This is a genomic window from Arthrobacter sp. CAN_A212 (assembly GCF_015752345.1).
GTDB lineage: Bacteria > Actinomycetota > Actinomycetes > Actinomycetales > Micrococcaceae > Arthrobacter_D.
This window is the reverse complement of sequence record NZ_JADOUT010000022.1, coordinates 1-50,404: the sequence shown is the minus strand read 5'-3', so window position 1 is coordinate 50,404 and position 50,404 is coordinate 1. Positions and strand designations below refer to the sequence as shown.

The window sequence follows — 50,404 nt, the reverse complement described above, 5'->3', positions numbered from 1 at the left end:
CCCGTCACGCAATTCCAAAGCCCTCGCCAGATAAACCATGGATCAAGTCTGACAAAGATCAGACACAAAGGAACCAACGACACGCTACACTAGCTTCCTAGCTTCCTAGCTTCCTAGCTTCCTAGCTTCCTACAAGATCCACGACGATGACCGAAATATTGTCCCGGCCGCCAGCCCTCAGCGCCGCCTGCACCAGGGCATCGGTGGCTTCCTGGGGGTGTGCGATCGAAACGAGCAGGTCGAAGATCTGTTCATCCCCCACCTCGTTGATCAGACCATCCGAGCAGACCAGTAGGCGATCCCCCGCGGTAGCGGGGATGAGCCAGAAGTCGGCGTCGATATCGGTTCCGGTGCCGAGCGCCCGGGTGACCACATGCCGACGCGGATGGGTCAGGGCCTCCTCGGCCGTGATCCGACCATAGTCCACCAGCTCCTGCACCTCGGAGTGGTCAATGGTGATCTGCTCCAGGCCGCCCTGGCTGAAACGGTAGGTGCGCGAATCGCCCACGTTGAACACCAGCCAGTAGGGGACGCCGGCCTCCTGCACCAGCACCGTCCCGCTGAGGGTGGTACCGGCTCGCCCGCCGGTCTCCGCGCGGATCTGCTCATCGGAGTGGACCAGGAGTTCCTGGAGCTCGTCAGGGTCGAGTTCGGGAAGGGGGTGGCCGGCGATCCGGCTCTCGCCAAGGGTGCGGATACAAATGCTGCTGGCCACTTCGCCAGCCTCGTGGCCACCCATCCCGTCGGCGACGGCGAAGATGGGGTTGGCAGCGATCAGCGAGTCCTCGTTGTGCTCGCGGCGCAGTCCGACGTCCGACGCGTACCCGCAGCTCACCGTGAGGTCGAGGCCCGCGGCCGGTGTCTTGTCGGTTGTCATATCCGCCCTGCCATTTAGCTTTCGTCAAATGCGATGTGTCACGTAGTTACTTGGATACCCTAGTCGACCATCGCTTGGAGCCTGTGCCCCGGACTGCCCATCGTGGCTAGTCGAGGATCAGACCGGTGCCGGTGCCCCGGGCGAGGGTCACCGGAGTGACTTCGCCGAAGCCCCTGATGGTCCGCGCTTTTTGCGGGATGAGCACGAACCGTTCGTTCTCCCGCAGGGTCGCCGCCGTCGACGCATCGATCAGGACAGTACCGGGCTCCGCCAGGGAGGTCAGACGCGACGCCAGGTTCACGGTGGGCCCGTAAATGTCGCCGAGACGGGACAGGATGCGGCCCCACACCATTGAGACGCGGGCGGAGGGCAGCAGGTGATCCTCGGTGAACGCCTTGGCGAGGGCGAGCGAGATTTCGGCACCGGCCTCCGGCGACTCGGCGATGTAGAGCACCTCGTCGCCGATGGTCTTGACGAGCCTGCCGCCACCAACCGAAATGATCTCGGCGCAGACGTTCTCGAAGCGCTGCACCAGGTGGGCCAGGGTGCGCTCGTTCATCTGCCGGGACAGGCTCGTGTAGGAGACAAGGTCCGCGAAGCCGACGGCGCGGGCCAGGGGCAGCGGGGCATCATCCTCGTCGCCCAGCCGCCCCTCCGCGCTGGCCTGAAGCCCGGATTCGGCGCGCAGCGCCAGACGCTGCACCGCGGCGTTCAGCTGCCGGCGCCAGGCGTAGACCAGGGTCTTCTCCAGGGGCTCGATGAGGTCGGGCAGTTCAGCGACCAGGGCCTTCCGGGCGACGGCGTCGGGGATCTGCCGCTGCGCCGCCATCTCTTCGACCAGCGCCTCGATCTGCCAGACAACCATCCGGTCAGTCATCTGCCCAATGGCCCGGGTGATGGAGATGGCGGCGTTCTCGGAGACCTTGTCGCTGCGGACCAGCTCGATGATGGTGATCAGTGCATCCTTGTCCTTCTCCGTGAAGGCAACATCCTCGTCGGAGATATTCGGGAAACCCATGGCCCGCCAGAGCTTGCGTGCCGACAGCAGTGACACCCCCGCGCGGGCGGCAACGTCACGGCGTCGCAGGGTCCGCTCGGCGCCGAGCAGTTCAATCTCCAAATTCCGGATCGCTTCACGGTTCAGCTCGACCTGGGGACCCTGGAGCTGTGGAACATCGGGGCCAGGCTCGTCGCTCCGAAGTGCCTCGGAGTCCATCGATTCCGGGGCAGGGCTGGGCTGCTGCTCGTCCTGTTCCCTGTCGGACAACTCGTCAGCCGTCATTCGCTCGTCTCCCGTCCATGCTGTCATCCGGCGATCAATAACCCTCGAGGTCGTGCACCGGGTCAGCTTCCATGTCTACACCATCAAACATCACAGTCAGTGGGAGGTCGCCGATCGCCTCCACCATGAACTCCTTGAACGTGTGGATCTGGGGCATGTCAGGGAACACCACGGTCCGGTCGCGGCCAAGGTCCACCGTAAGGTTTCCGCTGCCGGTGGATCGCTGCAGCAGGGTCTGGGAGGTGTCCAGCTGATAGATGCTGGCCAGCGCCAGTTCATGCTCCCGTCGGGTTGAGAACCCGCGGCGAGTGATCATTCGGCGGCTGGTCAGGAGATAGCGCGTCCCCCACCAGCGCATCATCGGCCGGACGAAGATCCGCAGCAGGATCAGGGCTGCCACCGCCAGGACCAGGACCACCGCGAGCGGCACCCATTCGACCACCACCGGCGGGAGGTCCTGCCGGCTCAGCAGCCCCAGCCCAAACCCCGTCGCCGCCAGCACCAACAGCACTCCCACGAACGGCAGCGCCAGTGGCCGCGGGTGGGGGCGGGTCCGCACAATCACATGCTCCCCCGGCGCAAGTTTCAGTCGCACAACGGTCAGCTGCCCACGTCAGGGGACCTGCCGCACATGCACGACGTCGCCCGCCGTGACCGTGTGCCGCTCGTCGTCGTAGTCGCGGATCAGCAGCGCGCCGTGGGCGTCAAGACCCAGCGCACGGCCCATCAGTTCCATCCCGCCCGGCAGTTCGACCCTGACGTGCTCGCCCAGGGTGACCATGCGGTCGCTCACCCGCTGGGCGAGGGTGGTGCCGTCGGCCCACTCACGGCGGGCGTCGCCGTCGACCGCCTGGAACGCGGCGTAGTGGTCGGCGAGCCGGCGGAGGAAGGCCCGCAGCAGCACGTTGCGGTCGGTGGTTGTTGAGTACTCGAGCAACAGGCTGGTGGCGCTGGGGACGGGCAGCTCCTGGTCGGTCAGGGACACGTTCGCCCCCACGCCGACGACGACGGCTGCTGGCCCCCCGCGGTCATCAGCGACCAGTTGCGCCAGCACGCCGGCGAGTTTCCGCCCGTCGACGAGCACATCGTTGGGCCATTTGAGCTGGGGACTGATCTCGGTGCGTTCCTCAATGCTTTCCGCCAACGCGAGCGCGGCGAGCAGTGACAGCCAGGAGTAGCTCTGGGTGGGCAGCGGCCTGCCCTGCGGGTTGTGGGGGCGCAACAGGATGCTGACGATCAGGGAGGACCGCTCGGGGGCGATCCACTCACGATCCAGCCGACCGCGTCCGGCGCTCTGCTGTTCGGCCGTGAGGACGCTGAGGTCCGGCCACTCGTCGGCCCGGAGCTGGGCATGCCGTACCAGGTCGGTGTTGGTGGATCCGGTCTCGGCGACGACGTCGAGCCGGCCGTACGGACCCTTGGGTGCGCACAGGGCGTCCCGGAGCGCCGCTTCGTCCAGACCGGGGCGTTCAAGGTTGGAGTAGCGGGAAGTCATACAGCGATCTTACCCAGCGTGGCTTTGGCCGGCCCCGTGTGCGGTTTCGGCGGGGCCCCCGCGCCGCCAGGGGTGGCCTGGTTACAGGAAAATGTCGGGGACCAGTTGGTCCTCGGGGGCGCCCAGGCTGTAGCCGGTGAAGTCGGTGATCCCTTCCTCCCGGAGCACCCCTTCATCGGTGAAGAAGTTTCCGGTGCAGGACCGGGACGGACGGATCAGGATCGCGTGGGCGGCGTCGGCGACGATGTCGGCGCTGCGGGCCCCGCCCACGATCTGATCTCCGCCGGGCAGGTTGCGGATCGCCGCAGTATCGATCAGGGTCTGCGGCCAGAGTGAGTTCACGGCGATTCCTTCGGCCTTGAACTCCTCGGCCAGGCCCAGCGTGGTCAGGCTCATGCCGTACTTCGCCATCGTGTAGGCCAGGTGAATCCCTGCCCACCGCGGCTGAAGGTTCAGCGGGGGCGAGAGGGTCAGGATATGAGGGTTCCCGGACGCCAGGAGCGCATCCAGGGCGAGTTTGCTCAGCAGGAAGGTGCCTCTGACGTTGATGTCGGCCATCAGGTCATACCGCTTCATGCTGACGTCCCGGGTCGGGGAGAGATCGATTGCCGAGGCGTTGTTCACGACGACGTCGATCCCGCCGAACTCGGCGGTGGTGGCGGCAACTGCCGCCGCGACGTCGTCGTCGTTCCTGACGTCGCCGACGATGGGCAGGGCTCTGCCTCCGGCGTCGCGGATCTGCTGGGCGGCGGTGAACACCGTGCCGTCGAGCTTGGGGTGCGGCTCCCCCGTTTTGGCCATCAAAGCGATGTTGGCACCGTCGCGCGCGGCGCGCAGGGCAATCGCTAGACCGATCCCCCGGCTACCTCCGGACATGAGGATGGTGCGACCCTCGAGGGTGGCTGGGCTGGACTGACGTGGGGCGTCGTTGCTGGCGGTCATGAAGCAAGAATAGTGGGCCGGGGGGCTAGAGAACCTAATTGTTACCCACGGGTAACATGCGGTGGGGAGCTAACTCAACGAACCGGAAATTGTAGGTGTCCTACAGTCCGGGTGGCCATATCCCTCACTAGACTGGGTGAAACGCCGGGCGCTTTGTGGAAAACCTACTTAACCCCGGCAACGGCCCGTTCACCGTCAACCCGGAGACTCAATGCAGCCTGGCTCAGTACCGTTGGTCGCGCAGGATCACTCGATCGACCTCACCACCACCGCAGGGAAGCTCGCCGATTTCCGTCGCCGCGAGGGACTCGCGCAGCAGCCGTCCGGCCCCGAGTCGGTCGCGAAGCAGCATGCGCGGGGCAAGAACACCGCCCGCGAGCGCATCGACCTGCTGGTGGACTCGGGGTCCTTCGTCGAGTTCGACGCCCTCGCGGTCCACCGCTCGACGGCGTTCGGCATGGAGGCGAAGAAACCCTTGGGCGACGGCGTCGTCTCGGGTTATGCAACGGTGGAGGGCCGCCAGATCGCCGTCTACAGCCAGGACTTTTCCGTCTACGGTGGGTCGCTGAGCCAGGTCAACGGCGAGAAGATCGTCAAGGTCCAGGAGTTCGCGCTCCGGAACGGCTGCCCGGTGGTCGGGATCAACGACGGTGGCGGCGCCCGCATCCAGGAGGGCGTGTCCTCGCTGGCCATGTTCGCCGACATCTTCCGCAACAATGTCCACGCTTCAGGGGTCATCCCGCAAATCTCCCTGATCATGGGGCCCTGCGCGGGCGGTGCCGCCTACTCCCCCGCGCTCACCGACTATGTGGTGATGGTGGACAAGACCTCCCACATGTTCATCACCGGCCCCGACGTGATCAAGACCGTGACGGGCGAAGATGTTGACATGGAGACCCTCGGCGGCGCGCGTCAGCACAACTCCACCACCGGGACGTCCGCGTACCTCGCCTCCGATGAACGCGACGCGATCGACTTCGTCAGGGAACTGCTGGACTTCCTGCCCTCGAACAACCTCGCCGAGGCACCGCTCACCGAGTTCGTCGAACAGCTGGAGCTCACGGCCGAGGACGGGGACCTCGACGCCCTGATCCCGGATTCGGCGAACCAGCCCTACGACATGCGCACGGTGATCTCGACGATTGTCGACGACGGCCACTTCCTTGAGATGCAGTCGCTCTACGCCCCGAACGTGATGATCGGGTACGCCAGGGTGGAGGGCCACACCATCGGGATCGTCGCCAACCAGCCGCTGCAGTTCGCCGGCACCCTGGATATTGCCGCATCCGAAAAGGCCGCCCGCTTTGTCCGCAACTGTGACGCCTTCAACATCCCGATCCTGACTCTCGTGGATGTGCCCGGTTTCCTCCCCGGGAAGGACCAGGAGTTCAACGGCATCATACGCCGCGGCGCAAAACTGCTCTATGCCTACGCGGAAGCCACTGTCCCCAAGCTCACCGTCATCACCCGCAAGGCGTACGGCGGCGCCTACATCGTGATGGGCTCCAAGAAGCTTGGTGCTGACCTCAACCTGGCCTGGCCCACCGCGCAGATCGGCGTGATGGGCGCCCAGGGGGCAGTGAACATCCTCTACCGCGGCCAGCTGAAGTCGGTGGCCGACGCCGGCGGCGACGTCGAGGCCGCCCGCGCCGAGGTGATCACCCGGTACGAGGAAGAACTCCTCAACCCGTACCAGGCCGCACAGCTGGGCTACGTTGACGCGGTAATCGCGCCGTCGGACACCCGGCAGCAGATTGTCCGCGGGCTGCGGGCACTGCGCGACAAGCGGGCCACCAATCCCGCCAAGAAGCACGGGAATATCCCGCTGTGACCATTGCCCCGATCCGGCCCGGCCGTTCCGCCGCCTACGACGCCGCTGTTCCCCCGGACACCACGGTCCCTGCGGAGCCTGCGTTCGCCGTGGTCCGCGGCATCCCGACAGCTGAGGAGCTGGCGGCGCTGACCGCCGTCGTCGTCGCGCTCTCCATGGAGTCCCCGGAACCCGACGCCGGGCCCCCACACCGCACCTGGGTCCGCCGGAACCAACTGCGCCTGGCACCCCTGCCTGGACCGGGCTCCTGGAAGCGCAGCGGCCGCTAAGCCCCGTGGACTGACGCGGCAGCACCTGCCACTAGAATGGTGAGGTAGTTCTGTCGGCTGAGGAGATAGATACATGACCGGCAGGTACCTGGGCCGCGCGCCACTGGCGACGGCGGCTCAACCTCTTCCGCCGCGCGGTGCCGTGACGTCCGGCCCGATGAAGTCCGGCCCGGTGAAATCCGGCTACCGGCCCGAAGTGCAGGGGCTGAGAGCCCTCGCCGTGTTGATGGTGGTCGTCTACCACGTCTGGCTGGGGCGGGTCTCCGGCGGCGTCGACGTCTTCCTCCTCATCTCCGCGTTCCTCCTTACCCTCTCCTTCACCCGCAAGCTGGAAACCGGAACGCCGCTGGACCTGCTGCGGTACTGGGTCAACCTCTTCCGGCGGCTGGTGCCGATGGCCGCCCTGACCATCGTCGTCACCCTCGGAGCCGTGATGGCCTTCGTCCCCCGGGGACGCTGGACGGAAATCCTCGACCAGGCGTGGGCCTCCCTCTTCTATTTCCAGAACTGGCTGCTCGCGGCGAACTCGGTCGACTACTACGCCACCGACCACAGCACCGCAAGCCCGTTCCAGCACTTCTGGTCGCTGTCCATCCAGGGCCAGGTCTTCATCCTGTGGCCGCTGCTGTTCGCGGTCGCCGCCGTCGCCGCCCACCGGTTCAGGATCAGTCCGCGGCGCGTCCTGCTCGGGCTGTTCGGGCTGGTATTCGCCTCGTCGCTCGCCTACTCCATATGGCAGACCGCAACAAACCAGGCCTTTGCGTACTTCGACACCCGGACCCGGCTATGGGAATTCGCCCTCGGATCCCTCATAGCGCTGACGTTGCCCTACCTCCGGCTACCCGTACTGAGCCGGGTGGTCCTGGGCTGGGTCGGCATGATCGCCATGTTCGCCGTCGGAATCGTCCTTCAGGTGGAACAGCAGTTCCCCGGCTATATCGCGCTCTGGCCAACCCTCGCCGCGGCGGCAGTGATCGTCGCGGGTGGAACCGGAAAACGGTTCGGTGTGGACCGGTTCCTCTCCTGGCGCCCGCTGGTGCAGTTGGGGGACGCGTCCTACGCTCTCTACCTGATCCACTGGCCGCTGCTGGTGGTCTTCCTGATCAATCGGGATCAGGAGGCGGCCGGGCTGTTCTCGGGCCTGGTAATCATCACCGTGTCAGTGCTGTGGGCGGTGGTGACCACCCGATTCATCGACAAACCCATCCGGCAGCTGAAGTGGGCCGCCCGGAAGCGGAGGCGGTCCGCCGTCGTCATCGCCCTGTGCGCCATCGTCGTTGGTGTTCCGGTGGGAGCCTGGCAGTTGCAGATCCACACCGCGGCGACCGCCGCCGCTGATGATGCCAATAATCCGGGTGCGGCCTCCCTCCGGGAGGGATTTGTTCCCTTCGGTGATGACCAGGCTCCCCTGATGCCGCTGATGACGGCGCTCGACAGGGAGTGGGTCAATCTCGAGGAGGACTGTTCCGGCGCGTACGAAGCCTCCTCCTTCGGCCCGTTGCAGGCCGGCTGCACCCAGTCGACAGTGCAAAACCCAACCCAACTGGCCGTGGTGGTCGGGGCATCGCACCCCCAGCAGTGGGTGGCCGCGATCGAGCCCGTGGCCAAACGCCAGGGTTGGGACCTCGTGGTGCTGCGCAAGGGGCAGTGTCCCTTCGGTGCACCGGTCGGACAGGAGCCGGTCGAGAACTGCGACCAGTGGAACGCGGAGGTGCTCGCCTACCTGGACGAGGTGAATCCTGGTCTGGTCTTCACCGTCTCCTCATCCTCACACCACACCCGACCCGACGACCGCCTCGTTCCCGGCTACGAGGAAGCCGCACAGCAGATCATGGCCGACGGCGCCCAGGTCATCGCCATCCGCGACAATCCACGGTTCGGGATCAACATTCCGGAGTGTGTGGAAAGCTCAGGGCAGGATCACCCGTCCTGCACCTTCGACGTCGGGGACAAGCTGGCGCCGGTGAACCCGGTGGATGAACTGGCGGCGCGCTCCCCGGCACTGCACTCGATCGAGATGACCGATCTGATCTGCCCGGGCGGCACCTGCCCACCGGTGATCGGCAACGTCCTGGTCTACATGGATGACAACCACCTGAGCGAAACGTACCTCAAGACGATGGTGCCCGAGTTTGAACGACGGCTGTTGGAGTCGCTGGGCTAGCTGCGCGCCCGGTGTCCTCCCCTCCTCAGCGGGGGTCCATCACCGTCCCCATGAACAGGGGCATGCCGGTCTCGGCGTGGATGATCTGGTACTGAAATGGCCGGTCGAAGACGAGGTCGACGTCGGGGGTGGGCATCCCCGATTCGGCCATGGAGATCTGTGTGACAGCCGCCGCGATCGTGCCCTTCTCCGCCACGGTGATGGTGGCCTCCTGCGCCGCCCCCGAGACGAAAAGACCCGGATTGATCGGACTGAAGTCCGGGTCCTGGCCGAAGGTCTCGGTAAGGCCCATGCCGGAGAGTAGCTGCAACAGATCCTGGTGGTACCGGTGATCGAACTTCGGCAGGACCAGACCGACGTCGACCTGTGATCCGCCCTCCATTCCCACCCGGACATCGACCAGCTGGCGTGCGCTCATCACCGGTGTCGCGCCGTCGTCCGGAAGGATCAGCCGCAGGAAAAAACCGTTGTTGTAGGGCAGATCCATCGCGGTCCACCCAGAGCTGGAGGCGTAGTTGGCCACCACGAGCTGCCGCATCATGTCTGTCTGGATGGACCCGCCGTCGGTGAGCTGGAACGGCCCCGGAGCAGTATCCACGGGGTCAAAGGGGGTGGCCCAGGCCGCCGCGAAATACACGGTGTTCAGCAGTGCGACCCGGGTCAGCGGATCGTAGTCCAGCGGCGCCTCCTCGATCCTGCCGCCGGTATGCTCGCTGACCCACGCGTTCAGGATCCGTTCGGTGGAGCCGTCGCTGAAGTCCACCGGGTACACGCCCGAACCGTACTGGGCAGCAAGCGTCTGAAGGAAGGTCTCCCCCACGGTCAGGCCACGATCAATGAACGTCCCGTTCGCCAGGTGCAGCAGCGGTGTTTCCGGCGGGTCATCCTCGTCCACCGTGCCGGGATTGCCTTCGTACTCCTGCCAGAGAGCCAGCAGCGCATTCATTGCCTCGTCGCGGTGCTCGGCGGGAAAGCCGAGTACCTCGTCCATCTCCGCCGCCGTCGTCGTCGCCGCCCCGGCACGTAGCATGGCGAGCGTGGACAGGGCGCTAACGGGGCTCGTCACCGCGTTGTCGGTCGGATCGGCGCCGGCGAGCATCATCGCGCCGAGACGGAAGGATGAGTCCCGCAGGCTGGCCACTGCCGCCGGGTAGTCCCCCACCTGGACGGCCGCGCGTTCGACGTCGGCGCTCAGGAGATCCGGGGCGGCGGGGGCGCAGCCCGTCAGGGCCATCCCGGCGGCAGAGAGCCAGGCCACTGCGACGACCCTGCGAACTCGCACCATCGATCCCATCCTTCGTTTCCTTGCCCGCGCCAGCACCACTGGATCCAAAGTACTTCCCTGGCCGGGGGACCGTCGCGGGAACGCAGGGCACAATCCGGTTACGGTCGACCAACGTGGCCCAAAGCAACCATTCTGACGGCAAAACGGCTAGGCTCGACCTGTGAATAATGAGACCCCCGCCACAGATAACCAGTCGCCCGCAACGCCAATGACCCGGGCGAAAACCGCGATTGACGCCGTCGCCGACGCCTATACCGAGACCCTGCTGCAGCTCGATCCGGGCTTCGCGACCGAGCTCGGCTTCCCCGGCCACGAAACCGAATACCGCGACTACTCCCCCGCAGGCCTTGAGGCCTGGGCCGAGGCCACCAGGGAAACACTCGGTCGTCTCACCGATCTGGAGCCCGCCGACGACGTCGACCGCGTCACCCTCGACGCCATGCAGGAGCGTCTCGGCCTTGAACTCGAGATCCACGAGTCCGGCCTGAACCTGGCGGACCTGAACAACCTCGCCTCCCCGGCACAGGAGATCAGGATGATCTTTGACCTGATGCCCACCGCGACAGCCGAGCAGTGGGGTCACATTGCTGGCCGTCTGCACAACATTCCTGACGCTCTCGGCGGCTACCTCACCTCGCTTCGCGCCGGCAAGGACCGCGGCCTGGTACCGGCGGACCGCCAGATCCGGATCGTGATTGACCAGACCGCCAAGTACGCGGAGGACGGCGGATTCTTTGATGATTTCGTGTCGAACGCCTCCCTTGAGGTCGGTGAGCTGCCGGACGGGGTACGCCAGGACCTCATGGCCGGGTCGGCCGCAGCCCGCGCCGCGTACGGACGCCTCGGTGCCTTCCTGCAGGAGGAGCTACTCCCCGCCGCGCCAGCCAAGGACGCGGTCGGCCGGGACCACTACGCGCTGATGTCGCGCCGGTTCCTGGGCGCCGTCGTCGATCTTGAAGAGACCTATCAGTGGGGGGTCGAAGAACTCGATCGGGTGATCGCCGAGCAGGAAGCGGTAGCCAACGAGATCAAGCCAGGCGCCTCCATTGAGGAAGCCATGAAAATCCTCGATGAGACGCCCGAAATGCAGCTGCAGGGTACTGACGCGCTGCAGTCCTGGATGCAGCAGCTCTCCGACAAGGCAGTGAATGAACTGGCGGGAGTCCACTTCGACATCCCCGACCTCATGCGCACGATCGAATGCAAGATCGCGCCCACCCATGAGGGCGGCATCTACTACTCCGGTCCCAGCGACGACTTTTCCCGCCCCGGCCGGATGTGGTGGTCGGTCCCCGAGGGAGAGGACTCCTTCACCACCTGGAAAGAGACGACCACCGTCTACCACGAGGGCGTCCCCGGGCATCACCTGCAGATTGCGACCGCAACCATGCAGCGGGGTCTGCTGAACAACTGGAGGCGCAACGCGGTCTGGGTGTCCGGCCACGGCGAGGGCTGGGCACTGTACGCAGAGCGGCTGATGCAGGAACTGGGTTACCTCGACCACCCGGGTGACCGGCTGGGCATGCTCGATGCGCAGCGGATGCGGGCGGCACGGGTGGTCTTCGACATCGGGGTTCACCTGGAACTGGACGTCCCCGAACGCTGGGGCACCGGCACCTGGACCCCCGACAAGGGGTATGAGTTCCTGAAGAAGAACATTGCCATCTCCGAGGGCCAGCTGGACTTCGAGTTCAACCGCTACCTGGGCTGGCCGGGCCAGGCCCCCTCGTACAAGATTGGGCAGCGGCTCTGGGAGCAGATCCGCGACGAGGTCCGGAGCCGCGAGGGCGACGCGTTTGATCTGCGCGGCTTCCACACCCGGGCGCTGAACCTCGGGTCCGTCGGGTTGGACACGCTACGCCGGGCCCTGGTCGGCTAGGGACCACGGTGTTTGGTGAGCAACCTGGACATCCGATACCGGCACGTTGGCCACGGATGTCCAGGTTGCTCACCGGACCGGTAACCGGAGGTTTGTCACACTCGGAGCGGGAATAACGATCCTCCTCCTCGGGGCAGCGCGGATCCGCTGAACTCGGCGGCCCTGGTCGTCGGCCTGGGTCTTGGCCTGCTGGCCAAGTACACCGGCCACACCGAGGAGACGCCCACCGCACTTGGCTCGACCCTTGGCACGATCGGCAGCAGCTACGTGTCGTTGCTGCAGGCCGCCGTCGTCCCGTTGATTTTCACCGCGGTGGTCAGCTCCATCAGCAACCTCCGCGCGGTGCACAACGCCGCGCGGCTCGCCGGACAGACCCTGCTCTGGTTCGGGATCACGGCTCTGATCGCCGTCGTCATCGGGATGGGCCTCGGTTCCCTCTTCCAGCCGGGCGCGGGAACCGGTGCCACCCCTCCCGAGGAGTACTCGGGCCGGACCGGGAGCTGGTGGGCGTTCCTGACGGGCCTCATCCCCGCCAACTTCCTCGGTCTGCGCGCGGCGACCTCCGCTGGCGAGTCGGGTGACCTGACCACGGCGCTGAGCTTCAACGTACTCCAGGTGCTGGTGGTCGCGGTCGCCGTCGGCATTGCCGCCCTCAAGGTCGGCAAGCCTGCAGAACCGTTCCTGAACTTCACCGCCTCAGCGCTGGCCGTCATCCAGAAGGTGCTGTGGTGGATCATCCGCATTGCCCCGATCGGGACCGTCGGGCTGATCGGCAACGCCGTTGCGGTTTACGGCTGGGACACTATCGGCTCGTTGGGCAAGTTCACGCTGGCCATCTATCTGGGACTGGCCCTGGTCATGTTGGTCGTGTACCCGGTCCTGATCCGGGCCCACGGTTTGTCGGTGCGGCAGTATTTCTCCGGGGCGTGGCCTGCCATCCAGTTGGCGTTCGTCTCGCGCTCCTCAATTGGCACCCTGCCCCTGACGCAGCGGGTCACCGAGCGGAACCTGGGCGTTCCCCGCGCCTACGCCTCGTTCGCGGTTCCGCTGGGCGCCACCACCAAAATGGACGGCTGCGCCGCGATCTACCCTGCCATTGCTGCCCTCTTCGTTGCCCAGTTCTTCGGGATCGACCTGAGCCTGACGCAGTACCTGCTGATTGCACTTGTCTCGGTCCTCGGTTCCGCGGCCACGGCAGGGACCACCGGCGCTGTCGTGATGCTCACGCTGACCCTTTCCACTCTCGGGCTGCCGCTGGCAGGTGTGGGCTTGCTGCTCGCCGTCGACCCAATCCTCGACATGGGCCGAACCGCCCTGAACGTGGCTGGCCAGGCGCTCATCCCCACGATCGTCGCCAAGCGCGAGGGCATCCTGGACGCCGACCTGTACAACGCACCCCGCACCGGCGACCCGTTCGCCGATGACTCCCCCGCCGCCGAAACGGGATCTGCCAACACACCACAGCTGGCCGACGCCCGCGGCTAGCTCGCGCACGTCGGGGCACCACGGTTCACCGTGGTGCCCCCGGCGTGCCTAAGCTGAAGTATGACGTCCCACCTGATCCTCGCCTCCGCCTCTCCCGCCCGCACCAAGGTCCTGTCCGATGCGGGCATCCGCCACTCGGTGCTGGTCTCCGACGTTGACGAGGAAGCGGTCGCCGCACGGTACGGGCCCCTCGATGCGTTTGACACCTCCCTCCTCCTTGCCCGCGCCAAGGCAGAGGCGGTCGCCGCGGTGGACGGCTCGGAGGGGGCGCTGGTGATCGGCTGCGACTCGATCTTCGAGTTCGAGGGCGCTGCCCACGGCAAACCGTGGGAACCCGATATCGCGCGTGCCCGGATCCGCCGGATGAGCGGCTCGTTTGGCGTGCTGCACACCGGCCACTGGCTGGTGGATACCCGTGATCCCTCCGACGGCGGATCCGGCGCCACGGTGGGTGCGGTGGCCTCCGCCTCGGTGCACTTCGCCCAACTGTCCGACGACGAGATCGACGCCTATGTGGCCACCGGCGAACCGCTCCAGGTCGCCGGGTCATTCACGATCGACGGGCTGGGCGGGGCGTTCATCACCCGGGTCGACGGCGATCCGCACGCCGTCATCGGGCTGAGCGTCTCGACTCTGCGCGGGTTGCTGGCCTCGGCAAACCTCACCGTGATGGACTTCTGGACCTAGTCCGCACCTTCGCCGGCTGATCTTCACCTGGCGACGCGTCCGGTCAGGATTCCGTTTGTAGCATCCCTACAAAGAATGAGCCCGCCACACGCGCTATCCGCATGGATTATGGGCATAAACGACAATATGGCGCTAGGCTCCGAACAGAAACGAAGGAGCCAGACCACACCATGAGCGAGTCCCTTTCCGCTGCTGCACACCCCGTCACCAAGGTCCTGATCGCCAATCGCGGTGAGATTGCCGTGCGCATCATCCGCGCTGCCCGCGACGAGGGCCTCGCGTCGGTTGCCGTCTACGCCGACCCCGACCGGGACGCGTTGCACGTCCGGCTGGCCGACGAGGCCTATGGTCTCGGTGGCAGCACCGCCGCCGACTCCTACCTGGTGATGGACCGCATCCTGGAAGCGGCCCAGCGCAGCGGCGCGGACGCTATCCACCCGGGCTACGGCTTCCTGTCCGAGAACGCCGATTTTGCCCGCAAGGTCATGGAGGCGGGGATCACCTGGATCGGCCCGTCGCCGGAGGCCATCTCCCAACTCGGTGACAAGGTCAAGGCCCGCCACATTGCCGAGAGGGTGGGCGCACCCCTGGTCCCCGGCACGAAGGACCCGGTTGCCTCAGTCCGCGAGGTCCAGGACTTCGCCGACGAGTTCGGGCTTCCCCTCGCCATCAAGGCCGCCTTCGGCGGCGGTGGCCGTGGCATCAAGGTGGTGCGGGACGCAGCCGACATCCCCGAGGCCTACGACTCAGCGGTCCGCGAAGCCACTGCCGCATTCGGACGGGGCGAGTGCTTCGTCGAACGGTTCCTCGATGCACCCCGCCACGTCGAGACCCAGTGTCTCGCCGACGCGCACGGGAACGTCGTCGTCGTCTCCACCCGCGACTGCTCGCTGCAGCGCCGCAACCAGAAACTGGTCGAGGAAGCGCCGGCGCCTTTCCTCAGCGAGGACCAGAACCGCCGGCTCTACGAGGCGTCGAAGGCCATCCTTCAAGAGGCCGGCTACCAGGGCGCCGGAACGTGCGAGTTCCTGGTAGGTCAGGACGGGACCATCTCGTTCCTGGAAGTGAACACCCGGCTGCAGGTCGAGCACCCGGTCTCCGAGGAGGTCACCGGCATCGACCTGGTCCGGGAGCAGTTCCGCCTCGCCCGCGGCGAAGCCCTCGGCTACAGCGACCCGATCGTCCGCGGCCATTCCTTTGAGTTCCGGATCAACGGCGAGGATGCCGGCCGGAACTTCATGCCCGCCCCCGGCACCGTCCAGACACTTACCCTCCCCACCGGACCCGGCATCCGGGTCGATTCAGGGATCGAAGCCGGCGAAGTGATTGGCGGGAACTTCGACTCAATGCTGGCCAAGCTCATCGTCACTGGCGCCACCCGCACCCAGGCACTGCAACGCGCCCGGCGTGCCCTCGCTGAGATGCGCGTCATCGGGATGCCGACGGTCCTGCCGTTCCACGCCGCCGTCGTCGCGGACCCCGCGTTCGCCCCGGCCGACGGACCGTTCACGGTCCACACCCGCTGGATCGAAACCGAGTTCACCAACACCATCGCGCCGTGGAGCCCGGCGGACGCGGCCGATTCAGCGTCCGACGACGACGGCGGCCGCCAGCGCATCACGGTTGAGGTAGCCGGCAAGCGGCTTGAAGTGGTCCTGCCCGCGGGCCTCGGCGGAACAGGCCGGCAGGCCACCACCGGCAAACCGAAGAAGGCGCTGCGGACACGAGGCGGGTCGACGGCTTCAGCCGACGGCGACGACCTCACCTCCCCCATGCAGGGCACCATCGTCAAGGTGGCAGTGGCCGACGGCGATCTCGTCTCCGAGGGGGACCTGATTGTGGTGCTGGAGGCAATGAAAATGGAACAACCCCTGACCGCCCACAAGTCCGGCACCCTGTCCGGTCTCAGCGCTGCCCCGGGTGACACCGTGGCGGCCGGAGCCGTGATCGCCGCAATTTCCGACTAGGCACAGCACACCTGCTCTGCGGGGCCGGTCCTACCGTCCGGTTCCCAGGGCTACCCGTCGTCGTCGGCGTCCTCGCGTTGCTCCTGCTCCTTTTCGGCCTGCTCGAGCTGTTCCTTCTCTAGCTTTTCCTGCTCGCGCTGTTGTTTCTCCCGCTCCCGTTCAGCATCACGTTGCGCCTTGTCGCTGGCGGGATCGGCATCCTCGCTGTCCTCGCCGGCGTCGTCGCCGCCGTCCCCATTCCCGCTGTCCTCGCCGTCGTCGTCCTGCGACGGCCCGGCAGGCGGGGTGGGTGTCTCAGCCGGGGTAGCAGGCAAGGGCGCCGGCGTGTTTGTGGTGGGCTCAGGAACAGGTGCAGGCTCGATGGGAGCGGTCTGGCCCACCTCGGCCGCGATGGCCAGGAGCAACTCGTCAATGGTCGACTGGATCTGGGTTGCCCGTTCGGCCGTGACGGTGCCCTGCCCCCGCGCCACGGTGACTTCCTGGCGAAGCTCGGTGGTGAGCTGGGTGGCGGCGACCTGATCGCCGGCGGCCGCCGCCGTGGCGATCTCCCGGACCGAGGCCTGGAAGCTCGCGGCCGCGTCCGAATCCAGCGCCGGCGCCCCACAGCCCGACAAGAGCAACGCGGCACCCAGGGAGGTCGCCACTGCCCACTGACGTTGCACCCGGCCAGCGTGGACCCGCTGGAGCCGCCTCCCCGGAGCCTGTGCCCGGCTCATGGTTGCACCCGCTCGTAAAGTTCATTCAAAAGTTCGCCGGTGGTCCCCGGCACCGAGGGAAGCTCCTCCACCGGCGTCTGTCCGCCCGGGTTCATCCCGAGGATGGCGACGAAACCAAAGATCACCACGGCGACGACGGCGAGCACACCCACCAGCCAGGTCCGGCGCCGGCCGGGTCGGGAAGAGCCGGGTCGGGAAGAGCCGGGCTGGGATGAGCCGGGCCGGCCTTGCGAGGACGGGTTGCGGACGGACCGGCCACCGCGGGGCTCACCTGAGGCGCCGGCCTCCGCAGCGGTCGCGCGGGATTCGGCGGGCCGGACACTGGCTGCTGGTTGGGCCTCGGTGGCAGCCGGTCCTGTCGCGAGGACCGTGGTGGGCGCCGGTTGCCGGCCGGGTTCGTCCGGCAGGGAGAGCTGAAACTGCCTGGCCGCTGGAGTGTCCGCTCGGAGGACCTCGGTGCGGGGTAAAGGCTCCTTCCACTGGGCGAACTCGGCCGCGATGGCACCGGCGGTAGGCCTACCCTCGGGGTTGTCTGCGGTCATCCGTGACAGCAACGATTCCCAGGCCGGCCCGAGTTCAGCCGGAATTGCGGGCGACCGGTGCAGCCGGGCGACCGCGGCTTCCAGGCTCGTCCCGGGGTAGGCCCTGGCACCCGTGAGGCATTCCAGCAGGACCAGTCCGAGCGAGTAGATGTCGGTCGGGGTTCCGACCGTGCCGCCGCGCGCCTGTTCAGGACTCAGATAGGCGGCGGTGCCGACCGTCTGCCCCGTGGCGGTCTGCCGGGCGGCGTCGTAGAAGCGTGCGATACCGAAGTCGGTGAGCAGGTAGCCGAAGACTCCACTGTCCGGATCGGCTGCCCGGGTCAGGATGTTCGACGGTTTGATGTCGCGGTGCAGGATGCCTCGCTGGTGGATGTACGCAAGTGTCCGGGCAACATCCCAGCCGGCCAGGCGGACGGCGTCGGCCGGGAGCGCGCCGCCGGCGAGCATCGCGCCCAGGTCGGGGCCCTCGACGAGTTCCATCACCAGGTAGGTGGGACCGGATGACGTACTCGACGAATCCATATCCAGCACCCGCACCAGTCCCGGGTGGTGCAGATCCGCGAGCAGCCGTGCCTCATCCGATCCGCGGGAGACGCCGTCGGCGACCCCCGGACGGAACAGCTTCACGGCCACATCCCGGCCGAGCCGGGTGTCCCGGGCATGGTAGACCTCGGCCATCCCGCCGACGCCGAGGACGCTGCCCAGGAGGTAGCGTCCGTCAGCCAGTGCTTGGGTACTCATGCCGCCTCCGCTGGTTGATTTCCTGACCGATTCTACGTGGGAGCCTATTTCTCGCCACCGGACTTCCCCGGTCACGACGACGGCGCCGCACCAACAGGTGCCGCGCCGTCGTGAAGGGGTGGAACGGTTACGCCACGTTGTTGTCGTAGTCGTGGTCGCGGGTTTCCCTGCTGAGCCAGAGTGCAACGAACGTGGCAACCGCCGCCGCACTGAGGTACAGGCCCACCAGGAATGTGCTGCCGTCCGCCAGTTGCCACAGGGCGATGGCGACAAACGATGCCGGAGCCGCGCCGATGACGCTTGACATGTTGTAGGCGACAGCCGAGCCGGTGTAGCGGACGTTGGCGGGGAACAGTTCCGGCAGGATCGCCGCCATCGGACCGAAGGTAAGACCCATCAGGATAAAGCCGATGATCAGCAGTGCCATCGCGCCGGTGGTGCCCGCACCGAATAGCGGGACCCAGGTGAACCCGAACAGCGCGATCCCGATGGTGGTGGCCATCAGCATCTTCCGGCGGCCGAACTTCTCGGCGAGCGGACCGGAGACCAGGGTGAAGATGCCGAAGAACACCACACCGATGATGAGCATGATCAGGAAGTCACCGCGGGCAATGCCAAGTCCCGGCACGAAGGCCTCAGCGGCGGCGTCGTCGAACCCTCGTCCCGCAGCTTCAGCGGCCGTCCGTGCGTCCTCGACCGTAGCCGGGGTGGTGCCGAAGGTCAGCGTGAAGGCGGTCATCAGGTAGAACAGCACGTAGGTGGCGAACATAATGAACGTGCCGAGCAGCAGGGCACGCCACTGGTGCTTGAAAACGCTGGCGAGGGGCAGTTTCACTACCTTGCCCTTGTCCTTGACCTGCTGGAAGGAGTGGCTTTCGATGAGTTTGAGCCTGACGTACAGCCCAACGATGACCAGCACGGCGCTGAGCAGGAACGGCACCCGCCAGCCCCAGGCCAGGAACTCCTCGTTGGTGAGGGTGGCGTTCAGGTAGACGAACAGCAGGTTCGCGAGGATAAAGCCGATCGGAGCACCCAACTGTGGGAACGTTCCGTAGACGGCGCGCTTGTTTTTCGGTGCGTTCTCGGTGGCGAGCAGTGCGGCACCGCTCCATTCGCCACCCAGGGCAAGACCCTGGAAGAAGCGCAGCAGCACCAGCAGTGCGGGCGCGAGGATGATCCAGCCATCCACCTGCGCTGTCGGCAGCACACCGATGAGGAAGGTGGCAATACCCATCGTCAGCAGCGACGCGACCAGCGTCCCCTTGCGTCCGATCCGGTCCCCGTAGTGGCCAAAGATGATCGATCCGAGCGGGCGTGCCACGAAGGCGACGCCGAAGACGGCGAAGGAGCTCAGGAGCGCATTCGCTGGAGTAGCGTCCGGGAAGAAGAGCGCCGGGAAGACCAGCACCGACGCCGTGGCGTAAATATAGAAGTCATAGAACTCGATGGTGGTGCCGATGAGGCTCGCGAAGATGACGCGGCCCTTGGGATTCTTCGGCGTCGAAGCACCGGCGTCCACGGCGGACGGGGATGTTGACATGTCTGCGGCTTTCTTTCATTACGGCGGGCCTGATGGCACCGCGATGAGGCGGCTGAATGCATCAATCAGAACAGCAAGGTCCAACAGGTGGATAAAATTGTCCAGTATGTGGACAGCTCAGCCGTGAGACAAGCCACAGCACCGTTGACTCTTGGAACCCGGTGCTGGGAACTTTTGGTTCTAGAGCCGGACGTGCAGGCGTCGTGCCGCTTCGGAGATTGAGCCGGTCAGCGACGGGTAGACGGTGAACGTGTTGGCCACATCGTCCACGTGCAGCTTTTTCGTCACGGCCAGGGCCAACGGGAAAATCAGCTCCGAGGCGCGGGGCCCGACGACGACGCCGCCGATCACCGTTCCGGACCCCTTGCGGGAGATGATCTTCACAAATCCGTCGGTCACGTTCATCATCTTCGCGCGGGCGTTGGTGTGGAGGGAGAGCTTCACGACGTCGCCCTGGTAGCGGCCGGATTCGACGTCGGCCTCGGAGACCCCCACGGTGGCAATTTCGGGGGCGGTGAAAATATTGGACGCAACCTGCTTGAGCTTCAGCGGGGTGACGCTGTCACCCATCAGGTGGGCCATCGCGATCCGGCCCTGCATGGCGGCCACCGACGCGAGCGCCAGCACCCCCGTGCAGTCCCCCGCCGCGTACACGTTCGGGGCCGAGGTGCGCGAGACGCCGTCGACCTTGATGTGCCCCGACTCGGTGAGCTGGACTCCCGCATCCTCCAACCCGATCCCCGCGGTATTGGGGATGGAGCCGACCGCGATGAGACAGTGACTGCCCTCGACGGTCCGCCCGTCCGAAAGGGTGACGACGACGCCGTCGCCCACCCGCTCGACGCCCTGGGCGCGGCACTCGGAGAGCACTGTCATGCCGCGGTTCCGGAAGACGTTCTCGAGCACCTCGGCGGCGTCGGCATCCTCGCCGGGGAGCACCCGGTCGCGGCTTGAAATCAGGGTGACCTTGGATCCCAGACCGTCGTACGCGGAAGCGAACTCGGCCCCGGTGACCCCGGAGCCGACCACGATGAGATGCTCCGGCACCTCGGTGAGGGTGTAGATCTGGGTCCAGTTGAAGATGCGTTCACCGTCCGGCTGCGCCGTGGGCAGCTCCCGGGGGTGCGCGCCTACCGACAGGAGGATGGCGTCCGCCTCGACGGTGGTGGTTTCGTCGCCGGCCGTGACCTCCAGGCGGTGGTTGTCGAGCAGTTTCCCCTCGCCGATGAGGATCTTCACTCCCACCCGCTCCAGCGCCCGGGAGATGTCGGCGGACTGCTCGGCAGCGAGGCGCAGCAGTCGTTCATTGACCTGGCCCAGGTCCGCGTAGGCAGCTTTGGTATTCTCGAACCGCACGCCCAGCTCATGCGCGGAATCGACGCGGGCCATGATGTCAGCCGTGGCGATCAGAGTTTTGGATGGCACCACATCGGTGAGGACTGCAGCCCCGCCGAGCCCCTGGCGCTCCACGATCGTGACGGTCGCACCGAGTGAGGCAGCAACCATCGCCGCCTCATATCCACCGGGCCCGCCGCCCAGGATGGCAATTCGCAGGGCACTGAAATCTAGTTGGCTGGTCACAACTGACCATTCTGTCCTATCGCTGCCGCGCTCTCAAACGGTTGAGGTGGTCCGCGCCCGCCCCGGCGGTGGCCGCGGGCTGGGAACTGAGGGTAAGTTTGACCAGTGATCGAGAACTCCACGTCAATGACGCCGACCGACCCCTTCGACCTGGCACGAGCCGCAGCGGAGTACATCGCCGCCGAAACCGGCGTCGATACCCACGACATTGCCCTGGTGCTGGGATCGGGCTGGGGTGAAGCAGCCGACCTCATTGGAGAGACCACCCACACCCTGAAGGCATCGGACATCCCCGGGTTCTCCGCCCCCGCGGTCGAAGGACATGTGGGGACGGTGCGATCGGTCCTGACGACGTCGGGCAAGCGCGCGCTGGTGGTCGGCTCCCGCACCCATTATTACGAGGGCAAGGGTGTCAGGGCGGTAGTCCACGGGGTGCGCACTGCAGCAGCTGCGGGGGCCAGGGTGATGGTGCTGACGAACGGGTGCGGCGGGCTGCAGGAACAGTGGACTCCCGGCACCCCCGTCCTGATCAGCGACCACCTGAACCTCACCGCCACCTCCCCCCTTGAGGGCGCCACCTTCGTGGACCTGACCGACCTGTACTCCCCGCGGATCCGCGACCTCGCCCGCGAAGTCGATCCCACCCTGGACGAGGGCGTCTACGCACAGTTCACCGGCCCGCACTACGAGACCCCGGCCGAGGTCAGGTATGCCAGGACCATCGGCGCCGACCTGGTCGGCATGTCCACGGCGCTCGAAGCCATTGCCGCGCGGCACGCCGGCATGGAGGTCTTCGGGATCTCCCTGGTCACCAACCTCGCGGCGGGCATCAGTTCAACACCCCTGAGCCACGCCGAGGTCATCGAATCCGGCGCGGCCGCCGGGCCCCGCATTTCACGCCTGCTTGCTGACATCATCAGCCGGCTCTAGCACCTGACCAAAGGTAACCAGAAGTCATGACGCACGCCGACCACCAACCACTCCTCGCTGCCGCCCGCGCCTGGGCCGCTGAGGATCCGGACCCGCAGACGACGGCGGAACTTCAGGCCCTTCTCGAGCGGTACGACGACGCCGACAGCGCCACCATGGTGGCCCAGGAACTGCAGGACCGTTTCAGCGGCCCGCTCCTGTTCGGCACCGCTGGCCTGCGGGCTGCTCTCGGCGCCGGGCCCAACCGGATGAACCGGGTGGTGGTACGCCGCGCAGCCGCCGGTGTCGCCGCCTATGTGCTCGGGATCGCCGACGGCGCCTACGCTCCCCGCGCCGTCGTCGGATTCGACGCCCGCCACAATTCCCGGATCTTCGCTGAGGAGACCGCCGCGGTCTTCACCGCCGCCGGCATCCAGACCTTCCTGATGCCCACCGAGTTGCCGACCCCGGTGCTCGCCTACGCGGTGCGCGCCCTCGAATGCGAGGTGGGGGTGATGGTGACGGCCAGCCACAACCCGCCCCAGGACAACGGCTACAAGGTCTACCTGGGCGGACGCGCTGTGGACGACGCCGGCCGGGGCGCACAGATCGTCGCACCGCAGGACGCCGAAATCGCCGACCGGATCGCCGCGGTCGGCACCCTGGACAGCATCGTGCTGGCCCCCGGGGGCTGGAACATCCTGCCCGAGAGCATCGCAAAGGACTACGTGACCTCCGTGGTGGGTCTCGCCGACCGCGAGGCGTTCCCGGCCCGGGACCTGTCCATTGTGCTGACCCCCTTGCACGGGGTGGGCGGAAAGACCGCGCAGGACGTGCTGGCCGCCGCAGGCTTCGGGACCGTCCACGTTGTCGCCGAACAGGCGGAACCGGACCCCGACTTCCCGACTGTCGATTTCCCCAACCCCGAGGAGCCGGGCGCCCTCGACCTTGCCCTGGCTGCGGCGGAAGCCCAGGACGCCGATCTGGTGCTGGCCAACGATCCCGACGCCGACCGGGTGGCGGTCGCCGCGAAGGATCCAGCCACCGGTGAGTGGAGGATGCTCCGGGGGGACGAAACCGGGGCGCTGCTTGGCCAGCACCTCGCCACCCGTCTGGTCCAGGACGCCGCACCTGGCGCGCCCGCGCCGGTCTTCGCCAACTCGATCGTCTCCTCACGGTTGCTGGCAGGTATCGCCGCGGCCGCAGGCATCACCCACACCGAAACCCTCACCGGGTTCAAATGGATCTCGCGTGTTCCCTCCCTGACGTATGGCTATGAGGAGGCGCTGGGCTACTGCGTAGCGCCCGGGATGGTCAGGGACAAGGACGGCATTTCTGCGGCCCTGCTCATGGCCGAGTTGGCGGCAGCCACCAAGGCGGCAGGCCGGACCCTGTTCGATCTGCTGGACGACCTGTCACTGCTGCACGGGTTACACGCCAGCGACCAGCTGTCCGTCCGGGTCGGCAGTCTCGGGCTGCTGGGCGCCATGATGAACCGGCTGCGGGAAAACCCGCCGCAGGCCTTCGCCGACTCGGCAATCGACGTTGTCGAGGACCTCCTCCTGGGCCATGCAGGACTGCCACCGACCGACGGACTGCTGTTCCTCACCCGGGACAACACCCGGGTGATCATCCGCCCCAGCGGCACCGAACCGAAGCTGAAGTGCTACCTCGAGGTAGTGGAACCGGTCGAGTCGGCCGCAGCACTCGAGGACGCCAAGGTCATCGCACGCGCACGCCTGGACGCGGTCCTCCGGGACGTCGAGGAGTCGTTGGGTCTGTAGGCGGGCGCCCGGGTTGTTTTTCGGCGTTCACCTCCACGAAACACCCGGGCAATCAGGGCTACCTACGGTGAAGTGGTACCAGCCACCGATCAAGCCCCGGAGATCGACCAATGCAGCTCGCAGACCCCACTGGATCCCCGTCCCGCCGGGCTCTGCGGTACGAGGGTTCCTACGGGAGCATTGAACTCCGAGGCAGCACACTGCGCATCAACGGGACGCCGGTGCTCCTGGCGCCCGCGCCAATGGCAGTCTTCGGGGCGCTCCTCGAAGCTCGTGGGGCCGTCTTGACGAGGGCCCATCTGGCCTCGGTGCTTCCGGGCGCCGCTGACGCGCACGCCCTCGACATGACGGTCAGCCGGCTGCGGAAGGCGCTCCCGGATCCCCGGCTGGTCGCGACGGTGGTGAAACGGGGTTACCGGATTCCGGTCTGAGCGCCGCTGCGCTGCCTCACGCCGACGGGCAGTTATGGTTAAGGGAGTATCGTTTCGCACACCTCCGAGGAGACTCAATGGCACACCCCACGACTTCGGCATCCCCGGAGCGGTCCGCTCCGGCCAAGCAGCCCACCCACTCCGGGGAAGGCCACCTCGCCAGCAACCTGGTGACGTTCGCCGTGATGATGGTCCTGTTCCTCGGATCGATTTTCGCCCTGACCTTCTTCGACCAGAGCAATGTCTGGGCGTTCGCCGTCTGCCTGACCCTGTTTTTCTTCGCGTTCTGGATTCCCCAGGCAATCCTCGGACGCTCCGATACCGGCCCCGCCCTTGCCAAGGGCGACCGCAAGGCGTAGCCCCCGGCACCCAACAACCGCACACAAAAGTGGCGGACCCGCAGGAAAGTGGTTGAGCAACCACTCCCCCCGCAGGTCCGCCACTTTTGTGTGGGTGGGAGCTGGGCCGGGAGGCCTAGATCAGACCTTTGGTGTGCCAGACCGTCTTCGTTTCGGTGAAGAAGGTGATCCGGTCGATCGAGGGGGCACCGGCGTCGGGCCCGGTCTCCGGAGGGAGCACCCGCTTGAGCGTTTCCGCAGCGGCGATCTGCAGGTCCACCCAGTCCAGGTTTTCGGCGCCGAGCAGGTCCAGGGCGTTGACGTCGGCATGCGAGGCCAGCCACGGAGCGATTTCCGCTGGCGAACCACTGAGGATGTTCACGACGCCGGCGGGCACGTCGGAGGTGGCCAGTACCTCTCCGAGGCTGAGCGCGGCCAGGGGCGCCCGCTCGTTGCCGATGACCACCGCGGTGTTGCCGCTGACCAGCACCGGCGCGACCGCCCGGACGAAACCGATCAGTGAGCCGGGGCCCTGCGGTGCGATGACCGCCACCACGCCGGTGGGCTCGGGGGTGGACAGGTTGAAGTAGGGGCCGGACACCGGGTTGGCGTTGCCCGCCACCTGGACATACTTGTCCGCCCAGCCGGCGTACCAGACCCACAGGTCAATCGCCTCGTCGACCTGGGCGATCGCGGCCGCGGCCGAGACGCCCTCGGACGCGGCAATTTCGTCGGCAAACTGGGCCCGGCGCCCATCGAGCACCTCGGCGATGCGGTACAGCACCTGGCCCCGGTTGTATCCGGAGGTACCGGCCCAGCCGCTGACGGCCCCGCGGGCGGCGGTGACGGCGTCGCGCGCGTCCTTGCGTGAGCCCTTGGCCGCATTGACGGTGTTCAACAGGGGTCCACCCTTCCTGGTCGGTACCTCATAGACGCGTCCGGATTCGCTGCGGACAAACTTGCCGCCGATGTAGAGCTTGTAGGTCTTCGGTACGCCTAGCCGTGCAGCGCTCATTTGGAGCCTCCCAGTGGGGTCTTGGACATGAGGGCCGAGACGACGGACTTGTCTGCAGCGCCCGACGACGCTGGTGCCAGGTAGGCGCCCAGACCGTGGCGACCGCCCTCCCTGCCGTAGCCGGATTCCTTGTAGCCGCCAAACGGTGAGGCGGGGTCGAACTTGTTGAAGGTGTTGGCCCAGATCACTCCTGCGCGCAGCTTGTCGGCGACGGCGAGCACGCGGCTGCCCTTGTCCGACCAGATGCCAGCTGACAGGCCGTAGGGGGTGTTGTTGGCTTTCGCGATCGCTTCGGCCGGGGTGCGGAAGGTCAGCACCGAGAGCACCGGTCCGAAGATCTCGTCCCGGGCAATGCGGTGGCTGGTGGATACGTTGGTGAAGATGGTGGGCGGGAACCAGAAACCCTGCTGCGGCAGGTTGCTGTCGGGGCTCCACCGGGTGGCGCCCTCCTGCTCCCCAATGTCGGAGAGCTCGCGCATCCGGCCGAGCTGGGACGCCGAGTTGATCGCACCAATGTCGGTGTTCTTGTCGAGGGGGTCACCGACGCGCAGCGTGGACAGGCGGGACTTGAGCCGTTCGACCACCTCGTCGTGGATCGATTCCTGGACCAGCAGGCGGGATCCGGCGCAGCAGACCTGCCCCTGGTTGAAGAAGATCCCGTTGACGATGCCCTCGATGGCCTGGTCGATGGGGGCGTCGTCGAACACGATGTTCGCGCCCTTGCCGCCGAGCTCGAGGGTGAGTTTCTTGCCCGTGCCGGCCGTTGAACGGGCGATGGACCGTCCGACGGCGGTGGAGCCGGTGAAGGCGACCTTGTTCACATCCGGGTGGTTGACCAGGGCGGAGCCTGTTGCACCGGCTCCGGTGACAATGTTGACGACACCCGCTGGCAGGTCGGCCTGCTGCAGGATCTCGGCGAAGAGCATCGCGGTCAGGGAGGTGGTCTCGGCGGGTTTGAGGACCACGGTGTTGCCCGCGGCCAGGGCCGGGGCGATTTTCCATGCCAGCATCAGCAGCGGGAAGTTCCACGGGATCACCTGTGTCGCGACACCCAGCGAGCGGGGGTTGGGGCCCATTCCGGCGTGGTCGAGCTTGTCGGCCCAGCCGGCGTAGTAGAAGAACCACGCGGCCACCAGGGGCACGTCGACGTCGCGGCTTTCCTTGATCGGCTTGCCGTTGTCGAGGGTTTCTGCGACTGCCAGTTCACGGGCGCGTTCCTGCACCAGGCGGGCGATGCGGAACAGGTACTTTCCCCGGTCCGTGCCCGAGAGCTTCGACCAGGTCTTCTCGTAGGCGCGGCGGGCGGCGGCGACGGCGGAGTCGACGTCGGCCTCGCTGGCGCACGAAATGGTGGTGATCTTCTGCTCGGTGGCAGGGGAAATGGTGGTGAAGGATTCGCCGTTGCCGGGAACGAACTCACCGTTGATGAACAGGCCGTACTCGCTCTTGAGGTCCAGGATGGCCGTGGACTCCGGGGCCGGTGCGTACTCGAGAAAAGTCATGGGTTGGATCCTTAGTCGATCGTGACGTAGGCAGGGCCGGAGTAGCTGCCGCTGGTGAGCTTCTGACGCTGCAGGAGCACGTCATTGAGGAGGCTGGAGGCGCCGAAGCGGAACAGGTCCGGCTGAAGCCAGTCCTCCCCCACCGTTTCGGCGACGGTGACCAGGTACTTGATGGCGTCCTTGGAAGTGCGGATGCCGCCGGCCGGCTTGACCCCGATCTTCTCACCGGTGAGCCGGTGCCAGTCGCGGACCACTTCGAGCATCGACAGGGTGACCGGGAGGGTCGCCGCAGGGGCTACCTTGCCGGTGGAGGTCTTGATGAAGTCGCCGCCAGCCAGGATGGAAAGCCACGAGGCGCGCCGGATGTTGTCGTACGTGTTCAGCTCCCCGGTCTCGAGGATCACCTTCAGGTGGGCGTAGGAACCGTCGTCGCGGCGGCAGGCTTCCTTCACCGCAACGATCTCGTCGAAGACCAGGCCATACCGCCCGGAGAGAAACGCGCCACGGTCAATGACCATGTCGATCTCGTCCGCACCCGCCGCCACCGCGTCGGCGGTGTCGGAGAGCTTCACCGACCGTGAGGCCCGCCCGGACGGGAAGGCCGTAGCGACCGCCGCAACGTTGATCCTGCCCGCGGCGTCCGCGTCGTGGGCCCTGCCCAGCGCCTCCACGGCGTGGGGCACCATGTCGCCGTACACGCAGACCGCTGCCACCCGGGGGGTGGACAGGTCATCGGCGTCGGGAACCAGCGCTTTGGCGACGAGGGATCTCACCTTGCCCGGCGTGTCGGCACCCTCCAGAGTGGTCAGGTCGATCAGGGAGATGATCTTGTCCAGGGCCCAGGCCTTGGAGGTGGTCTTGATCGACCGGGTCCCGAGGGACGCTGCACGCGCCTCAAGGCCCACGGCGTCAACACCGGCAATGCCTTCGAGGTAGCGTTTCAGGGCCTTCTCGGTCAGGTCCCCGCCGATCACTTCCAGTGCCCGTGACGCAGTCGCTATGGCGGTGCTCCCGGTGGCAGTAGTTTCCATCGTTGAGTGTTCTCCGTACTTCGGTTCGGTGCCACGGCGGGACGGTTCCCACAGCCGGGCAACAGGGCCGCGGCGACGCTGCTGAACGGCTGGTTTCCGCAGGCTGTGGGACAGGGGGTCATACCCGTGTGGTCGGGTTCGACTTTACCACTGCAGGGCGTCGCCTACTCGGTGAAGATCGCGTCCACGACGTTCTGCGCCCAGGTAAGGATGTCGGCGTCGGACAGGTCCCGGCCGCCCACCGGCGAGGTCTTCGGCTTCGGGATCAAGGCCGCGTTCAATGCTGGTTTCAGCGAGGATCCCGGATACATGCGCTTGAGCCGCATTTCCTTCGATTCCGGGAGCTCCGCCGGCGCAAACTTGATGAAGTTTCCCTGCAGCGCAACATCGGTCAGGCCTGCCGCACGCGCCGCCACCCGGAACCGGGCGACCGCAATCAGGTTGACCACCGGAGCGGGTGGCTCCCCGTACCGGTCACCCAGTTCCTCCACCACGGCGTCGATGGCGTCGTAGGTGATCGCGGAGGCCAGCTTGCGGTAGGCCTCCAGACGCAGCCGCTCCCCCGGTACGTAGTCGTGGGGCAGGTGGGCGTTGACCGGCAACTCGATCTTCATCTCCGCTGCCTTCTCCTCCGCGTCGCCACGGAAGTCCGCGACTGCCTCACCGACCAGCCGGATGTACAGGTCGAAACCCACCCCCTGGATGTGGCCGGACTGTTCCCCGCCAAGCATGTTGCCTGCACCGCGGATCTCAAGATCCTTCAGTGCGAGCTGCATGCCGGCGCCGAGCTCGTTATGGGAGGCGACAGCCTTCAGCCGCTCCAGTGCCACCTCGCCCAACGGCTTCTCCGAGGGGTAGAGGAAGTAGGCGTAGGCACGTTCGCGCCCTCGCCCCACCCTGCCGCGGAGCTGGTGCAACTGGGACAGGCCGTAGTTGTCGGCCCGGTCCACGATCAGGGTGTTGGCATTGGAGATGTCCAGCCCGGTTTCGATGATGGTGGTGCACACGAGGACGTCGAAGCGTTTTTCCCAGAAGTCCACGATGATCTGTTCCAGCCGGGACTCGCTCATCTGGCCGTGCGCGACGGCGACCCGCGCCTCGGGCACCAGCTCTTTGAGGTGCGCAGCGGTCCGGTCGATCGAGGACACCCGGTTGTGGACGAAAAACACCTGACCCTCACGCATCAGCTCGCGCCGCACCGCTGCTGAGGTCTGCTTGTCCGTGTAGGGGCCCACATAGGTGAGCACCGGGTGCCGTTCCTCGGGTGGGGTGGCCAGCGTCGAAGTTTCCCGGATACCGGTCAGCGACATCTCGAGGGTCCGGGGAATCGGGGTCGCGCTCATCGCGAGCACGTCCACGTTGGTGCGCATCTTCTTCAGCGCTTCCTTGTGTTCCACGCCGAAACGCTGTTCCTCGTCGACGATGACCAGGCCCAGGTCCTTGAACTGGACCTGGTTGGACAGCAGCCGGTGGGTGCCGATGACGACGTCGACAGCGCCGGAACCAATCCCCTCGGAGGTCTCCCGCGATTCCTTGGCACTCTGGAACCGGGACAGGGGTTTGACCCTCACCGGAAAACCGGAAAACCGTTCGGAGAAGGTCTCGTAGTGCTGTTGCACCAGCAGCGTGGTCGGCACCAGCACCGCGACCTGCTTGCCGTCCTGGACGGCCTTGAAGGCGGCCCGCACCGCGATCTCCGTCTTGCCGTAGCCGACGTCGCCGGAGACCAGCCGGTCCATCGGCACTTCGCGCTCCATATCCGCCTTGACCTCGTTGATGGTGGTCAGCTGGTCGGGGGTCTCGATGTAGGGGAACGCCTCTTCCAGCTCACGCTGCCAGGGGGTGTCCGCGGAGAAGGCGAAGCCGCGTGATGCCATCCGCGCCGAGTACAGCCGGATCAGTTCCCCCGCGATCTCCTTGACTGCCTTGCGTGCCTTGGACTTGGTGCTCGCCCAGTCGGATCCGCCCATCTTGCTGAGCGCCGGGGCATCCCCGCCCACATACCGGGTGACCTGGTCGAGCTGGTCTGTGGGGACAAACAGCCGGTCGCCGGGAGCGCCGCGCTTGGAGGGCGCGTACTCGAGCACCAGGTACTCACGGATGGTCTTGGTGGGCCCCGCCCCGGTGGCACGCTGCAGCAGTTCAACGAAACGGGCCACACCGTGCTGCTCGTGCACCACATAGTCGTTCTCACGGAGCTGCAACGGATCGACGGCGTTGCGCCGTTTGGAGGGCATTTTGCGCATGTCCCGGGTTCCGGACGCAGTGGTGCGGCCCAGCAGGTCAGCCTCGGTCAGGAGTCCCAGCTTGAGGGAGTCGAGGACGAAGCCCCTGCCCGCGGACGCCGTCGTAATTTCGATGATCCCCGGCTGTGGCGGTGACTCGAGTGAATCCACCCGGGCGGCCGGAATGTCGTGGTCGTGGAACAGTTCAGCGAGGCGCGCAGCCGGACCGGGGCCCTCGGTGGCTACGACCACCCGCCACTGGTCGCGCACGCGGCCGCCCAGGAAATCCATCATCTCGGCCACGTCGCCCTGGTAGCCGCGGGGCTCTCGTGCCCGCACCGTGAATGCGTCGATCTCTGGAAGGAATTCCTGCAGCGACTCGTCGGAACCGAAGGAGGTAATTGACCACCAGGCGACCTTGTTCGCGAGCGCCGCCGAGCGGGTATCGGTCAGGGACCTGAAGCTCGCCGTCTGCAAATCGGCGCCCAGGGCGCCGCCGAGGTCGAGCGGTGCGGCGCCGCCCTCGGACGCCGTGGACCAGGCTGCCTCAAGGAACTCCTCATTGGTGGCGGCCAGATCGTGGGCGCGGGTCCGCACCTTCTCGGGCTCAATGACGACGGCGATCGACCCGGCGGGCAGCTCACCGACCAGGGGCACCATCGCATCGACCAGCACCGGGGCGAGCGACTCCATCCCCTCCACTGCGATGCCGCCGGCAATCTTTTCCAGCATCGCTGCGGCGGCGGGCAGGTCTGCCTTGAGTTTAGCTGCCCGGGACATGACCGAGGGGGTGATCAGGATTTCCCGGCAGGGCGGCGCGAAGAGCATTCTCGGCTGGCCGTCCTCCTCGCGGACCAGCGAGCGCTGGTCGGCGACGGCGAACCAGCGCATCGCTTCCACCTCGTCACCGAAGAACTCGATCCGCAGAGGATGGTCCTCGGTGGGCGGAAACACGTCGATGATTCCGCCACGCACTGCGAACTCACCACGATGGGTGACCATGTCCACGCGAGCGTAGGCGGCGTCGGACAGGGCCCGGACCACCTCAGTGAACTCGGCGTCCTGGCCGACCCTCAGGGTGACCGGCTGCAACTCGCCCAGGCCCGCGACCAGTGGCTGGACGACGGCGCGGATGGGCGCAATGATGACCCGCACGGGTGACCCCTCGGGGTGTGCGAGCCGGCGCAGGACGGACAGCCGGCGGCCCACGGTGTCTGACCGCGGCGAGAGACGTTCGTGGGGCAGCGTCTCCCAGCTGGGGAACTCCTCGATGTCGGCGACCGGCAAATAGCTCCGGAGTGCCGCGGCAAGGTCTTCGGCCTCCCGGCCGGTGGCGGTGACGGCCAGCACTACCGGTGTGCTGGCGCCTCCCTCGGCGTTACCGTCAGTTGTAGTTGAGGATGAGGCCAGACCATCCACCATTTCGGCCAACAAGGCTGCCCGCAGACCGGCCGGCGCGCCGATCTGCAGGTCGGTGTTCCGGTCAGCGACCCCGTGCGAGGCATTCGTCCTCACCCGGGCGAACGACGTGTCCTCGATCAGTGCGGCGCGCAGTCCGTTCAGGCTCAATGGTTCTCCTCGAGGATCCGACAGTTTCCGGGGACAACGGTGGCCGCGGTAGGCGGTTCCGACCGGTTTATCCAGCACAAAAGCCCGAAATTCTGTCGAATTCCGGGGATACCCCAAGCCTACCCTGTGGGACCCACCCGGCGGCCCGGGAAGGCCCTAGGATGGGTGGGGCGCAAACCGCATTCCACCTCACCGCCTTTCCATTACGGAGGAACCTTGGCACTGAACGCTTCGACCACCCTGCCCTACGACGCCGCCACGGTAACCGGCGTCTTCACCGACGAGGCTTTCCTGAAGCACGTTAGCGAGAAGGTGGGCGGCACCCTGAAGTCGGTCACCGTCGACGGCGACACCGCCGCCGCCTTCACCCTGAGCGCCGTCCGGACGCTTCCCACGAAGCGCCTCCCGGACATGGTGCGTAAGTTTGTCGGCGAGTCCCTCACCGTCACCCAGACGGAACACTGGACCGCTCCGACGCCCGATGGGTCCCGCACCGCCAAGGTCACCATGACCGTCGCAGGTGTGCCGGTCACCGTTGACGCCGAACAGCGTCTGGTCGCGGCCGGCGCCGACACCCGGGTGGACCTCACCGGGACCGTCAGCTCGTCGATCCCCTTCATGGGGTCCAAGATCGCGTCGGCGGCTGAACCCATGATCGGTAAGGCACTGAACCTTCAGGCCACCGAGGCACGCAAGTGGCTCGAGAGCCGCCAGGGCTAAGGAGTTCATCACCATGTCGCTTCCCACCCCCCTGGCCCTGATCCTCATCCTGGCCGGCATCTGGACTTTGATCGTCTGGCCACCCTTCCTGCGGCGCGTCTTCAAGGACCCACGTTCCAAAGATGAGTCGGGTGCACCTACCCGGTTCCTCAAGGTGCACTTTATGCTGATTACCACCTCAATGATCCTGGGCGTAGCCACCCTCGTGATCGGCGTCCGCGCCCTGGTTGGCTAGAAGCATCGAGTTGGCTGTCAGTATCGAATTGGCGAAATCAGAGAAGGTCGCACCGTGAGCAACAACCAGGAACCAAAGGCACCAAAGCGGGTCCTCGAAAGGTCGAGCTACCCGGAGTACCTGCGGCTCAATGAGATCCTCCGCAAGGAAACGGTCGGTGGCATCCTGCTGCTGATCGCCGCCGTCGCGGCCCTGATCTGGGCTAACTCGCCAGCCTCAGCCAGCTATTTCGCGATTCGGGATTTCGAGTTTGGGTACGAGCCCTGGCATCTGCGGCTGAGCGTCGGGGCCTGGGCCGCGGACGGGCTGCTTGCCATCTTCTTTTTCCTGGTGGGCCTCGAACTGAAACGGGAGTTTGTTGCTGGTGACCTGCGCAAGTTCAGCCGGGCGGTGGTGCCGGTGACGGCTGCCGCCGGCGGCGTCCTGGTGCCCGCCCTCTTCTACGTGATCGTGAACCTGTCCTCCCCCGAGTCCTTGCGGGGGTGGGCCATTCCGACGGCAACCGACATCGCCTTTGCCCTCGCCGTCCTGGCAGTGATCAGCTCCCACCTCCCCAGCGCGCTGCGAGTTTTCCTCCTGACCCTCGCCGTCGTGGACGATCTCATCGCGATTGCCATCATCGCTTTCTTCTACTCCGACGACGTCGAGTTCACCTACCTGCTCTTCATGCTGGTGCCCCTGGCGTTGTTTGGCTTCCTGGCGCAGAAGAACCCCAAGTACTTTGGCCGCCACACCCCTGCCGCCTGGCTGATCCTCCTCCCGATTGGTATCGCCACCTGGATCCTGATGCATGCGTCGGGCGTTCACGCCACGGTCGCCGGTGTCCTGCTCGGCTTCCTCGTGCCGGTGCTCCGCAAGGCCAAGGACGGCACGGTGAAGATGCCCCGGCCGAACAAACCGGGGCTGGCCGAAATATTCGAGCACCGCTTCCGCCCGCTGTCCACCGGATTCGCTGTCCCGGTGTTCGCGTTCTTCTCGGCAGGTGTGGCGGTTGGTGGGACCGAAGGCCTGCTGTCGGCCCTCGGCGACACCGTCACCCTCGGCATTATCGCGGGACTGGTAATCGGTAAACCGATCGGGATCCTGCTGACCACCTTTGTGCTCACCAAAACGACCCGCGCCAACCTGGACCCGGATCTGCGCTGGATCGACCTGTTGGGAGTGGGCCTGCTCGCAGGGGTTGGCTTCACCGTGTCGCTGCTGGTCAATGACCTCAGTTTCGCCCAGGGAACCGAGCAGAACGACCATGCGAAGGTCGCCATTCTCGGCGCGTCCCTGATCGCTGCCCTCGCCGCCACAGTGATCCTCCGGAGCCGGAACAAGCATTACCGCGGGATTGAGGAAGCCGAACAGGTGGACGCGGACAACGACGGCGTGCCCGACCTCTTCGAGGGGCGGGACCGCTAGGGCTAATCGGGCGTGGACCTACTGGTTCGCCGCGAGCAGCGCTTCCTCCAGCGCCACCCACGCCAGCATGGCGCACTTGACCCGCGCAGGGTACTTGGAGACTCCGGCCAGGGCTGCCGCGTCCCCGAGCACCTCCTCGTTTGCGGGGACCCTGCCCCGTGAGCGCATCACCGTCCGGAACTCGTCCACCAGGTCCATCACCGTGTCGCGGTCCTGACCGACCACCAGATCGGTCAGGACCGACGCGGACGACATCGAAATTGCGCATCCGGCCCCATCCCAGCTGACGCTGGTGAGCGTGCCGTCCACCAGGACGGCTCGCAACGTGATCTCATCGCCGCACACCGGGTTCAGCTGATGGGATTGCCCCTGGTTGCCAGCGCCGTCGTGGTCCCGCAGACCAGCACCGTGGCGTTCCTTCGCGTGATCCAGGATGATCTGTTGGTAGAGCTGCTGCAGGTCGTCGGACATCACTTCACTCCAAAAAACGGGCGGACACCGGCGACGGCCGCCAGGAAGGCATCCACTTCGTCGCTGGTGTTGTACAGGTAGGTGCTGGCGCGTGTGCTGGCCGTCAGGCCGAGCCGGCGGTGCAGGGGCTGGGCGCAGTGGTGGCCCACCCGCACCGCAATGCCCGCGTGGTCAAGATACTGGCCGACGTCGTGGGCGTGGACACCGTCGACGTCGAACGCTGCCAATCCGATTCGCTCCGTCCCTGCTGCTGGGCCCAGTACCCGGATGCCCGGCAGCTGGCTGAGTCCTTCCACCAATTGGCGGCCCAGGGTTTCCTCCCACTCCTGCACCCGCCGCATCCCGGTTTCGGCGAGGTAATTTGCTGCGGCCGCCAGGGCGATGGCCTGGGAAATCCGCTGGGTCCCGGCCTCGAAGCGTGCTGGCGCCTCAAGGTACTCGGCGCGTTCCATCGTGACGGTGGTGATCATCGACCCGCCGGTGAGGAAGGGTGGCATCGCGTTGAGCAACTCCGAACGGCCATACAGGGCCCCGATCCCGGTGGGTCCGAGCATCTTATGCCCGGAGAAGGCCATGAAGTCGATGCCCAACGCGTGCACGTCGACGGGCAGGTGGGGCACCGACTGGCACGCGTCGAGGACTGTCAGGGCGCCATGCTGGCGCGCCATCGCAACGAGTTCAGCAACCGGGTTGATGGTCCCGAGCACGTTTGACGCATGGGTGAAAGCGACGACCCTGGTGGCGGGGCCGATGATGGCGGTTGCGTCCTCGAGCCGAAGCGCGCCGTCGTCGTCCACAGGTATCCAGCGCAGCGTGGCACCGGTGCGGGCGGCGAGCTCCTGCCAGGGGATCAGATTGGCGTGGTGCTCCATCTCGGTCACCACGATCTCGTCACCGGGGCCCAGAATGAATCGTTCAGCGGCGGGTCCTCCACGTCCCACTGATGCATTCGAGAAGGAGTACGCCACCAGGTTCAGTGCCTCGGTGGCATTGGAGGTCCACACAATCTCGTCCACGGCGGCGCCGACGAAGGCAGCAACGGTTTCCCGGGCCGCCTCGTAGGCGTCAGTCGCCTCCACGGCGAGCGTGTGCGCCCCACGATGGACGGCTGAGTTTCGCTGCTCGTAGAACTCCTGTTCCGCTTCCAGCACGGTCGACGGATTTTGGGAGGTGGCGCCGGAGTCAAGGTAGATGAGCGGCCGGGAATTGACCTCGGTAGCCAGGATCGGAAAGTCGTTGCGGATCCGCTGCACCTCGGTGTCGGTCAGAGGGTGATGCGGAGCAGACGGAATGGACAAACGTTTCTCCTCAGTGGTTGCGCGGGCACCTACACTCTACGCGCCCCGACCGGAAGGTTTACCCCTCACGCACTGGGCGCCCTGTCACCCCGCTGTCGGGATGACCGGGCGCCCGGTACATGAGGGGTGGTGCTGCCTAGTTTCTAGTGTGCCCAGGTATATGGCACAGGTGTCACACCGTCATCGAGAACGACCTTCGGCGGTGTCTTAATCGTATTGTCATTTGTCGTCCGGTAACTGTTCGGGGTCAGCATGAGAATTCGCTTTCCCTTCCCGATGGGCCCGGATTCGCTTCCGCTTATCCACTCATCCGTAATTGCACCAATGATTGTGAGTTTTCCGTCCGACTGATTGGACATGAAATTCACGTGGCGGCGGGTGTGCGAACTGTGAATCACCGGCTGGTTATGAACAATGTTGAAGCTCTCTTCATGATTGATCCCTGTGACGTTGCGGATTGACTGGAGGTTCCAGGTTTCCGCGTTATTGGAGTACCAGAAGGTCGGCATGCCGACGAGGGAGTCGTGAGTGAACACGTTGTAGAGCTTCGCCCGGTCATGGTTGTTGTACCCAATGGGGGATGCCCCCACGATGGGACCTTTAACACGAGATCCAAAGGAGTTACCGGTCCAGCGGTAACCATCGATTTCAACGTCCCGGGTCACGGAATCGCTACCTCGCCACCAGTTGAGGCCGAAAGTTTCTCCCGGAGGAGTCCCTGCGTCTCCCGGGACGCCCGTGATAAGGATGTCCCGAACCGTGGTTCCGGGCGATGACTGGCCCACCATGATGCCGTTGTACAGGTGTCCCTGCTCTGTTCCCTGAAGCCAGAAATCGGAGAGGATCTGGTCCTGACCATCGTTCATTCTCATCAGGTAGAGCTGGTTTGTTTGACCGCTTCCCTGCGCCGGGACCGTCGACCCGAACGAAGACGTGTTTGCTTTCATCCGGATGATTGTGTCGCGGCCCTCCCCGATGATGCCCTTGACAGTCGATGGCACTCGGATCGCAGCAGCCGGGTCACGGAAGTTGGAGACTTCAAAGACGCCTGCGGGCAGTTTGAGAACTTTCCCTGCGAGCTCGGGCTTCGCGAGGACGGTATTGATATTCTCGCCGGGCTTTGCCACATTCTCCCAGAGCACCCAATTGCTGGCGGCGGGAGGCGCCGGAGCAGGAGCCGGAGCAGGTGCCGGTGCGGGAGCCGGAGCAGGTGCCGGTGCGGGAGCCGGAGCAGGTGCCGGTGCGGGGGCCGGAGCCGGAGCCGGTGCGGGGGCCGGAGCCGGAGCAGCCACCGGCGCTGCCGTGGCGTCCGGAGCCTCTACCCAGAACTTGACGCCCTCGTCAGCCCATCCATCCCCCGAAAGGGCGGTCCGTTCCGCCGGAGTCGTCGCGAACCGGTGAATGTCGCCCTTCAGGAATCTGTGCACAGGGATTCCACAGTCCATAGCAGTCGTCGAGGCATAGAACTCAATTTTCTGGCTCTGGTAGGCGTGGTTGCTGATGGCCTTCTCGTACTCCCCGATACCGGGGGTATCAGGCATCCAGACGAAGTTGCCGTCTTTATACATCCGGTAGACCGGATGAAGCCCTTCGGCTGCGGCTGGTGCGGCTGCAAAGACCAGTCCGGTTTCCTCGGTGAAGCCGAAGTCTTCCTTGGCCGCAGCAATTTCAGCCGTCGATGAACTGAGAAGTGTGGCGCCGCTCCCAGGATTGATGCTCCGATAGAAGTTTTGATTCATAGCGTCGCATGTCGTCTCATCAGCTGCAACGGCGGCCGTGCCCGTGAGGGGCAGGAGGGAGATTGCGAGCAAGTATCCGATAGTACGGGTGGTTGTTTTCCTCATAGAGGGTCCTCTGGTAGGTGCGGTGAGTGGCAAGAACGCAAATCACGATCTCGCGCATTCCTAGCAACTAAGCCCAGCTCTCAGTGTTCAGTGCGCTGCTATGCCGCGTAGGCGGCGTGCAATTGGGGTGGTTAATTGACCAGAATCGTGCCAGCCAGTTTCCTGGTTGATCTTCTCCGTTGGGGAGGACGGACCACGACCCATGACCTCGTCCCAACCCGAGCGGTGGGAACGATCCTGTAACCAAAACTCACCGGCAGGTTCCGATAGCCGATGGTCAGGGAAGACTGTATCACGGAAACGTAACGCACTATCTATGGGGGGAAACTAAGTTACGGACACGCCGCGGAATTCGACCGGAGGATATTCCCAGTAGTTGCGGCACAGGGAAAAGTATCCCCCACGGTAGACATCGGTTCGGGCAGTCACCGTGCCACTCCCGTCATCCAGCCTGACGCATCGTAAGGTGCTGGAAGTGACCTCAATGCGGAAGCGCATCCACTCGCCAACGACTGGCGGCAAAGTGAGAACCCGGCCCAGCGGGTACCCGTCAACTTCGCCGGCCACCCGGCCAAAAAGGACAAGCTCTCCGTCGCGTCGAATAATCAGGTGGTATCCGCCAGAGTCGGCGGGCGCCCGCACCCGGTAGGGCGAGTCATCCCGTTGCCCAAAAGCAACCCCCGCGTGGTCCCTGTCACGGGGTAAAGTTTTGGGCCAGCGCATTTCAAAGTTGATGCTGTAATTTGACGTCGGGACGGGACACAGCGATCCCATGCAGTAGCTTGCCTTGTCGCTATGCGCCAAGAGAATCGACGACCCGGAGCTGATAATTTCTGGTTGGTGTGTCCAGGCCAGCGCCCATGGCAAATCTCCGTGACCGCGCAGACCGGTCGCAAAGATATCCGCTCTGGACCGCGCACTTGACGTTGTGACATACGGAATGTTTGAGCACATCATTCCCCTCACGCCGAGGCCAACAAGCCGGTCTCGCATCGAGCGTGTGTGTACTTCCCACACCATCACGGGTATACCGCCCTGGACCAAGGTACGAATGAGATCGTCGGGTGCCGAATGATGAATGCCGAGGAGGTCATACCTCGACACGAGTCTTTCGAGGCCCTCCTCAAGAACGCCGAAATCGTCGGCGGGTAAGTAGCCCCATGTTTTGTATCCGCGCCGCGTAACCTCATCAGGAACATCAACCAATGCCGGCTGCTTCCACACAAAATGCTGGGTGGAATCCGGATAGGAATCCATGAGGTCCAGCAGAGCTGCCGTGTTCGTCCCCTGCTTATCTTCAATGAAAATCACCGAGTGGGCAGCGTGGCTGTCCAGGACGTCCTGAAGTCGCGGAATCGGCAGCAGGAAGCTATTGGGCCCGAGCCACTGTCGGGCATTGTTCTGCAAACTTCGAAGCCCATCGAATTTCGTCTCGGCAATCACCCGATCGACGCCGGTCATTCTGAGTGTATTGAGATCATGGTGGCATACGAGCTCTCCGTCAGCGGTTGCGCTAAGAGAAATCTCGATTGCCTTCGCTCCGGCGGCCAGCGACTGTGTATAAGCATCAGCAGTATGTTCAGGCCAGTTATCCATTGAGCCGCGGTGCGCGACATAGAACACCGCCTCTGCCAACAGCCCGTCAACCGTGTGGACCGGATGTACCTGCTGCACGGGGTTCCGAGCGGAGCATCCGGCGAGCAGGATCGCTCCGGACGCGCCTGCAAGAAATCGTCGCCGGGAAAACAGCAAATGTCCGTTCTCGATCGATTCCATCTGTCATCGACCTATCCAGCTTGTGTCCGAACCGATGCTGTGCCGGGGTTTCAGCTGAGCCGCGGAGTCAGGGAGCACATCTTCGTCCGCTGGTGAACGCGGGCGTTGCCCAGCGCTAGTCCTGATTCGAGGATTGCCGACCGATCGTTGGGCCGCGATCACCGTCATGGCGACGACAGTCCATACGACGACGCCGGCAACAGACCGCGTAGCGAGTCCGCTGTAGGTGTGCGGGATGATTGCTACAACAAGTCCTGCAATAGTAAGTCCCGGGACATGGTGTCTCGAGTGATTCCTCAGCACCACGAAGAGCAGCAAACCGAAGTACAGAATGGCAAAAAAGATTCCGATATCTACGGCATACATGAGCACCGAGCTTTCAAAACTGGTCTGCAGGCCAGCGTACTCGGATATTTCATAGCTAGATGTGACACCTTGCCCGGTGAAAAAGTACTGTTCCCAGTCACGGGCGAACACTCCATAAGCCTTGTTTCTGGCCTCGGTGGATCCGGTGTCGTCGGCGACCCTTTCGAGTATTCCCGCAGCGAGAGGTGAGGCGAGCAGGCCCACAAACCCCACCCCCACCAGAGTTAGAACAAGAGCTTTGATTGATCGCCGGTGGCGGGAGAAGGCAATTGCATAGACGGCTCCGGCAGAGGCAACGATCATTCCTACGCGTGACTGAGTGATCATTACTCCAGCCATGAACAGCGCTAACATCGGAACCGCGAGGAAGAGCCTACGGACACCGGCAAGCAAAGGCATCAGCGCACACAGTACAAGCGACAACGCCAGTGGCTGGTCGAAAGTACCCATCCACCGTTGAGTTTCAGGGTTGAACCAGAACTGTGTCAGGAAGCCCGATTCGTACAGCAGAACGCTTTGTGAAGACCACTGCCACATCGCGATAAGCGTCACAATACTGGCGCACAGGAACAGAAAGTTGCGGAGTGTGTACACCAGCGTTGGGGAGTTTCCTCCCACGGAAATAATCAGCAGGAAGAGCACCGCGGGGACGATCATTTGATCGGTGAGCAAGACGATACCGCCGCCGGTCTGCACTGTCCTCGTCGTCAGAAGGGAAGTCGCCAGGACCAGCAGCAGGATGAGAAACAGATAACTGTTGCGTGCCACCGCGTTGAGCAACGACCGGGGATCCTGAACCATCTGCACGCAGATCACGGCGAACGTCAACCAGGTCGCAGCATGGAAGGTCAGCGGACCGATGCGCTGGCCTGTCAGTAGGTAACTTCCCACGGTCGGAACGAAAAACCAGAGGGCAATGATGCAGATTATTGCGGCGGTCGGCCGGTTACGCAGAAGAAAAGCAACCGCAAAGCAGAGACCTATCCACGCAAGAAGCTGCACCCTAGGCCCCCTGGCGAGTCGCCCGAATTACAGCGCTGGTCATTGGCTCTCCACATGCTGACCGCGCTTTTCCTTGCTCTCTGGCTCTGTGGGGAAGGTGCCGGGGTCTTCGGTGGGGTCCGCGTCCGTGTGACCTTCATGCTCTGATGAAAAGCGGGCTCGTATCCGCTTGGGCAAAGGCACAGCGTTAAGGACAATTCCCAGAACCTTGGCACCCACCAGTTCCAATGTCTCCGCTCCCGCTCTCACACCGTTGGGCGTGGAGTAGCCATACCGGGCAACGACTATCACCCCATCTGAGAGAGCGGCAACCGTTCGCGAGTCCGCGAAGGGGAGAAGCGGAGCGGTATCGAGGACCACCAGATCGTAGGCCTCTTTGGCCTTCCTGAGGACAGCCTCCACAGCGGCGGCGTTGAGGAGTTCCGAGGCCCGGCCGGATGCCGTGCCTGCGCACATAATCGAGAGTTGTTCATACGGTCCGGAATTGATGACCGATCCGAATTCACGCCCGTGCTGCAGCACCTCTGCTAATCCGTCTTTATGCACGGATCCGAGACCAGGCGCGAGCTGCGGGTTGCGAATATCGGTTTCGATAAGGAGAGTCCGGTAGCCCGCTTCCGCGCAGGCAGCAGCAAGATTGAAGGCAACGGTGGACGCACCCTCACCGACAGTCGCTGAAGTGACGGCGATGACCCGTAAGGAGTCGGCGTCAGAACGGAAATGAAGGTTGGTACGCAGATTTCGGAAGGCTTCGAATTGTAGGGAATTTCGGACCGACACGCCGGGGCTTCCACGATCCACCTTTCGGTCAGCGGGCACCGTCGCAAGAAGCTGCAGCCCGCTTGCTTCCTCGAGATTATCAATCGAGCGGAGCGTGTTGTCAGCGCGGCTGCGAAGAATAATGAGTCCCACGCCCAGCGCCAGCCCGACCAGTATTCCCAGCCCGTAGTTCAGCATCTCGCTGGGAGAGACAGGATTGTCATCCTGGGTTGGTCCCGCAACCACATTGAGGACGGTTTCAGCACCCTCAGGGCTTCCGGCGCCTTCAAGGTCGTTGACCAGGCGATTAAAATTCGTGGCAATCGATGACGCAAGTGCCGTCGCTTCGTCCTGGTCTTCGCTTCGCACATTCGCGGTGAGTATCAGTGTGTCAGCGTCGCCATTCGCGCTGATCATATCTGTCACCGTCTCAACGGATTCCTCAACGCCACTGGCCTTCGAAATCTGCTCAACGATCTTTTCGCTGGTCAGCAGGGTCGCATACCCGATGATTCGCAAGCGAGCGAGTTCGTCCGCCTGCAGGGCCGTCTGCCCCTCCGCAGTCGGAGCGAAGACGTAGAACCGCACGGTGCTTTGATAGACCGGGACGGTCGCGGCGGTAACTGCGCCCGCAATCCCGGTGCACAGTAAAACCGAAATGAGAATCATCCACCAATTCCTGCGTGCCGATCGGGCGAATGAATTCTGCAGCATTGGTTGAGACCTGCCTTCGTCTAGGATCCTGGCCGCGCTCCGGGCAATACACTCGGACACGGCTGGGAGCGAACCCGGCTTTGGGCACAGGTAAGCGCTTCGGATCAGTATTACCTACAATTCAGGCGGGCGTAACCCCATTGACAGAACTGCATACAATCATTCGTAGATGCACGGTGTCGCGCCTCGACCGGGCTATCAGGTCTCCGCTTCACCTCTGGACAGGAGGCATGCAAGGTGACGAATAAAAAATTGCGAGTGCTGGTCACACATCCAAGCAGTGAGTTGTACGGAACAGACCGGGTTCTTTTAGAGAGCGTCGATGGTTTCCTGGAACAGCATTGGACCGTTGCGGTTGCGCTACCTGTCACTGGTCCTCTTGTACCGGAACTACAGGATCGAGGGGTGATTGTTTACCGGTGCAGTTCCCCAGTGCTCCGGAAAAGTCTTTTATCCCCGGCTGGCGTCATCCGGCTGGTCTTTGCCTCTCTGATAGGCGCGGTTAAAGGAATTCGCGTCATCCTGGAATTTAAACCCGACATTATCTACGTTAATACGATAACAATTCCGCTCTGGCCAGTCCTGGGGCGCCTCAGTGGCCGCCCCGTCCTCACCCACGTCCATGAGGCGGAGGGGAGCGCTCCGCGTATCCTCAGGATCGCTTTGGCCGCACCCCTCTTGGCTGCCACCGCAATTGTTGCCAACAGCCGGTACAGCGCTGGAGTCCATGCATCCGTAGTCCCACGGTTGAGGGGAAGGGCCGAGATAGTCTACAACGGCGTTCCCGGACCGGCCACGGCATCACCTGCGCGCGCCGATCGCCCGCAACCTCTCAGAGTGCTCTATGTGGGCCGACTGTCCCATCGCAAGGGGGTGGATGTCGTGATCGATGCAGTCGGAGAACTCCATCGGCGGTCGGTCCCGGTAGTGCTCGACGTCGTCGGTTCCGTGTATCCCGGATACGAACCCTACGAGCAAAGCCTCAGGGATAGCGTCGGTCACCAGGGCCTCGATGAATTCGTGACGTTCCACGGGTTCCACAACGATGTGTCGGCGTTCAGAGCTTCTTCGGATGTGGCTGTTGTGCCATCACGACTCGACGAGCCTTTCGGCAACACAGCGGTCGAGACACTGCTGGCAGGCCGCCCCCTCGTTGTGAGTGAAACCTCCGGCCTCAAGGAGGCCGCAGAGGGTTATCAGAGTACCCAGTTCGTGAGTCCAGGCAGCGTCCAGGAACTCGCTGACGCCCTCCATCGCGTTGTGAATGAGTGGGACTACTTCCGCCGGACCGCGGCACTGGATTCCACAGCGGCGGCAACCAAACACAGTACGCAGTCCTATCGCGACGCCCTCTCCGATCTCATTGAGCGAACTGTGTGTGCAACCCGGTGAAACGCGGATCGGTCGACCGGACTGGCATGCCACCGAGCACCAGCCCAGCGGCGGCCAACGACGGATACCATCAGGGGAAGGCTGTCCATGGTGTCCGCTGGTCGCTGCTCGCCGTGATCGGTCGTCAGGGCTTCCAAATCTGCAGCGCCCTGGTTCTGGCGAGACTACTTGGCCCTGCAAGCTACGGAATCATCAGCGTGGCGAGCATCTACATCGTCCTGGTGACGCTCCTCCTCGATCAGGGCCTCTCTGCCGCGCTTGTTCAGCGTCCGCAACTGGCGCCCCGAGCGGCAGGCGCAACCGTCTCCCTGAATCTGATCACTGCTATTCTGCTGGGAGCCCTCACCTGGCTCGCAGCCCCTCCACTGGCGGATTTCTTCAGCGTCCCCGAGCTGGTTTTTGTCCTGCAGATACTAGCTGTCGCTCTTCCCCTCAAAGCGATCGGTATTGTCCCCCGCGCCATGTTGTCCCGGGAACTCAAATTTCGCGGTATGGCCGTGTCAGATATTGTCGGCGCTGCGATCGGTGCGATCTGCGGTGTGGCCGCGGCGCTTCTGGGTGCCAGCTACTTTGCTGTGGTTTACCAGGTGATTGCCACTGACATCGTTGCGGGATTGATCTTGCTCGTTGCTGCGAAGGGCCCTGCCCCGAATTTGCACCTTAACGAGGTTCGGCCTCTTTTGCGCTTCAGCATGGGCATCTTCGGCGTCAACGCCTTGGCCTATTTCTCCCGCAACATTGACAACATCCTGGTTGGAAGATTTCTTGGAGTAACCTCGCTATCTCTTTACGGGATGGCGTACAGGGTGCTCGCTGTGCCAGTTATGCTCTTCGGCCAGACAGTGAATCGGGTCATGTTCCCCGTATTCTCGCGTACTTCCACTGACCGAGACCTTGTCTCGGGTAACCTCCTCAAATCGATGCAAGTGCTATCAATGCTCGTGGTGCCAGTGATGGCCTTCACAGCGTGTGCTTCCCCCCTCCTCGTGCAACTTGTTCTCGGGGATGCTTGGGCCGAGGCGGCACCGCTTCTCAGCGTATTGGCGATAGCAGGCGCCCGGGAAACCATCTTCTTCATTGCGCCTTCGCTGATGCGAGGCATGGGCAAAGCTGGCCTGAATTTGAAATACGAGATTCTAGCGACGATCGCCCAGGTGACGGGGATAATCGTCGGACTCCAGTTTGGTTTGTTTTGGGTGGCCGTCGGTTACGCCGCCGGCGGGTTTCTGTTGACACCGGTCCTTCTCATCATCCAATCACGATTGTGCGGCGCTAGCGTCCGCGAGCAGTTGGGGACGATCTGGCCCGCGGTTCACTGCAGCGCGTGGGGTGCGGCGGCCTACATCGCTGTTGGTCTTCTAGAAATGCCGGACATCGTCCGGTTGGCTGCAGGATTCATCGCTTTCATGGGTGTGGCCATTCTGGTGCTGACAGCGTTCCATCGTCGGCGGACCCTGGTTTTTCTATCCCGTCTGAGGACTTTGACCAACCTGCGAAAATAGGCGATCACAGTTCACCTCGAAAGGAGCAACATGGCTATCTCCAGCCGGGAACAGATGGTAATCGCGGTGTTAACCTACCGCCGGCCCGATGATCTTGCCGTAGCTCTACCAGAGCTGATCTCCCAGGTGCGATCCAGCAGCATCCCGGCTACCATCCTGGTCATCGACAATGACCCGGATGCGGGTGCCCGCGCTCTTGTGGAGGGCAAAGACCGAGAACTGGTGCGTTACGTTCACGAACCGGTTCCTGGTATTGCCGCGGCCCGGAGCCGAGCACTCGCTGAAGCCAGAGAGATGGCTCTGCTGGTGTTCATCGACGACGATGAGCTGCCGTCGCGCGGTTGGCTGGACCTCCTCGTGGAGGTCCAGCGAAGCACGGGAGCGGCCGCCGTCGTTGGTCCGGTCATCTCAGAATACGTCCACCCGCCTGAGCGGTGGATCATGGCGGGAGAATTTTTCATCCGCCGCAGAATGCCCACTGGCACTGTTGTCACCGTCGCAGCGACGAACAACCTGCTCTTGGATCTGAATCAGGTCCGAGCGATGGGTCTGGACTTCGACCTCCGGTTTGGGTTGTTGGGGGGCGAGGACACCCTGTTCACCCGGCTCCTGGTGCAACGAGGGGGCAAAATTGTGTGGTGCGATGAAGCAATCGTGATGGATCGCGTACCCGCTCAACGACTCACTCGATCCTGGGTGCTCCGACGGGCGTTCAGCAGCGGCAATAGCTGGAGCCGAGTTGATCTTGAACTGGCCAGCGGCAGCCACGGCAGCCTCCTTGTTCAACTGCGGTCGCGTCTGAAGCTGCTCGCAGCTGGACTAGTCCGCATTGGCGGAGGGTGTGTACGAGGCTTTCAGGGGTTAGTGACCGGGTCGGTAAAACACAGGGCCAAAGGGTTGCGTACCATCGCCCGGGGCGCGGGAATGGTGTCGGGAGCGGTTGGCTACGTGTACCGGGAGTACCGGCGGGCGCAACCAACCGCCGCCGCCGCCGCCGGCTAGGGCACCTGATCGACCGTCAGATTGTCGAATTGGGCTAGGACAGGTGCATTCCCCGCGCCGCTCGACAGGTAGGTGAAGAGGCCGACGCCGCCCTCCACCTGCAAGGCTGCGGTTGAATCGGAAGCAGACACCAGCCAATCCGATGGTTCCGCGGTCCCTTCCGTCCAGACTTTTGCGGTGATGATGGTGGGCGACACCCCAACGACCCGCAGCCGGATCTGTAATTTTTGTCCCGCAACGTACTGAATGCCTGGAACCGTCCGGGACATCAGGGACGTTTCGCCACCACCCACCACCCGCGTCGCGTCCAGGCGGACAGCGCCGCTTCCTGAGATATGCAGCTTCGCCTGATAGCGTACGGAAGCGCCCACGGTACGACCGGACAGCCATAGATAGGTTCCGCTGCCGCTGCCCACTTTCGACAACTGCACTTGCACGCTGGAATCAGTCCGGGTCGAAGATATGGCGTTGAGGCTCGCCGACGGACCAATCCCAGGCTGGTTAAGGTTGATCGTTCCGACACCGTTGCCGACAGAGAACAGGGATGCCGAACCACCCAGTGCCCATGCTCCTCCCTGGTCTGCAGAACCGAACCCCGATGCCACGTTCCGTCCGAAAGCGTCGCGTGCCAGCGTATCTCCCGCCGGTGGCGGGTTATCAGCGGAGACTCCAACCTGGCGCACCACTGTGGCGGAGGCGCCGTCGTTGTCCCGCACAGTGAGCCGGATACTGTACGTCCCCGCCGTGGCGTAGGTATGGGCCGCAGTGACGCCGGTCGCCGTACCACCATCGCCAAAGTCCCACGCATAAGAAGCAACCGTCCCATCAGAATCACTTGACCCGGAACCATCCACCGTGACGGTCAGACCGTTGACGTTAGACGTGAACAATGCGGCCGGGGCTGCATTAGCTGGTGGCTCTGTGCTGCCCACGGGAACGTTGACGCTGACCGTGCCCGAGCCCACCGTATTTCCGAACGGATCGCTGGTGACTATTCGATAGGTGTGGGTTCCCGCTGACAGCCCGACATCGGTGAACTCGACGTTCGGCCGGTTCCAGAAGGTGGACTGCCGGATGGTGGTGTGCACTGGTGTAGCTGTATTGCCGTCGCGGATGACCCTATAGGTGAGGTTTTCGTTGTCGCGGTCCCAGTTGGTCTGCCACCGTACGCGCACCTCACCGGCCCGCACATAGGTCAAGGCTGGATTCGTTGCGCTGCCTGAGATCCTGGGGCCGTCATCATTGGGGGCGATGTCACGCACCGCAAACCGGACGAGCCCCTGTTGTGCCCTGCCATTCACATTCCGGAACTCCCCGGCCATGGCAACATACTGTTCAGTGCCGGTTACTGTCCATGGCCCCTGAGACTGCCCCGTCGCCGTTCCGGTATCCAACTGTGGGAACCAGGTGAGAAGTTCCGGTGCCGGCCGACCCGTGAAGCTAGGATAACCGTAGATGTCGGCCGTGGCGGTTCGGGTTGCAGCTTTGCTGAATGCCACGGCGCGCCACCACGTCCGCGGCTCGGTTTGCGGGAATCCTCCGATGTTGCCGCAGTAGTGGGCATGGCCCGCTGTGTATACAGCGGTGGAGGAGGCCCAGACACCGTACGTATCGCCGTGGCAGTCTTCTACCCACTTGAGGTTGCCGTTTGACCAGTTTCCGGCGAAGGCCCCCTCCAGGTTCCCTCCGGTTCCGAAGATGTAGCCAGTGCCGTAAAAGTTGGTTCCGTCTGAGGAAAGGGAAAGGATTGCTGAATCCGTGCCCGCATTGCGGATGACATCATTAACACCGAGCGTCAGGGACGCACCGGTCGTCGCATTCACCCGCCCAAGGCCGTAGCCCGGCCGGTTGGACCCGTTGAGGGTGGTGAAAGCTCCCCCGATGATGACCTGTGTTTCGTCGGGCGACAATACCAGAGCGTTCACCCGCTCGTTCGCTATCGGATTCCACGGCAGGAGGCCGCCGTCGGACGCCCGCACGGCAGCAAGCCGCGTTCGCGAGGCTGACCCGACGGAACCGAATGTTCCACCCAGGTAGACGGTATCGTTGGTGGCGGAGATGGCTCGAACTGACCCGCCCATCCGAGGGTTGAAACTGGATATGACCGCTCCGGAGGAAGGGTCCAGTGCTACCGCCCGGAGCCGGGAGGTTCCATTTACCGAAGTGAAATCGCCACCCACGTATATCCGGGAGCCGTTGGGTGCAGCCGCGATGGTGAGCGCCTGACCGTTGAGGTTCGGCGCGAAGGAAGACAGAAGCGCACCAGTGGTCAAGTTGTACGCCAGGATATTGTTTCGCGTGACTGTATTCGAGTTCGGAGCCGCACCAGCCGGTCGCGCCGTGCTGAACTTGCCAGCCACGTACACGATGTTGCCGACGATGACCTGCTGCCAGGCGACGCCGTTGATCTGAGCGGTCGGCAGGGCATCGGATGAAACTGTGACAGGGGTAGCAGGGTCTAGAGGGTCCGCTGGTGCTGTATCTGCGCTAGCGGGCGCGCCGATGATCGCGATTGAACACGCTAGCAAAAGACACAATGCGGCAGCAGTAAAGGCCCGTCCTGCGTGCCTGGTCCTGAAGGTTGGACCGGCGGAGACAGCGCTATGGACCGTCCCCCCCCCGTAACGCTGGGTAGTCGGTCATAACGGTCCTGCCTTAGTCGAGCACTGGACTACTGAAGGATCGGTCTGTTTCCGGCAGCGACCGGTAACAGACCGTGTGATCGCCCGCGAATGCCGGTAACGGCGAACGCGGGCACAACGGATGACACGCCGGCAATTTTTCTCCGGTCGCTCTCCGAGTAAAGCCCATGGATCCAAGCATCGTTGCCGGATCCTTCAACATTATTGGTCTTCATGAGTGCCTCGGCCTGGGTTCCGGGTATCAAGGCGAAGTGTCGCGGAGTTGCGGATATCTGACGCACCGGATAATCGGAGCGCAGCGCTACCCAGTGGAGCCAAACGTCATCGGCTGTGGGGCTGAGCTCGCGAAAGGCTGTCCCGTGTTTCGCCAGTTCGACCAGCATCTCCGGCGGGTAGATGATCCCCGAAACTCCGAGCCCGAAGTTGGAGAAGCGCGGTTCAGTGTCTTTGCAGTTCGGCCAAGTGTGATAGCTGTTCAGCTTGCCGTCGTCGAGAATAATCTTACTTGCCCAGTGGCAATTGACACTTGCCGGATGTTTAAGATGGGCATCATAAAGTCGGCGCAGCCAGTACCTCGGGTACATGATGTCGTCGTCCGCCGTGACCAACGGCAAGTAGTGGTCCTGCACCGATTTAACGTACGGGAAGTATTTGGTGTGCGGCCCCAGGTTGTCCGTCAGCGAAATTTTTAATCCGCGGCGCTCGAGTCGACGCAGAGCTGCAGGAAGAGCTGCATATAGCTCAGGATCGTCAAGCCAAAGCGTGATCCGGGAAGGTCTGGAACTGCCGAGGGCAATCGACTCAATAGCGATGGCGGCGGCGTTGATACGCCGCCCATAGGTGGTGAGGGATACGGCTACCGGTGTTGCCCCCGTGACCGCACGGCGTACCGTGAGATTGCGCATCCGGAGATAGAACCACAGGAGATGGTTCCTGAACCGGCGGGTACCTCTGCGCAGCATCCGGGCGCCTAGGCGAAGAGGCGATGGGGCCGGTGTAGCTGAGAACGGTCCGGGTTTCATTCGATCCTTTCCAAGCTGGCCGGGTTCCTTTGTGACGGTGAACCCGGCCAGACACATTTGTTATGGCACCGTGGTTACGGTGAAGTCATCGAAACGGGCGGTAACCGGGGCGTTGGTCGCTGACCCGGAGAGGTAGGTCAGCAGGGCAACGCTTCCTGGAGCCTG

At 64.5% G+C, this 50,404-nt stretch carries 39 protein-coding genes; 17 read left to right on the top strand and 22 right to left on the bottom strand.

Annotated features, from left to right (window positions below; all coding sequences use genetic code 11):
* Positions 1-121 precede the first annotated feature (121 nt).
* From IWX64_RS14465 to IWX64_RS14445, 5 genes are all read right to left on the bottom strand, one after another.
* A complete protein-coding gene (locus tag IWX64_RS14465; protein ID WP_196867825.1) occupies positions 122-877 on the bottom strand; it encodes a PP2C family protein-serine/threonine phosphatase in 756 nt (251 codons plus the stop codon).
* A 106-nt stretch (positions 878-983) separates the two neighbouring features.
* On the bottom strand, positions 984-2,159 hold the full coding sequence (locus IWX64_RS14460) for an adenylate/guanylate cyclase domain-containing protein (RefSeq protein ID WP_196867834.1): 1,176 nt from the start codon (positions 2,157-2,159) through the stop codon (positions 984-986).
* Between the two features lie 34 nt (positions 2,160-2,193).
* Positions 2,194-2,754 (bottom strand): PH domain-containing protein, encoded by a 561-nt coding sequence (locus tag IWX64_RS14455; protein WP_196867824.1) that lies wholly within the window; start codon positions 2,752-2,754, stop codon positions 2,194-2,196.
* Between the two features lie 18 nt (positions 2,755-2,772).
* Positions 2,773-3,654, bottom strand: a complete 882-nt coding sequence (locus tag IWX64_RS14450) for a biotin--[acetyl-CoA-carboxylase] ligase (protein ID WP_196867823.1) — start codon at positions 3,652-3,654, stop codon at positions 2,773-2,775.
* Positions 3,655-3,735: 81 nt separating this feature from the next.
* Positions 3,736-4,596, bottom strand: coding sequence for an SDR family oxidoreductase (locus IWX64_RS14445; RefSeq protein WP_196867822.1), 861 nt, complete (start codon positions 4,594-4,596; stop codon positions 3,736-3,738).
* A gap of 211 nt (positions 4,597-4,807) precedes the next feature.
* On the opposite strand from IWX64_RS14445, the gene IWX64_RS14440 reads away from it, so the two are divergent.
* The 3 genes from IWX64_RS14440 (at position 4,808) to IWX64_RS14430 (ending at position 8,860) form a co-directional block, all read left to right on the top strand.
* Positions 4,808-6,427 (top strand): acyl-CoA carboxylase subunit beta, encoded by a 1,620-nt coding sequence (locus tag IWX64_RS14440; protein WP_196867821.1) that lies wholly within the window; start codon positions 4,808-4,810, stop codon positions 6,425-6,427.
* Entirely contained in the window at positions 6,424-6,696 is a 273-nt protein-coding gene (locus IWX64_RS14435; protein ID WP_312884043.1) for an acyl-CoA carboxylase subunit epsilon, read from the top strand. The genes IWX64_RS14440 and IWX64_RS14435 overlap by 4 nt, the downstream gene beginning before the upstream one ends.
* Before the next feature lie 73 nt (positions 6,697-6,769).
* Positions 6,770-8,860: an acyltransferase family protein gene (locus tag IWX64_RS14430; protein WP_245345713.1), complete on the top strand. Its 2,091-nt coding sequence runs from the start codon at positions 6,770-6,772 to the stop codon at positions 8,858-8,860.
* 25 nt (positions 8,861-8,885) lie between these two features.
* Here IWX64_RS14430 and IWX64_RS14425 read toward each other — a convergent pair whose 3' ends face one another.
* On the bottom strand, positions 8,886-10,145 hold the full coding sequence (locus IWX64_RS14425) for a serpin family protein (protein ID WP_245345714.1): 1,260 nt from the start codon (positions 10,143-10,145) through the stop codon (positions 8,886-8,888).
* Between the two features lie 208 nt (positions 10,146-10,353).
* Here IWX64_RS14425 and IWX64_RS14420 point away from each other — a divergent pair, with 208 nt between their 5' ends.
* The 4 genes from IWX64_RS14420 to IWX64_RS14405 all read left to right on the top strand — a co-directional run bounded on the left by IWX64_RS14420 (position 10,354) and on the right by IWX64_RS14405 (position 16,163).
* Positions 10,354-12,024 (top strand): DUF885 domain-containing protein, encoded by a 1,671-nt coding sequence (locus IWX64_RS14420; protein ID WP_196867830.1) that lies wholly within the window; start codon positions 10,354-10,356, stop codon positions 12,022-12,024.
* Positions 12,025-12,171: 147 nt separating this feature from the next.
* Entirely contained in the window at positions 12,172-13,509 is a 1,338-nt protein-coding gene (locus tag IWX64_RS14415) for a dicarboxylate/amino acid:cation symporter (RefSeq protein ID WP_196867829.1), read from the top strand.
* 60 nt (positions 13,510-13,569) lie between these two features.
* The gene (locus IWX64_RS14410) at positions 13,570-14,196 is read left to right on the top strand and encodes a Maf family protein (RefSeq protein WP_196867820.1); all 627 of its coding nucleotides are present in this window, start codon (positions 13,570-13,572) and stop codon (positions 14,194-14,196) included.
* A 170-nt stretch (positions 14,197-14,366) separates the two neighbouring features.
* Positions 14,367-16,163: an acetyl/propionyl/methylcrotonyl-CoA carboxylase subunit alpha gene (locus IWX64_RS14405; protein WP_196867819.1), complete on the top strand. Its 1,797-nt coding sequence runs from the start codon at positions 14,367-14,369 to the stop codon at positions 16,161-16,163.
* Positions 16,164-16,213: 50 nt separating this feature from the next.
* Here the strand turns inward: IWX64_RS14405 and IWX64_RS14400 are convergent, their stop codons facing one another.
* The 4 genes from IWX64_RS14400 to IWX64_RS14385 form a co-directional block, all read right to left on the bottom strand.
* Positions 16,214-16,879 (bottom strand): hypothetical protein, encoded by a 666-nt coding sequence (locus tag IWX64_RS14400; protein ID WP_196867818.1) that lies wholly within the window; start codon positions 16,877-16,879, stop codon positions 16,214-16,216.
* On the bottom strand, positions 16,876-18,162 hold the full coding sequence (locus IWX64_RS14395) for a serine/threonine-protein kinase (protein WP_196867817.1): 1,287 nt from the start codon (positions 18,160-18,162) through the stop codon (positions 16,876-16,878). Before IWX64_RS14395 ends, IWX64_RS14400 begins: the two co-directional genes overlap by 4 nt.
* 127 nt (positions 18,163-18,289) lie before the next feature.
* A complete protein-coding gene (locus IWX64_RS14390) occupies positions 18,290-19,702 on the bottom strand; it encodes an MFS transporter (protein ID WP_196867816.1) in 1,413 nt (470 codons plus the stop codon).
* 180 nt (positions 19,703-19,882) lie between these two features.
* Positions 19,883-21,283 (bottom strand): NAD(P)H-quinone dehydrogenase, encoded by a 1,401-nt coding sequence (locus tag IWX64_RS14385; RefSeq protein ID WP_196867815.1) that lies wholly within the window; start codon positions 21,281-21,283, stop codon positions 19,883-19,885.
* A 126-nt stretch (positions 21,284-21,409) separates the two neighbouring features.
* Here IWX64_RS14385 and IWX64_RS14380 point away from each other — a divergent pair, with 126 nt between their 5' ends.
* The 4 genes from IWX64_RS14380 to IWX64_RS14365 all read left to right on the top strand — a co-directional run bounded on the left by IWX64_RS14380 (position 21,410) and on the right by IWX64_RS14365 (position 24,766).
* Positions 21,410-22,213 carry a purine-nucleoside phosphorylase gene (locus IWX64_RS14380; protein WP_196867828.1) on the top strand — a complete coding sequence of 268 codons (804 nt, stop codon included), beginning with the start codon at positions 21,410-21,412 and terminating at the stop codon, positions 22,211-22,213.
* A 26-nt stretch (positions 22,214-22,239) separates the two neighbouring features.
* Positions 22,240-23,976, top strand: a complete 1,737-nt coding sequence (locus IWX64_RS14375) for a phospho-sugar mutase (RefSeq protein ID WP_196867814.1) — start codon at positions 22,240-22,242, stop codon at positions 23,974-23,976.
* A gap of 110 nt (positions 23,977-24,086) precedes the next feature.
* A complete protein-coding gene (locus IWX64_RS14370; protein ID WP_196867813.1) occupies positions 24,087-24,407 on the top strand; it encodes a winged helix-turn-helix domain-containing protein in 321 nt (106 codons plus the stop codon).
* A 77-nt stretch (positions 24,408-24,484) separates the two neighbouring features.
* Positions 24,485-24,766 carry a hypothetical protein gene (locus IWX64_RS14365; RefSeq protein ID WP_196867812.1) on the top strand — a complete coding sequence of 94 codons (282 nt, stop codon included), beginning with the start codon at positions 24,485-24,487 and terminating at the stop codon, positions 24,764-24,766.
* A 115-nt stretch (positions 24,767-24,881) separates the two neighbouring features.
* Here the strand turns inward: IWX64_RS14365 and IWX64_RS14360 are convergent, their stop codons facing one another.
* The 4 genes from IWX64_RS14360 to mfd all read right to left on the bottom strand — a co-directional run bounded on the left by IWX64_RS14360 (position 24,882) and on the right by mfd (position 32,087).
* Positions 24,882-25,760 carry an aldehyde dehydrogenase family protein gene (locus IWX64_RS14360; RefSeq protein ID WP_196867811.1) on the bottom strand — a complete coding sequence of 293 codons (879 nt, stop codon included), beginning with the start codon at positions 25,758-25,760 and terminating at the stop codon, positions 24,882-24,884.
* Positions 25,757-27,262, bottom strand: coding sequence for an aldehyde dehydrogenase family protein (locus IWX64_RS14355; RefSeq protein ID WP_196867810.1), 1,506 nt, complete (start codon positions 27,260-27,262; stop codon positions 25,757-25,759). Before IWX64_RS14355 ends, IWX64_RS14360 begins: the two co-directional genes overlap by 4 nt.
* An 11-nt stretch (positions 27,263-27,273) precedes the next feature.
* Positions 27,274-28,293: a deoxyribose-phosphate aldolase gene (deoC, locus tag IWX64_RS14350; protein WP_196867809.1), complete on the bottom strand. Its 1,020-nt coding sequence runs from the start codon at positions 28,291-28,293 to the stop codon at positions 27,274-27,276.
* Between the two features lie 164 nt (positions 28,294-28,457).
* The gene (gene mfd / locus IWX64_RS14345; protein WP_196867808.1) at positions 28,458-32,087 is read right to left on the bottom strand and encodes a transcription-repair coupling factor; all 3,630 of its coding nucleotides are present in this window, start codon (positions 32,085-32,087) and stop codon (positions 28,458-28,460) included.
* A 216-nt stretch (positions 32,088-32,303) separates the two neighbouring features.
* Between mfd and IWX64_RS14340 the strand changes: the two genes are divergently transcribed.
* The 3 genes from IWX64_RS14340 to nhaA are packed head-to-tail and all read left to right on the top strand — an operon-like array spanning position 32,304 to position 34,449.
* Complete coding sequence (locus IWX64_RS14340; protein WP_196867807.1) at positions 32,304-32,807, top strand: DUF2505 domain-containing protein; 504 nt, start codon at positions 32,304-32,306, stop codon at positions 32,805-32,807.
* A 13-nt stretch (positions 32,808-32,820) separates the two neighbouring features.
* Complete coding sequence (locus tag IWX64_RS14335; RefSeq protein ID WP_196867806.1) at positions 32,821-33,042, top strand: SCO4848 family membrane protein; 222 nt, start codon at positions 32,821-32,823, stop codon at positions 33,040-33,042.
* A 54-nt stretch (positions 33,043-33,096) separates the two neighbouring features.
* Positions 33,097-34,449: a Na+/H+ antiporter NhaA gene (gene nhaA / locus IWX64_RS14330; protein WP_196867805.1), complete on the top strand. Its 1,353-nt coding sequence runs from the start codon at positions 33,097-33,099 to the stop codon at positions 34,447-34,449.
* Between the two features lie 18 nt (positions 34,450-34,467).
* Here the strand turns inward: nhaA and sufU are convergent, their stop codons facing one another.
* The 6 genes from sufU to IWX64_RS14300 all read right to left on the bottom strand — a co-directional run bounded on the left by sufU (position 34,468) and on the right by IWX64_RS14300 (position 42,634).
* Positions 34,468-34,920: a Fe-S cluster assembly sulfur transfer protein SufU gene (gene sufU / locus IWX64_RS14325; RefSeq protein WP_196867804.1), complete on the bottom strand. Its 453-nt coding sequence runs from the start codon at positions 34,918-34,920 to the stop codon at positions 34,468-34,470.
* The gene (locus IWX64_RS14320; RefSeq protein WP_334683326.1) at positions 34,920-36,218 is read right to left on the bottom strand and encodes an aminotransferase class V-fold PLP-dependent enzyme; all 1,299 of its coding nucleotides are present in this window, start codon (positions 36,216-36,218) and stop codon (positions 34,920-34,922) included. Before IWX64_RS14320 ends, sufU begins: the two co-directional genes overlap by 1 nt.
* 143 nt (positions 36,219-36,361) lie before the next feature.
* Positions 36,362-38,062, bottom strand: coding sequence for a hypothetical protein (locus tag IWX64_RS14315; RefSeq protein WP_196867803.1), 1,701 nt, complete (start codon positions 38,060-38,062; stop codon positions 36,362-36,364).
* Between the two features lie 327 nt (positions 38,063-38,389).
* Positions 38,390-39,838, bottom strand: coding sequence for a glycerophosphodiester phosphodiesterase (locus IWX64_RS14310; protein WP_196867802.1), 1,449 nt, complete (start codon positions 39,836-39,838; stop codon positions 38,390-38,392).
* 3 nt (positions 39,839-39,841) lie between these two features.
* Positions 39,842-41,206: a hypothetical protein gene (locus IWX64_RS14305; protein WP_196867801.1), complete on the bottom strand. Its 1,365-nt coding sequence runs from the start codon at positions 41,204-41,206 to the stop codon at positions 39,842-39,844.
* Between the two features lie 39 nt (positions 41,207-41,245).
* Complete coding sequence (locus tag IWX64_RS14300) at positions 41,246-42,634, bottom strand: polysaccharide biosynthesis tyrosine autokinase (protein ID WP_196867800.1); 1,389 nt, start codon at positions 42,632-42,634, stop codon at positions 41,246-41,248.
* Between the two features lie 282 nt (positions 42,635-42,916).
* Between IWX64_RS14300 and IWX64_RS14295 the strand changes: the two genes are divergently transcribed.
* Genes IWX64_RS14295 through IWX64_RS14285 form a run of 3 tightly spaced genes read left to right on the top strand, consistent with a single transcriptional unit; the run spans position 42,917 to position 46,575 of the window.
* Positions 42,917-44,071 carry a glycosyltransferase family 4 protein gene (locus tag IWX64_RS14295; RefSeq protein WP_196867799.1) on the top strand — a complete coding sequence of 385 codons (1,155 nt, stop codon included), beginning with the start codon at positions 42,917-42,919 and terminating at the stop codon, positions 44,069-44,071.
* Between the two features lie 26 nt (positions 44,072-44,097).
* Positions 44,098-45,573, top strand: coding sequence for a lipopolysaccharide biosynthesis protein (locus IWX64_RS14290; RefSeq protein WP_196867798.1), 1,476 nt, complete (start codon positions 44,098-44,100; stop codon positions 45,571-45,573).
* Between the two features lie 30 nt (positions 45,574-45,603).
* Positions 45,604-46,575: a glycosyltransferase family 2 protein gene (locus tag IWX64_RS14285; protein WP_334683325.1), complete on the top strand. Its 972-nt coding sequence runs from the start codon at positions 45,604-45,606 to the stop codon at positions 46,573-46,575.
* Here the strand turns inward: IWX64_RS14285 and IWX64_RS14280 are convergent.
* Both IWX64_RS14280 and IWX64_RS14275 read right to left on the bottom strand, forming a co-directional pair.
* Positions 46,572-48,848, bottom strand: coding sequence for a PKD domain-containing protein (locus tag IWX64_RS14280; RefSeq protein ID WP_196867797.1), 2,277 nt, complete (start codon positions 48,846-48,848; stop codon positions 46,572-46,574). The two genes, IWX64_RS14285 and IWX64_RS14280, sit on opposite strands and share 4 nt — an antisense overlap.
* Positions 48,849-49,246: 398 nt before the next feature.
* Positions 49,247-50,122 carry a hypothetical protein gene (locus IWX64_RS14275; protein ID WP_196867796.1) on the bottom strand — a complete coding sequence of 292 codons (876 nt, stop codon included), beginning with the start codon at positions 50,120-50,122 and terminating at the stop codon, positions 49,247-49,249.
* Between the last annotated feature and the right edge of the window lie 282 nt (positions 50,123-50,404).

Coding starts and splice junctions, on each gene's coding strand:
- sufU (WP_196867804.1), bottom strand. CDS start 34,920: ATGTCCGACGACCTGCAGCAGCTCTACCAACAGATCATCCTGGATCAC.
- IWX64_RS14310 (WP_196867802.1), bottom strand. CDS start 39,838: ATGGAATCGATCGAGAACGGACATTTGCTGTTTTCCCGGCGACGATTT.
- IWX64_RS14300 (WP_196867800.1), bottom strand. CDS start 42,634: ATGATTCTCATTTCGGTTTTACTGTGCACCGGGATTGCGGGCGCAGTT.
- IWX64_RS14360 (WP_196867811.1), bottom strand. CDS start 25,760: ATGAGCGCTGCACGGCTAGGCGTACCGAAGACCTACAAGCTCTACATC.
- IWX64_RS14405 (WP_196867819.1), top strand. CDS start 14,367: ATGAGCGAGTCCCTTTCCGCTGCTGCACACCCCGTCACCAAGGTCCTG.
- IWX64_RS14395 (WP_196867817.1), bottom strand. CDS start 18,162: ATGAGTACCCAAGCACTGGCTGACGGACGCTACCTCCTGGGCAGCGTC.
- IWX64_RS14335 (WP_196867806.1), top strand. CDS start 32,821: ATGTCGCTTCCCACCCCCCTGGCCCTGATCCTCATCCTGGCCGGCATC.
- IWX64_RS14440 (WP_196867821.1), top strand. CDS start 4,808: ATGCAGCCTGGCTCAGTACCGTTGGTCGCGCAGGATCACTCGATCGAC.
- IWX64_RS14460 (WP_196867834.1), bottom strand. CDS start 2,159: ATGACGGCTGACGAGTTGTCCGACAGGGAACAGGACGAGCAGCAGCCC.
- IWX64_RS14430 (WP_245345713.1), top strand. CDS start 6,770: ATGACCGGCAGGTACCTGGGCCGCGCGCCACTGGCGACGGCGGCTCAA.
- IWX64_RS14375 (WP_196867814.1), top strand. CDS start 22,240: ATGACGCACGCCGACCACCAACCACTCCTCGCTGCCGCCCGCGCCTGG.
- IWX64_RS14425 (WP_245345714.1), bottom strand. CDS start 10,145: ATGGTGCGAGTTCGCAGGGTCGTCGCAGTGGCCTGGCTCTCTGCCGCC.
- IWX64_RS14370 (WP_196867813.1), top strand. CDS start 24,087: ATGCAGCTCGCAGACCCCACTGGATCCCCGTCCCGCCGGGCTCTGCGG.
- IWX64_RS14445 (WP_196867822.1), bottom strand. CDS start 4,596: ATGACCGCCAGCAACGACGCCCCACGTCAGTCCAGCCCAGCCACCCTC.
- IWX64_RS14465 (WP_196867825.1), bottom strand. CDS start 877: ATGACAACCGACAAGACACCGGCCGCGGGCCTCGACCTCACGGTGAGC.
- IWX64_RS14365 (WP_196867812.1), top strand. CDS start 24,485: ATGGCACACCCCACGACTTCGGCATCCCCGGAGCGGTCCGCTCCGGCC.
- IWX64_RS14400 (WP_196867818.1), bottom strand. CDS start 16,879: ATGAGCCGGGCACAGGCTCCGGGGAGGCGGCTCCAGCGGGTCCACGCT.
- IWX64_RS14380 (WP_196867828.1), top strand. CDS start 21,410: ATGACGCCGACCGACCCCTTCGACCTGGCACGAGCCGCAGCGGAGTAC.
- IWX64_RS14315 (WP_196867803.1), bottom strand. CDS start 38,062: ATGAGGAAAACAACCACCCGTACTATCGGATACTTGCTCGCAATCTCC.
- IWX64_RS14290 (WP_196867798.1), top strand. CDS start 44,098: ATGCCACCGAGCACCAGCCCAGCGGCGGCCAACGACGGATACCATCAG.
- deoC (WP_196867809.1), bottom strand. CDS start 28,293: ATGGAAACTACTGCCACCGGGAGCACCGCCATAGCGACTGCGTCACGG.
- IWX64_RS14390 (WP_196867816.1), bottom strand. CDS start 19,702: ATGTCAACATCCCCGTCCGCCGTGGACGCCGGTGCTTCGACGCCGAAG.
- IWX64_RS14355 (WP_196867810.1), bottom strand. CDS start 27,262: ATGACTTTTCTCGAGTACGCACCGGCCCCGGAGTCCACGGCCATCCTG.
- IWX64_RS14285 (WP_334683325.1), top strand. CDS start 45,604: ATGGCTATCTCCAGCCGGGAACAGATGGTAATCGCGGTGTTAACCTAC.
- IWX64_RS14420 (WP_196867830.1), top strand. CDS start 10,354: ATGACCCGGGCGAAAACCGCGATTGACGCCGTCGCCGACGCCTATACC.
- IWX64_RS14410 (WP_196867820.1), top strand. CDS start 13,570: ATGACGTCCCACCTGATCCTCGCCTCCGCCTCTCCCGCCCGCACCAAG.
- IWX64_RS14450 (WP_196867823.1), bottom strand. CDS start 3,654: ATGACTTCCCGCTACTCCAACCTTGAACGCCCCGGTCTGGACGAAGCG.
- IWX64_RS14275 (WP_196867796.1), bottom strand. CDS start 50,122: ATGCGCAATCTCACGGTACGCCGTGCGGTCACGGGGGCAACACCGGTA.